This is a genomic window from Paraburkholderia sp. HP33-1, assembly GCF_021390595.1.
Classification (GTDB): domain Bacteria; phylum Pseudomonadota; class Gammaproteobacteria; order Burkholderiales; family Burkholderiaceae; genus Paraburkholderia.
In genome coordinates this window covers 2,684,708-2,741,168 of the sequence record NZ_JAJEJR010000001.1, presented here as the reverse complement: position 1 = coordinate 2,741,168, position 56,461 = coordinate 2,684,708, and the positions used below count along the sequence as shown (strand labels likewise).

At 64.7% G+C, this 56,461-nt stretch carries 51 protein-coding genes (2 of these 51 cut by a window edge); 17 read left to right on the top strand and 34 right to left on the bottom strand.

Annotated features, from left to right (window positions below):
* Positions 1-675, top strand: partial view of a UDP-N-acetylmuramate dehydrogenase gene (gene murB / locus L0U81_RS12500; RefSeq protein ID WP_233803068.1) — the 3' portion only. It extends 408 nt beyond the left edge of the window; the window shows 675 of its 1,083 coding nt (coding positions 409-1,083); the start codon falls outside the window, past its left edge; it ends in the stop codon at positions 673-675.
* A 102-nt stretch (positions 676-777) separates the two neighbouring features.
* On the opposite strand, the gene argF is transcribed toward murB, so the two are convergent.
* Complete coding sequence (gene argF, locus L0U81_RS12495; protein WP_233803066.1) at positions 778-1,707, bottom strand: ornithine carbamoyltransferase; 930 nt, start codon at positions 1,705-1,707, stop codon at positions 778-780.
* 503 nt (positions 1,708-2,210) lie between these two features.
* On the opposite strand from argF, the gene L0U81_RS12490 reads away from it, so the two are divergent.
* Positions 2,211-2,558 (top strand): DUF3579 domain-containing protein, encoded by a 348-nt coding sequence (locus L0U81_RS12490; protein WP_233804319.1) that lies wholly within the window; start codon positions 2,211-2,213, stop codon positions 2,556-2,558.
* Positions 2,559-2,746: 188 nt separating this feature from the next.
* On the opposite strand, the gene rpsT is transcribed toward L0U81_RS12490, so the two are convergent.
* Positions 2,747-3,025, bottom strand: coding sequence for a 30S ribosomal protein S20 (gene rpsT, locus L0U81_RS12485; RefSeq protein ID WP_027198671.1), 279 nt, complete (start codon positions 3,023-3,025; stop codon positions 2,747-2,749).
* A gap of 510 nt (positions 3,026-3,535) precedes the next feature.
* On the opposite strand from rpsT, the gene murJ reads away from it, so the two are divergent.
* Positions 3,536-5,086 (top strand): murein biosynthesis integral membrane protein MurJ, encoded by a 1,551-nt coding sequence (murJ, locus tag L0U81_RS12480; protein WP_233803064.1) that lies wholly within the window; start codon positions 3,536-3,538, stop codon positions 5,084-5,086.
* Between the two features lie 5 nt (positions 5,087-5,091).
* Complete coding sequence (locus L0U81_RS12475) at positions 5,092-5,934, top strand: SirB1 family protein (RefSeq protein ID WP_233803062.1); 843 nt, start codon at positions 5,092-5,094, stop codon at positions 5,932-5,934.
* 125 nt (positions 5,935-6,059) lie between these two features.
* Here L0U81_RS12475 and L0U81_RS12470 read toward each other — a convergent pair whose 3' ends face one another.
* The 5 genes from L0U81_RS12470 to lpxK form a co-directional block, all read right to left on the bottom strand.
* Positions 6,060-6,818: a 3-hydroxyacyl-CoA dehydrogenase gene (locus L0U81_RS12470; RefSeq protein ID WP_233803060.1), complete on the bottom strand. Its 759-nt coding sequence runs from the start codon at positions 6,816-6,818 to the stop codon at positions 6,060-6,062.
* Positions 6,819-7,062: 244 nt separating this feature from the next.
* Positions 7,063-7,728 carry an adenylate kinase gene (gene adk, locus L0U81_RS12465; RefSeq protein ID WP_233803058.1) on the bottom strand — a complete coding sequence of 222 codons (666 nt, stop codon included), beginning with the start codon at positions 7,726-7,728 and terminating at the stop codon, positions 7,063-7,065.
* Between the two features lie 211 nt (positions 7,729-7,939).
* Positions 7,940-8,734: a 3-deoxy-manno-octulosonate cytidylyltransferase gene (gene kdsB, locus L0U81_RS12460; protein WP_233803056.1), complete on the bottom strand. Its 795-nt coding sequence runs from the start codon at positions 8,732-8,734 to the stop codon at positions 7,940-7,942.
* A gap of 199 nt (positions 8,735-8,933) precedes the next feature.
* Complete coding sequence (locus L0U81_RS12455; protein ID WP_007180583.1) at positions 8,934-9,137, bottom strand: Trm112 family protein; 204 nt, start codon at positions 9,135-9,137, stop codon at positions 8,934-8,936.
* Positions 9,118-10,134: a tetraacyldisaccharide 4'-kinase gene (lpxK, locus tag L0U81_RS12450; protein ID WP_233803054.1), complete on the bottom strand. Its 1,017-nt coding sequence runs from the start codon at positions 10,132-10,134 to the stop codon at positions 9,118-9,120. The genes L0U81_RS12455 and lpxK overlap by 20 nt, the downstream gene beginning before the upstream one ends.
* 546 nt (positions 10,135-10,680) lie before the next feature.
* On the opposite strand from lpxK, the gene xseA reads away from it, so the two are divergent.
* The gene (gene xseA, locus L0U81_RS12445) at positions 10,681-12,060 is read left to right on the top strand and encodes an exodeoxyribonuclease VII large subunit (RefSeq protein WP_233803052.1); all 1,380 of its coding nucleotides are present in this window, start codon (positions 10,681-10,683) and stop codon (positions 12,058-12,060) included.
* 216 nt (positions 12,061-12,276) lie between these two features.
* The gene (gene sodB / locus L0U81_RS12440) at positions 12,277-12,855 is read left to right on the top strand and encodes a superoxide dismutase (RefSeq protein WP_233803050.1); all 579 of its coding nucleotides are present in this window, start codon (positions 12,277-12,279) and stop codon (positions 12,853-12,855) included.
* A 234-nt stretch (positions 12,856-13,089) separates the two neighbouring features.
* Here sodB and L0U81_RS12435 read toward each other — a convergent pair whose 3' ends face one another.
* Positions 13,090-13,353, bottom strand: a complete 264-nt coding sequence (locus L0U81_RS12435) for a hypothetical protein (RefSeq protein ID WP_233803048.1) — start codon at positions 13,351-13,353, stop codon at positions 13,090-13,092.
* A 252-nt stretch (positions 13,354-13,605) separates the two neighbouring features.
* Between L0U81_RS12435 and L0U81_RS12430 the strand changes: the two genes are divergently transcribed.
* Positions 13,606-14,157: a glycine zipper family protein gene (locus tag L0U81_RS12430; protein ID WP_233803046.1), complete on the top strand. Its 552-nt coding sequence runs from the start codon at positions 13,606-13,608 to the stop codon at positions 14,155-14,157.
* A gap of 21 nt (positions 14,158-14,178) precedes the next feature.
* Here the strand turns inward: L0U81_RS12430 and L0U81_RS12425 are convergent, their stop codons facing one another.
* Together L0U81_RS12425 and clpP are read right to left on the bottom strand one after the other, a co-directional pair.
* The gene (locus L0U81_RS12425) at positions 14,179-15,654 is read right to left on the bottom strand and encodes an NYN domain-containing protein (protein ID WP_233803044.1); all 1,476 of its coding nucleotides are present in this window, start codon (positions 15,652-15,654) and stop codon (positions 14,179-14,181) included.
* A gap of 131 nt (positions 15,655-15,785) precedes the next feature.
* Positions 15,786-16,442, bottom strand: a complete 657-nt coding sequence (clpP, locus tag L0U81_RS12420) for an ATP-dependent Clp endopeptidase proteolytic subunit ClpP (protein ID WP_233804317.1) — start codon at positions 16,440-16,442, stop codon at positions 15,786-15,788.
* A gap of 260 nt (positions 16,443-16,702) precedes the next feature.
* Here clpP and L0U81_RS12415 point away from each other — a divergent pair, with 260 nt between their 5' ends.
* Positions 16,703-17,758 (top strand): sigma-70 family RNA polymerase sigma factor, encoded by a 1,056-nt coding sequence (locus tag L0U81_RS12415; RefSeq protein ID WP_233803042.1) that lies wholly within the window; start codon positions 16,703-16,705, stop codon positions 17,756-17,758.
* Here L0U81_RS12415 and L0U81_RS12410 read toward each other — a convergent pair.
* From L0U81_RS12410 to L0U81_RS12400, 3 genes are all read right to left on the bottom strand, one after another.
* On the bottom strand, positions 17,714-18,988 hold the full coding sequence (locus tag L0U81_RS12410; RefSeq protein ID WP_233804315.1) for an EAL domain-containing protein: 1,275 nt from the start codon (positions 18,986-18,988) through the stop codon (positions 17,714-17,716). The genes L0U81_RS12415 and L0U81_RS12410 overlap by 45 nt on opposite strands.
* Before the next feature lie 252 nt (positions 18,989-19,240).
* Positions 19,241-20,701 (bottom strand): multidrug transporter subunit MdtD, encoded by a 1,461-nt coding sequence (gene mdtD, locus L0U81_RS12405; protein ID WP_267956676.1) that lies wholly within the window; start codon positions 20,699-20,701, stop codon positions 19,241-19,243.
* A gap of 129 nt (positions 20,702-20,830) precedes the next feature.
* Complete coding sequence (locus L0U81_RS12400; RefSeq protein ID WP_233803040.1) at positions 20,831-22,249, bottom strand: aminotransferase-like domain-containing protein; 1,419 nt, start codon at positions 22,247-22,249, stop codon at positions 20,831-20,833.
* A 144-nt stretch (positions 22,250-22,393) separates the two neighbouring features.
* On the opposite strand from L0U81_RS12400, the gene L0U81_RS12395 reads away from it, so the two are divergent.
* Positions 22,394-22,699: a DUF2917 domain-containing protein gene (locus L0U81_RS12395; RefSeq protein WP_233803038.1), complete on the top strand. Its 306-nt coding sequence runs from the start codon at positions 22,394-22,396 to the stop codon at positions 22,697-22,699.
* Positions 22,700-22,734: 35 nt separating this feature from the next.
* Here the strand turns inward: L0U81_RS12395 and L0U81_RS12390 are convergent, their stop codons facing one another.
* Positions 22,735-23,976, bottom strand: a complete 1,242-nt coding sequence (locus L0U81_RS12390) for a citrate/2-methylcitrate synthase (protein ID WP_233803036.1) — start codon at positions 23,974-23,976, stop codon at positions 22,735-22,737.
* 126 nt (positions 23,977-24,102) lie between these two features.
* On the opposite strand from L0U81_RS12390, the gene L0U81_RS12385 reads away from it, so the two are divergent.
* The gene (locus tag L0U81_RS12385) at positions 24,103-25,506 is read left to right on the top strand and encodes a CoA transferase (protein ID WP_233803034.1); all 1,404 of its coding nucleotides are present in this window, start codon (positions 24,103-24,105) and stop codon (positions 25,504-25,506) included.
* A gap of 11 nt (positions 25,507-25,517) precedes the next feature.
* Here the strand turns inward: L0U81_RS12385 and L0U81_RS12380 are convergent, their stop codons facing one another.
* A complete protein-coding gene (locus L0U81_RS12380; RefSeq protein ID WP_233803032.1) occupies positions 25,518-26,264 on the bottom strand; it encodes a GntR family transcriptional regulator in 747 nt (248 codons plus the stop codon).
* A gap of 195 nt (positions 26,265-26,459) precedes the next feature.
* Between L0U81_RS12380 and L0U81_RS12375 the strand changes: the two genes are divergently transcribed.
* Entirely contained in the window at positions 26,460-27,305 is an 846-nt protein-coding gene (locus L0U81_RS12375; RefSeq protein WP_233803030.1) for an aldo/keto reductase, read from the top strand.
* Between the two features lie 93 nt (positions 27,306-27,398).
* On the opposite strand, the gene L0U81_RS12370 is transcribed toward L0U81_RS12375, so the two are convergent.
* From L0U81_RS12370 to L0U81_RS12315, 12 genes are all read right to left on the bottom strand, one after another.
* Complete coding sequence (locus L0U81_RS12370) at positions 27,399-27,860, bottom strand: Rap1a/Tai family immunity protein (RefSeq protein ID WP_233803028.1); 462 nt, start codon at positions 27,858-27,860, stop codon at positions 27,399-27,401.
* A 327-nt stretch (positions 27,861-28,187) separates the two neighbouring features.
* Complete coding sequence (locus L0U81_RS12365; RefSeq protein WP_233803026.1) at positions 28,188-28,967, bottom strand: hypothetical protein; 780 nt, start codon at positions 28,965-28,967, stop codon at positions 28,188-28,190.
* 344 nt (positions 28,968-29,311) lie between these two features.
* Positions 29,312-31,495 (bottom strand): ABC transporter ATP-binding protein, encoded by a 2,184-nt coding sequence (locus L0U81_RS12360; RefSeq protein WP_233803024.1) that lies wholly within the window; start codon positions 31,493-31,495, stop codon positions 29,312-29,314.
* Positions 31,492-32,394 carry an ABC transporter permease gene (locus L0U81_RS12355; protein WP_233803022.1) on the bottom strand — a complete coding sequence of 301 codons (903 nt, stop codon included), beginning with the start codon at positions 32,392-32,394 and terminating at the stop codon, positions 31,492-31,494. Before L0U81_RS12355 ends, L0U81_RS12360 begins: the two co-directional genes overlap by 4 nt.
* Positions 32,391-33,419, bottom strand: coding sequence for an ABC transporter permease (locus tag L0U81_RS12350; RefSeq protein ID WP_233803020.1), 1,029 nt, complete (start codon positions 33,417-33,419; stop codon positions 32,391-32,393). The genes L0U81_RS12355 and L0U81_RS12350 overlap by 4 nt, the downstream gene beginning before the upstream one ends.
* Before the next feature lie 40 nt (positions 33,420-33,459).
* Entirely contained in the window at positions 33,460-35,136 is a 1,677-nt protein-coding gene (locus L0U81_RS12345; protein ID WP_233803018.1) for an ABC transporter substrate-binding protein, read from the bottom strand.
* A gap of 289 nt (positions 35,137-35,425) precedes the next feature.
* The gene (locus L0U81_RS12340) at positions 35,426-36,469 is read right to left on the bottom strand and encodes a HoxN/HupN/NixA family nickel/cobalt transporter (protein WP_233803017.1); all 1,044 of its coding nucleotides are present in this window, start codon (positions 36,467-36,469) and stop codon (positions 35,426-35,428) included.
* 26 nt (positions 36,470-36,495) lie between these two features.
* The gene (locus L0U81_RS12335) at positions 36,496-37,023 is read right to left on the bottom strand and encodes a cupin domain-containing protein (RefSeq protein ID WP_233803015.1); all 528 of its coding nucleotides are present in this window, start codon (positions 37,021-37,023) and stop codon (positions 36,496-36,498) included.
* 203 nt (positions 37,024-37,226) lie between these two features.
* Positions 37,227-39,335, bottom strand: a complete 2,109-nt coding sequence (gene fusA, locus L0U81_RS12330; RefSeq protein WP_233803013.1) for an elongation factor G — start codon at positions 39,333-39,335, stop codon at positions 37,227-37,229.
* A 273-nt stretch (positions 39,336-39,608) separates the two neighbouring features.
* Positions 39,609-40,124, bottom strand: a complete 516-nt coding sequence (locus tag L0U81_RS12325; protein ID WP_233803010.1) for a DUF192 domain-containing protein — start codon at positions 40,122-40,124, stop codon at positions 39,609-39,611.
* 144 nt (positions 40,125-40,268) lie between these two features.
* The gene (locus L0U81_RS12320; RefSeq protein ID WP_233803008.1) at positions 40,269-40,457 is read right to left on the bottom strand and encodes a hypothetical protein; all 189 of its coding nucleotides are present in this window, start codon (positions 40,455-40,457) and stop codon (positions 40,269-40,271) included.
* A gap of 495 nt (positions 40,458-40,952) precedes the next feature.
* Positions 40,953-41,522, bottom strand: coding sequence for a pseudouridine synthase (locus L0U81_RS12315; protein ID WP_233803006.1), 570 nt, complete (start codon positions 41,520-41,522; stop codon positions 40,953-40,955).
* 263 nt (positions 41,523-41,785) lie between these two features.
* Between L0U81_RS12315 and icd the strand changes: the two genes are divergently transcribed.
* Complete coding sequence (gene icd / locus L0U81_RS12310; RefSeq protein WP_233803004.1) at positions 41,786-43,042, top strand: NADP-dependent isocitrate dehydrogenase; 1,257 nt, start codon at positions 41,786-41,788, stop codon at positions 43,040-43,042.
* Positions 43,043-43,207: 165 nt separating this feature from the next.
* Here icd and L0U81_RS12305 read toward each other — a convergent pair whose 3' ends face one another.
* Complete coding sequence (locus L0U81_RS12305) at positions 43,208-43,414, bottom strand: cold-shock protein (RefSeq protein ID WP_007180614.1); 207 nt, start codon at positions 43,412-43,414, stop codon at positions 43,208-43,210.
* Positions 43,415-43,972: 558 nt separating this feature from the next.
* Between L0U81_RS12305 and clpS the strand changes: the two genes are divergently transcribed.
* Positions 43,973-44,287 (top strand): ATP-dependent Clp protease adapter ClpS, encoded by a 315-nt coding sequence (gene clpS, locus L0U81_RS12300; RefSeq protein WP_008919570.1) that lies wholly within the window; start codon positions 43,973-43,975, stop codon positions 44,285-44,287.
* The gene (gene clpA, locus L0U81_RS12295) at positions 44,284-46,581 is read left to right on the top strand and encodes an ATP-dependent Clp protease ATP-binding subunit ClpA (protein WP_233803002.1); all 2,298 of its coding nucleotides are present in this window, start codon (positions 44,284-44,286) and stop codon (positions 46,579-46,581) included. The genes clpS and clpA overlap by 4 nt, the downstream gene beginning before the upstream one ends.
* Positions 46,582-46,725: 144 nt before the next feature.
* Here the strand turns inward: clpA and dut are convergent, their stop codons facing one another.
* The 6 genes from dut to L0U81_RS12265 all read right to left on the bottom strand — a co-directional run bounded on the left by dut (position 46,726) and on the right by L0U81_RS12265 (position 54,189).
* Positions 46,726-47,172, bottom strand: a complete 447-nt coding sequence (gene dut / locus L0U81_RS12290; protein ID WP_233803000.1) for a dUTP diphosphatase — start codon at positions 47,170-47,172, stop codon at positions 46,726-46,728.
* A 65-nt stretch (positions 47,173-47,237) separates the two neighbouring features.
* On the bottom strand, positions 47,238-48,254 hold the full coding sequence (locus L0U81_RS12285; RefSeq protein WP_233802998.1) for an LLM class flavin-dependent oxidoreductase: 1,017 nt from the start codon (positions 48,252-48,254) through the stop codon (positions 47,238-47,240).
* Positions 48,255-48,334: 80 nt separating this feature from the next.
* Complete coding sequence (gene coaBC, locus L0U81_RS12280; RefSeq protein ID WP_233802996.1) at positions 48,335-49,552, bottom strand: bifunctional phosphopantothenoylcysteine decarboxylase/phosphopantothenate--cysteine ligase CoaBC; 1,218 nt, start codon at positions 49,550-49,552, stop codon at positions 48,335-48,337.
* A gap of 127 nt (positions 49,553-49,679) precedes the next feature.
* A complete protein-coding gene (gene lspA / locus L0U81_RS12275) occupies positions 49,680-50,186 on the bottom strand; it encodes a signal peptidase II (protein WP_233802994.1) in 507 nt (168 codons plus the stop codon).
* Entirely contained in the window at positions 50,186-53,023 is a 2,838-nt protein-coding gene (ileS, locus tag L0U81_RS12270; protein WP_233802991.1) for an isoleucine--tRNA ligase, read from the bottom strand. Before ileS ends, lspA begins: the two co-directional genes overlap by 1 nt.
* A 170-nt stretch (positions 53,024-53,193) precedes the next feature.
* Positions 53,194-54,189, bottom strand: a complete 996-nt coding sequence (locus L0U81_RS12265; protein ID WP_233802989.1) for a bifunctional riboflavin kinase/FAD synthetase — start codon at positions 54,187-54,189, stop codon at positions 53,194-53,196.
* Positions 54,190-54,327: 138 nt separating this feature from the next.
* Here L0U81_RS12265 and purN point away from each other — a divergent pair, with 138 nt between their 5' ends.
* The 3 genes from purN to L0U81_RS12250 form a co-directional block, all read left to right on the top strand.
* Positions 54,328-54,981, top strand: coding sequence for a phosphoribosylglycinamide formyltransferase (gene purN, locus L0U81_RS12260; protein ID WP_233802987.1), 654 nt, complete (start codon positions 54,328-54,330; stop codon positions 54,979-54,981).
* Positions 54,978-56,237: an RsmB/NOP family class I SAM-dependent RNA methyltransferase gene (locus tag L0U81_RS12255; RefSeq protein ID WP_233802985.1), complete on the top strand. Its 1,260-nt coding sequence runs from the start codon at positions 54,978-54,980 to the stop codon at positions 56,235-56,237. The genes purN and L0U81_RS12255 overlap by 4 nt, the downstream gene beginning before the upstream one ends.
* Before the next feature lie 72 nt (positions 56,238-56,309).
* A protein-coding gene (locus L0U81_RS12250) for a mechanosensitive ion channel family protein (protein ID WP_233802983.1) crosses the window boundary here: on the top strand, positions 56,310-56,461 show its start. 1,213 nt of this gene lie beyond the right edge of the window; only the first 152 of its 1,365 coding nucleotides appear in the window; it begins with the start codon at positions 56,310-56,312; the stop codon falls past the right edge of the window.

Sequence of the window (56,461 nt, the reverse complement as noted above, 5' to 3'; positions counted from 1 at the left end):
AATATCGGCGCGTACGGGCTCGAGATGTGCGAGCGCTTCGCGTCGCTGCGGGCGATCGAGCTCGCGACCGGCGAGGCGGTGGAGCTCGACGCCGATGCCTGTGGATTCGGCTATCGCGACAGCTTTTTCAAGCGGGAAGGGCGCGAGCGCTTCGTGATCACGTCGGTAACGTTTCGTTTGCCGAAGGTGTGGCAACCGCGCGCAGGCTATGCGGATCTCGCGCGCGAGCTGGCGGCGCGCGGTGATACGGCGAGCGCCGGGCAAGCCGACGGCGCAGCCGTGCAGCCGACCGCGCAGGCCATTTTCGATGCGGTCGTCGCTGTGCGGCGCGCGAAGCTGCCCGATCCGCTTGAGCTTGGCAACGCGGGGAGCTTCTTCAAGAATCCGGTGATCGACGCCGCGCAGTTCGAGGCGCTGGAGCGCAGCGAGCCGGATATCGTGTCGTACGTGCAGGCGGATGGCCGGGTGAAGCTGGCGGCCGGCTGGCTGATCGACCGATGCGGCTGGAAGGGCCGAGCGATGGGCGCGGCGGCCGTGCATGAGCGGCAGGCGCTGGTGCTGGTCAATCGCGGTGGCGCGAGCGGCACGGAAGTGCTGGCGCTGGCGCGAGCAATCCAGCGCGACGTATTCGAGCGATTTGGTGTGGCATTGGAGGCGGAGCCGGTTTGCCTGTGAGCGGCGACTTCGCCGCCTAAGGATGCAAAAAGGCGCCGGGAGGAAAACTCCCGGCGCCTTTTTTGTACTCCGGTTCAGGGCTGTGTCTGGACCAGTCCTCGCTCAGTGATTGAGCTTGCCGAGCAGCAGGTATTCCATCAACGCCTTCTGCACGTGCAGACGATTCTCCGCCTCATCCCACACGACGCTCTGCGGCCCGTCGATTACTTCGGCGCTGACTTCCTCGCCGCGATGCGCGGGTAGGCAGTGCATGAAAAGCGCGTTGGAATTCGCGCGCGCCATCATGTTGGCGTCGACGCACCAGTCTGCGAAAGCCTTCTTGCGCGCTTCGTTCTCGGCCTCGAAGCCCATACTGGTCCACACGTCGGTGGTGACGAGATCGGCGCCCGCGCAGGCTTCGTGCGGGTCGTCGAATTCCTCGTAGAACGGCGCGCTCTCCGCCGAGACGAGCGCGCGGTCGAGCTTGTAGCCGGGCGGCGTGGACAGGCGCAGCTTGAAGCCGAGAATCTGCGCGGCTTCGATCCAGGTGTACAGCATGTTGTTCGCGTCACCGACCCACGCGACCGTCTTGTCGCGGATCGGACCGCGATGCTCGAAGTACGTGAAGATGTCCGCGAGCACCTGGCACGGGTGGTATTCGTTCGTGAGGCCGTTGATCACCGGCACGCGCGAATTCTCGGCGAAGCGCTGGATGATGTCCTGGCCAAACGTGCGGATCATGATGATGTCGACCATGCGCGAGATGACCTGCGCGGCGTCTTCGATCGGCTCGCCGCGGCCGAGCTGCGTGTCGCGCGTGCTCATGAACACAGCGTGACCGCCGAGCTGGAAGATGCCGGCTTCAAACGACAGACGCGTGCGCGTCGAATTCTTTTCGAAGATCATCGCCAGCGTGCGGTCGTGCAGCGGGTGATAGGTCTCGTAGTTCTTGAATTTGCGTTTCAGGATGCGCGCGCGTTCGAGCACGTACTCGTAGTCTTCCAGCGAGAAATCCTTGAACTGCAGGTAGTGGCGAATTTTCTTGGCGGTCATGAAACAAATACGGCGGTTTCACCCGGCAGGGTTGCCGGACTGCGCCGCCGTCGTTTGGTGGTAACTCAATGCAGCATAGAGGATTTCGCCTCGTTTGACGAGTCGGCTGGAAGGCCGCGAAAGCGCTTCGAAAGCAACGCATCGGGCTTTGCGGGGCCATCAGAGGGGGCTTGTGTGCGGTGCGGAAAAGGGCCCGCTGCGCTATAATCTACGGGTTATCCCAAAGCCCAGCAGGCCTGCGTTTCGCATGAAGAAACGCGGCTCGCGTGGCGCGGAAAGCCTGTCACGGCGTGGCCGTTATGGCGGCGCCAGAGCGGTTCAGCCGGTTCGCCGCAGCGGTTCTCGAGGTGCGGTTCGTCATTGTTGCGTCAGCGCCAGGTCCCACGTGCGTTGCAGGTGGCTGCAAGCGGTTGCCGTGCATGTCGCTTGTGGCGAATTCGGGCGCACAACTGGCGTCGACAGTTGGCCGTCATTGCGCTGGGCAGTCACACAGGTATTCCTACATGGCCGAAGCAGCTCCAATCGAATATTTCATTCAGGGCATTACGTCGACCGGAAAAAAGTTTCGGCCGAGCGACTGGTCGGAGCGGCTTGCGGGCGTCATGTCGTCGTTCGGGCCCGGCGTGAGGAAGGGGCCGAACGCTTATATGCAATACTCGCTGTACGTGCGGCCGACCATGATCGGCGACCTCAAGTGCGTGATTCTCGATTCGCGGTTACGCGACATCGAGCCGATGGCCTTTGATTTCGTTCTGAACTTTGCGAAAGACAACGACCTGGTCGTCACCGAGGCGTGCGAACTGGATCTCGAGCATGCGCCTCCGCCGCAAGCCAAGCGGCATGTGATCTGAAGCAAGTTGGCCGGATCGGCAAAGGCAAGGCAAAAACCCGCAAGCAGCGGGTTTTTTTGTGGCTCGAATCCAGCATTCGCCAAGGCATGAGCGACCACGCCCGACAGGCAAAAACAAAAAAGCCCGCCAAAGCGGGCTTCTTGTGCAGCGGAAACAGGAGGTAGCCCGCCGAAGCGGGCCGACCGGAATTACTGCGCTGCGGGCGCTTGCAGACCCTTGACGGCTGCAGCGAGGCGGCTCTTGTTGCGAGCTGCCTTGTTCTTGTGAACGATGTTCTTGTCGGCGATGATGTCGATGGTTTTCGACGATGCCTTGAAGATTTCAGCGGCCTTAGCGTGGTCGCCTGCGTCGATTGCCTTGCGGACAGCCTTGATAGCCGTGCGGAACTTCGAGCGCAGTGCCGAGTTGTGCGAGTTTGCCTTCGCGGCCTGGCGGGCGCGCTTGCGTGCTTGTGCGGAGTTAGCCATGACGGTTCCTTATCCTGTTCCTGTTTCCAGTACCCGGCCTTGATTGAAGAGGCGCGAGGTGCTGCTTCTCGATCCGAACCCCTGGAAGCGATTGCCCAAGGGCGCAAAAGTGTCGAAAAAATCGATCGAACTACGCGAAGGCGGGCCCGTGTTTTCAGGTATCCGGATGCATTGACAGGCGGCGCTGCGCCAACCTGAGAATCCAGTCCGAAGACCGTTCGAAAACTGAGCGAGCTTCGAAACCGACGATTATAGCAACAAAATCAGGCACGTGGCAACGGAAACACGCGACGCCGCCGCGGTGACCGGCTCGGCGTCATGTGGGCGCTGGTGTGCAGGCCCTGGTGCGAGGGCGCCGGCGGAGGGTGCCGACGGAACGGGGAAGACCGCAAAAAAGCACAAAAATTTGCGCTTTCCACCCGATCGCGGCGAACGTCCGCGCGGCAAATCGGTCCGAAACGCGTTCCGGCTCGTCGCCCGCACTGGCGGGACCCGTATAATAAGCGCCCCATGAATCTATTCCGAGCCCTGCTGACGGTCAGCGGCTTCACGCTGCTGTCGCGCGTGACCGGACTGGCCCGTGAAACGTTGATCGCCCGTGCGTTCGGCGCCAGTCAATACACCGACGCGTTCTACGTCGCCTTTCGCATTCCGAACCTGCTGCGCCGCATTTCCGCCGAAGGCGCGTTCTCCCAGGCCTTCGTGCCGATTCTCGCCGAGTTCAAGAACCAGCAAGGCCACGACGCCACCAAGGCGCTCGTCGACGCGACCTCGACCGTGCTCGCGTGGGCGCTCGCCGTGCTGTCGCTGATCGGCGTGGTTGGCGCTTCGGGCGTCGTGTTCGTGGTCGCGTCCGGCCTCGCGCACGAGGGTCACGCGTACCAGCTAGCGGTCGCGATGACGCGCATCATGTTCCCCTACATCATTTTCATCTCGCTGACGTCGCTGGCGTCGGGCGTGCTGAATACGTACAAGAACTTCTCGCTGCCCGCGTTCGCGCCGGTGCTGCTGAACGTCGCGTTCATCCTCGCGGCGGTGTTCCTCGCGCCGCACCTGCAAACGCCGGTTTTTGCGCTCGCGTGGGCGGTGATCGTCGGCGGGGTGCTGCAGTTCGTGGTGCAGCTGCCGGGCCTCAAGAAGATCGACATGGTGCCGCGCATCGGCCTGAATCCGCTGGGTGCGCTTGCGCATCGCGGCGTGAAGCGGGTGCTCGGGAAGATGGTGCCGGCGATGTTCGCGGTGTCGGTCGCGCAGATCAGCCTGATCATCAACACGAACATCGCGTCGCACATCGGGCCGGGCGCGGTGTCGTGGATCAACTACGCCGACCGGCTGATGGAGTTTCCGACCGCGTTGCTCGGCGTCGCGCTCGGTACGATCCTGCTGCCGAGTCTGTCGAAGGCGCACGTCGATGCCGATTCGCACGAGTATTCGTCGCTGCTCGACTGGGGGCTGCGCGTGACGTTTCTGCTCGCCGCGCCGAGCGCGATCGCGCTGTTCTTCTTCGCGCAGCCTCTGACGGCCGTGCTGTTCAACTACGGCAAATTCGACGGCAACTCGGTCGTGATGGTGAGCCGCGCGCTCGCTGCCTATGGCGTCGGCCTGATCGGTCTGATCCTGATCAAAATCCTCGCGCCGGGCTTCTACGCGAAGCAGGACATCAAGACGCCGGTGAAAATCGGGATCGGCGTGCTGGTTGTGACGCAGTTGAGCAACTACGTGTTCGTGCCGGTGTTCGCGCATGCGGGTCTCACGCTGAGCGTCGGGCTCGGCGCTTGCGTCAATGCGTTGCTGCTTTTCATTGGTCTGCGCAAACGCGGCATCTATATGCCGTCGAGCGGCTGGCTCAAGTTCTTCGGGCAGTTGTTCGGTGCGTGCCTCGTGCTGGCCGGCGTGATGCGCTGGCTCGCGATCAGCTTCGACTGGATTGGCATGCATAGCCAGCCGGTCAGCCGCATCGTGTTGCTTGGCGCGTGCCTCGTTCTCTTCGCCGCGCTATATTTCGGTATGCTTTGGCTGATGGGCTTCAAGTACGCGTATTTCAAAAGGCGAGTGAAGTGATCACCATGTCGCGGGTTCTCGATTATTTCAGCACGCTCGTCGCCGAAGACGAGAGTCTGCCGCTGACCGAGACGGCGCTCTCGATCGCGCAGGACGCCTATCCCGACCTCGACCTGCAGTCGGTGCTCGCCGAGATCGACGAGCTGGTGGTGCGGCTGCGGCGCCGCATGCCCGACGATGCCGACATCCGTCAGAAGGTCGGCATCCTCAATCGCTTCTTTTTCCGCGAGCTCGGTTTCGCGAGCAATCTGAACGATTACTACGACCCCGACAACAGTCACCTGAATGTCGTTCTCAAACGTCGCCGCGGCATTCCGATTTCGCTCGCCGTGCTCTACCTGGAGATGGCCGAGCAATTCGGCGTTCCGGTGCGCGGAGTGTCTTTTCCGGGCCACTTCCTGCTGCGCGTGACGATGCCCGACGGCGACGTGATGCTCGATCCAACCACCGGTCATTCCCTGTCCGAAGCGCAAATGGTCGAGATGCTCGAACCGTACGTCGCGTCGGCTGGGGATTCGATCGGGCGCGCGCTGCGCATGCTGCTGCAACCGGCCACGCGGCGCGAGATCGTCGCGCGGATGTTGCGCAACCTGAAGGCAATCTATCTGCAAACCGAGCGCTGGCAGCGTCTGCTCGGGGTGCAGCAGCGGCTCGTCATTTTGCTGCCGGACAATATCGAGGAAGTGCGCGATCGCGGCTTCGCGTATGCGCGGCTCGATTATCTTCGGCCCGCGCTCGAGGACCTCGAAAGCTATCTCGGCGATCGCCCCGATGCGGAGGATGCGACGGTGGTCGAGTCGCAGTTGCACGAGTTGCGCCAGCGCACGCGGCATGAGGGCGGCGGGTAACGGCGCGTATCGTCAAGCGTCATGAAACGCAAAACGCCTGCACATCTCACGCATGTGCAGGCGTTTTTTTGTCGCCGTCCGTGGGCCGAGACCACACTTGGACGACTGATCTCGCTAAGCGATCCTTACTTCGGCTGCATACGGATCGCGCCGTCCAGCCGGATCACCTCGCCGTTCAGCATCGGATTGTCGAAGATCTGCTTGGCGAGCATCGCGTATTCGGCCGGTTTGCCGAGGCGCGGCGGGAACGGCACCATCGCGCCGAGCGCGTCCTGCACTTCCTGCGGCATGCCGAGCAGCATCGGCGTTTCGAAGATGCCGGGGGCGATCGTCATCACGCGGATCGCGTTGCGCGACAGGTCGCGCGCGATCGGCAGCGTCATGCCGACGATGCCACCCTTCGACGCGGAGTAGGCCGCCTGGCCGATCTGGCCGTCGTACGCGGCGACCGATGCCGTGTTGATGATCACGCCGCGCTCGCCGTTCGCGTTCGGCTCGTTCTTCGACATCTGCACCGCGGCGAGCCGGATCATGTTGAACGTGCCGATCAGGTTGATCGAGATCGTGCGCGTGAACAGATCGAGCGGATGCGCGCCGTCCTTGCCGACGGTTTTCGCAGCCGGCGCGACACCCGCGCAATTGACGAGACCGCGCAGCGTGCCGAGCTTCGTGGCGGCTTCGACAGCCTTCTGCGCATCCTCTTCGCGGCTCACGTCGCATTTGACGAACACGGCGCCGAGCTCCTTCGCGAGCGCTTCGCCCGCGTCCGGATTCAGGTCGGCGAGCACGACCTTGCCGCCGTTCTCGACGAGCAGGCGCGCGGTGGCGGCGCCGAGTCCCGATGCACCGCCGGTGATCAGGAACACGTTGTCACGAATATCCATGTCTTCTCCTTTGCTACGGTTGTCCAGTGGCGACTCGATCGAAGCATTTTTCGACGATCGATTGTAGCGGCTGTGCTGCGATGCGGAAAGCGAGGAGGGCGGCGGTAGGCGGAGCGCTATGGAAAACTAACGAATTTTCCTGCGCGATCCGCATCGCTCACTGCAGTTTGATTTGCGCACTCGCCAAATGAAAAACCCGCCGACGCGGGCGGGTTTTTCATCAGAGGCAAACAGCAGGCATCGCTTACTTCAGTGCGTCGAACGCGCGGGTGCGAATTTCATCGACGCTGCCGAGGCCCGAAATGCGGCGATATTGGGGCGCCTTTACCGAGCTCGATGCATCGCCGTTCGTCGCCCAGCCGTTGTAGTACTCGATCAGCGGCTTGGTCTGCGATTCGTAGACTTCCAGACGCTTCTTGACCGTTTCTTCCTTGTCGTCGTCGCGCTGGATCAGCGGCTCGCCGGTCACGTCGTCAACGCCTTCGACCTTCGGCGGATTGAACTTCACGTGATACGTGCGGCCCGAAGCCGGATGCGAGCGACGGCCGCTCATGCGCACGATGATCTCGTCGAACGGCACGTCGATTTCGAGCACGTAGTCGATTGCGACGCCGGCCTGCTTCATCGCCTCCGCTTGCGGAATCGTGCGCGGGAAGCCGTCGAACAGATAGCCGTTCGCGCAGTCCGGCTGCTGCAGACGCTCTTTCACGAGGTTGATGATCAGCTCATCGGTGACGAGCTCGCCCGCGTCCATGAAGCGCTTCGCTTCGAGGCCGAGCGGTGTGCCGGCCTTGACGGCCGCGCGCAGCATGTCGCCGGTCGAAATTTGCGGAATGCCGAACTTTTCCTTGATGAAGTTGGCCTGAGTGCCTTTGCCAGCACCCGGTGCACCCAACAGGATCAAACGCATGGATATCTCCAGATCTATGTGAATTCTTTGTTGACGCGGCATGTTCCCCGGCGATTCTCGCAGGACCCGCGTCGGCTTCCGTTGGCTAGTTCGCGCTGCACGTCGAATACGACGGCGCTGCAAGATCCGAACGGCGCGACCGGGATAACCCCAGCGTCGCCCGCGCTGGGAGGCGCGCATAACCGTTCGATTATGCCACGGCTTCCCGCGCTCAAGACCCGAATAAAGCCCGTACGCGCGCGAGATCGGCGGGGGTATCGACGCCGGGCAATGGTACGTCGTGCGTAACGAGTACCGCGATGCGCTCGCCATGCCACATCGCGCGCAGCTGTTCGAGCGCTTCGACCTGCTCGATCGGCGAGATCGCGAGACTCGGGTACGTGCGCAGGAATTTCGCGCGATACGCATACAGGCCGATATGCCGATACACGACGGCGGGCGCGGGCGGCGTGGGCATCGACGCGACGTTGGGCCACTGCGGTTGCCACGCGTCGCGCGCCCACGGGATCGGCGCGCGCGAGAAATACAGCGCCACGCCGCGCGCATCGGGCACGACCTTGACGACGTTCGGATTGAAAATTTCAGCGGGATCGGTGATCGGATGTGCGGCCGTCGCGATCGCGCAGTCGCTCGTCGTCGCCAGATGCGCGGCGACGCCGCGCACGAGCGCCGGATCGATCAGCGGCTCGTCGCCCTGCACGTTGACGACGATCGTGTCGTCGCTCCAGCCGAAGCGGGTCGCCACTTCCGCCAGACGGTCGGTGCCCGACGGATGATCGGCGCGCGTGAGCACCGCGTCGAAACCGTGGTCGTGCGCCGCGTCGAGCACTTCCTGCGCGTCCGACGCGACCAGTACCTGCTGAGCGCCCGATTCGCGCGCGCGCTCCGCGACGCGCACGACCATCGGCTTGCCGCCGATGTCCGCGAGTGGCTTGTTGGGCAGACGCGTCGACGCGAGGCGGGCCGGCACGACGGCGATAAACGGATGAGGAACGGAGTGGGTCATCGAATCAAGGGCGGGCGGCGATTAGACCGGAGCAAGAGGCTGCGCGCGCGACGCGCACGCGGAGTCAGACTTTAGCCGGAGCGATGAAAAAGGCTGCGGATCAATTATGGAGCGAATGCGGGGGGACACTGGTATTGGCGCCCGCCCTGGACCGCGCGCGAGGCAGCGCGGCGACTCGCGGTGGAGCCGTCGCTGTGCGTCAGGCGACCGAGCCGGGATTCAGATCGACCGGCGTGCCTTCGACCGTCTGCCGCGCCTCGTCGACCAGCATCACGGGAATGCCGTCGCGGATCGGATAGGCGAGCTTGTCTGCGTTGCAGATCAGTTCCTGCGCGGCGCGGTCGTAGCTGAGCGGGCCCTTGCAGATCGGGCAGACGAGGATTTCAAGCAGGCGAGCGTCCACGGACTTTCTCCACAACTAATGCAGTGAGGCGATGATCGAGCGCGGCTTCGACCGGGACTACCCAGATGCGCGCGTCGTGCCAGGACCCCAATTTTACCGCATCCTTTTCCGTAATCAGGATCGCGTCAGCGTCGACGTCAGTGAACGGATTGCGTTCGAATGCGTAGTGATCGGGTAGCGCGCGCGTCGCGGGCGCGAGGCCGGCCGCGCGCAGCGTCGCGAAAAAGCGCTCCGGCGCGCCGATGCCGGCCGCGGCCAGTACGCGCTGACCGGTGAATTGCGCGAGCGGGCGACGCAGCGCGGGGTTGTCGAGATGCCACGCGTCGGCGGGCGCGAGCTGCAGTGCGAACGTGTTCGGCCACGCAGGCAGCGTGCGCGCGTACGGATCGTTGATCAGCGTTGCGTCGCGGCGGCGCGACAGCGGTTCGCGCAGCGGCCCGGCCGGCAGCAGGAAACCGTTGCCGCCGAGGCGGTGATCGAACACGACGAGTTCGACGTCGCGCGCGAGGCGATAGTGCTGCAGGCCGTCGTCGCTGACGATCACGTCGACGTCGCGTTGCGAGGCGCACAGCGCCTGGGCGGCGGCGACGCGATCCGGACAGACCCACACGGGTGCACCGGTGCGGCGCGCGATCAGCAAGGGTTCATCTCCACCTACGCGCGCCGACGAACCCGGCGTGACCTGGGTCGGCGTGCTCACGCGCGCGCCATAGCCGCGCGACACGATGCCGGGCGTGAAGCCCGCGGCGCGCAATGCTTCGACGAGCGCGATGACAGTCGGCGTCTTACCGGTGCCACCGACCGTCACGTTGCCGACGACGACGACCGGCACGCCGACTCGCACCGACTTCAGCCAGCCGAGCGAGAACGCCGCGCGGCGCGCGGCCGCGATTGCGCCGAACACGCAGGCGAGCGGCGTCAGCGCCCATGCGAGCGGTCCACGTTGCTGCCATTCGCGCGCGAGGCGCGCTTCGAGACGGTCGCTGAGTTCGCTCATGGGCGGATTGCGGGCACACACTGCGCGCCGTACGCACTACGCGGGATCAACATCAACGCGGTTCTCCGGACAATCGAATTCGAATACGGTCGAAAAATGAGGCGAAGGCGGCGCGGCGAAAGGGCCCGCGCATGTTCGCCCGGGCCGGCAAACGCTCGGCCGCGCTGCGCGATCGACATGTCGTCGAACCCGCCACTCTAGCGCGCTGGCGTGCCGCCCGGCAAGTCACTTGGGGCCTGACGCGCGCGTGGGTACGCAATGTGCGGTTGCCCACAGTCTGTGGATAACTTTGTGGAGAACCTCCCATCCGACGGGCCGGAAGGCCCATTGCGCGCCGTTTGGATCGGAGTGCCAGCTCGTTATGAAGATGTAAAAGCCATATAAATCAATGGTCTGCTTCAAATTCAATGGCGTTGGCGAGCGTCCTGGCGGAATTCGTCAGGCGGTTCCCGCCATGTGGACACTTTTAACAATCCTGCGATTCCGGCTGGACGCCACTGGCCGCGCGGTCTATCGTCTGTCCGGCCAGTCCTACTTATTCCTCGCATGAATCCCGAAAATCCTTTTGCTTCGGCGGCCACACCAGGCGGTGAGGTCGTCGTTCCTGTCTCCGCGCTCAATCGCGCAATCGGCGCGATGCTCGAGCGCTCGTTTCCGCTCGTCTGGGTCGCTGGTGAAGTGTCGAATTTCACGCGCGCCGCGAGTGGCCACTGGTATTTCTCGATCAAGGACGCGCAGGCGCAGATGCGCTGCGTGATGTTCCGCGGTCGCGCGCAGTACGCCGAATTCATGCCGCGCGAAGGCGATCGGATCGAGGTGCGCGCGCTCGTCACGATGTACGAGCCGCGCGGTGAACTGCAGCTGAATGTCGAAGCGGTGCGCCGCACCGGTCAGGGGCGGCTGTACGAAGCGTTTCTGCGCCTGAAGGCGCAGCTCGAGGCCGAGGGCCTGTTCGCCGCCGAGCGCAAGCGCGCGCTACCGACGCATCCGCGCGCGATCGGTATCGTCACGTCATTGCAGGCGGCCGCGTTGCGCGACGTGCTGACGACGCTTTCGCGCCGCGCGCCGCATATTCCGGTGATCGTTTATCCGGCGCCGGTGCAGGGTGTGGGCGTGAGCGCGAAGCTCGCCGCGATGGTCGAGACGGCCGGCGCGCGCCGCGAGGTCGACGTGCTGATCGTGTGTCGCGGCGGCGGGTCGATCGAAGACCTGTGGGCTTTCAACGAAGAAGTGCTCGCGCGTGCGATTGCGGAAAGTGTCATTCCCGTGGTGAGTGGCGTCGGTCACGAAACCGATTTCACGATTGCCGATTTCGCCGCCGACGTTCGCGCGCCCACTCCGACTGGTGCTGCTGAACTCGTGAGCCCGCAGCGCGTCATGCTGTTGCGCGAACTCGATCAGCGGCACGCGACGTTCGCACGCGCGTTCGGCCGCATGATGGAGCGGCGCGCGCAGCAGCTCGACTGGCTGGCGCGCCGGCTCGTGTCGCCGGCCGAGCGGCTCGCGCGGCAGGGCACGCATCTGCAGCAGTTGCGCGTGCGGCTCGCGTCGGCAGGCGCGCGGCCGGTGCGCGATGCTCGCGCGCGATTTTCGCTGCTGCAGATGCGCTGGCAACGCTGGCGGCCGGATCTCGCGGCCGAGCGCGCGCGCGTCAACATGCTGGCGCAGCGTCTGGATGCGGCGCTATCGCGCCAGCATGAACGTCAGGTCGCGCGCATCGACATGCTTGGCGCGCGACTCGAAGTGCTGAGTCCACAGCGCACGCTCGAGCGCGGTTATGCGGCCGTGCTCGATGCGCAAAGCGGTCAGGCGATTCGCACGCCGTCGTCGCTGAAACCCGGTCGTCGTTTGACGATGCATCTCGCAGAAGGCTCGGCTGACGTCGCGCTCGCCGACGTGCAGGCGCGTCTGACGGACGGTTTCTGATGTTTCGCCGGAGGCCGGATGGTGCTCATTTCCGGTCTTCCGACGGTGCAGGCACGCGCCATGCGCACCCCTTCCGAAGGCCTTGCGCACGGCATGTTTGTCATGCCGGACATAAAGGCCGTTGGTTTGCGGGGTTATTCCAACTCGCCTACAATCGAGTGCTCGATAGCGTCATCCGCAGACTCCCCCACAACAGATACAGAGAAGGAAAGCACCATGGAACATACGCTCCCGCCGCTGCCGTTCGCGAAAAACGCGCTCGCACCGCACATGTCGGAAGAGACGCTCGAGTTTCACTACGGCAAGCATCATCAGACCTATGTGACCAACCTGAACAATCTGATCAAGGGCACTGAGTTCGAGAACCTGTCGCTGGAAGAAATCGTCAAGAAGTCGTCGGGCGGCATCTTCAACAATTCGGCCCAGGTGTGGAATCACACGTTCTTCTGGAACAGCCTGTCGCCGCAAGGTGGCGGTGCACCGAGCGGCGCGCTGGCTGACGCGATCAATGCGAAGTGGGGTTCGTTCGACAAGTTCAAGGAAGAGTTTGCGAAGACCGCGGTCGGCACGTTCGGCTCGGGCTGGGCATGGCTCGTGAAGAAGGCGGATGGTTCGCTCGACCTCGTGTCGACGAGCAACGCCGCCACGCCGCTCACCACCGACGCAAAGGCACTGCTGACGATCGACGTTTGGGAGCACGCTTACTACATCGACTATCGCAATGCACGTCCGAAGTTCGTCGAAGCGTACTGGAACATCGTCAACTGGGACTTCGCAGCGAAGAACTTCGCCTGAGATTACCGGTTGCCGTCTGAGGTCGTGACCTGACGCGTGGTTCGGATAGCCCGAACCGGTTCTTGTGGTTGCGCTCGGTGATGGTAGCGAGAGACGAAAGCCCTCCTGTGCGAGGGCTTTCTGTTTTTTGAGGCGATCTGGAGGCGAAGGATCGGTGTTAGGCTCGCTTATGAAAGAGGTTTGTCACAGTTGGTAACTGCCGTTGCGCGGACGCGAAGTGGCGTTGACCGGTGGCTAGCCGTCCGAGTCAGAACTCGTCGACATCTGTCGATGCCGATGGCCCCGGCCGCCGCCCGTCGTCTTCGTCGAACTGGCGGGGGCGGGCGCCACCGGCGGATGATTGATGTACTGAAAGTTCTGCGCGATTGCGGCGTTCGGAAAGGTCGCCGCGCCCGGTTGCTGGAGTACGACGCTCGGCGCGGCCGGGGTCGATTGCGCGAATACGGGCACGCTACAGGCGACGCAAGCCGCTGCGGCGGCAGGAGTGAGCCAGTTCATCTGGGCGTCCTTCGTCTGGTCGATCGGGTTGGGCGGGGAATCGTTTGACGCGAGTGTAGGCCGCGCTTCGTTTCGATTGATTGCCAGCTCATTTACAAGCATTACCCGATATAACGTACCCGATAGCCGCCTCGGCGCACGACCGGCACGAAGCAGGCCGGCCGCGCAAAAAACTTTCTGTAACGAAGCCGTAACCACGGAATATTGCGGTTAGCCTAACGTTTGAATTCCAATCCTCCGAAGTGCACTACCATGATTTCCAACAATAAATCGATCAGCCTGGCGATTCCCGCCGCCGTCATCGCCTTCGCGCTGGGCGGTTGCGCGGTGGTGCCGCCGAGCGGCCCGAGCGTGGTCGCGATGCCGCATAGCGGCGAGCCGCTCAGCCAGTTCCAGCAGAACGACTACGCGTGCCGCGATTACGCGAATCAAACGACGAATCCGTCCGGTGCGGCGCAGGCGGCCAACACGAATAGCGTGAACAGCGCGGCGCTCGGCACGCTCGGCGGCGCGGCGATCGGTGCGTTGTTCGGTGCGGCGGGGGGCAACGCCGGCGCGGGCGCGGCGATCGGCGCGGGCACCGGCCTGCTGATCGGCGGCGCGAACGGCGCGAATGGCGCACAGTATTCGGCCGCCGGCATGCAGGCGCGCTACGACACCGCCTACGCCCAGTGCATGGTCTCGAAGGGCGAGACGATCGCTCAGCCACAACCTTACTATTCGACGCAGCCGGTGTATGTCGCGCCGCGTCCTTACTACGCACCGCCGCCGCCGGTCATGTATGCGCCTTATCCGGCTTACTGAGCGGTGAGCCGGCCGGCTCGCTTACTCCGCGATGTCCGTTGACGCCGCCTTGCGCGGACGACGGCTGCGAGACGCCGTTTTGCGGGCGGCCTTTCTGGCGGGCGCAGGCGCTTCTTCCGAGTTGACTGCCGGCGCAAGGGCTTCGACCGGCGCCGCGATCTCTGGTACTTCATCGATCGTGCGCGGCGTGCTTTTCTTCACTTTCTTCGTGGCCGTTTTGCGCGATGCGCGTTTTTTGGCGCTTTGACGCTGCCCGGGTTGGTCGTCGTCGGTCGTATCCGCTTCCACTGTTACAGCGCGAGTGTCGGGCTCTTGAGCTTCCGGTTCAGTGACGGGCTCGTGTGGGAGCAGCGCGTGTTCATGCGGCTCGTGCCGCTGGATCTGTTCGGCGTGCTCGGTGGGAGCCGGTGCGGTAGCCGCAGGTTCTTCATCAACAACTTCGTGGCGAATGCGCTTGTCATGCGCGGTTTCTTGCTGACCACGGCCCGCCTTGCGATTGCTCCGGTCTTTGCGCCGCGACTTGTGCTTGCCGCCCGACTCGGAAACGGCCGCTTGCGCTTCATGCGAAGGTTCGGCTTCCCGTTCAGCCGCCCCCGTTTCGGCAGACTCCGTTCCGGTTTCGCTGATGGTTTCACTCGCAGCTTCACCCGAGACATTCACAGCCGTGCTTCGATAAACGTACGCACCTGACTTCTCATCGCGGCCGAATTCGAGCAGCCCACGCGCCTGCGCTTCTTCCAGCAGATTGCCGAAAGCGCGAAAACCGTAATAGGTCTCGTTGAAATCCGGTTTGCGTCGTTTAATCGCGTTCTTCAGCACGGACGCCCAGATCTTGCCGCTATCACCTCGTTCGGAAGCGAGCGCGTCGAATGTTTGCACCGCAATTTCAACGGCCTTGCTGCGGCGCTTCTCCAGATCTTCCTTGGGCGGGGCCTTCTCTTCATCAGTCGTACGCTTGGCCGCCTGCTGGGCGCTCTGCGGCTGGCGAGACGTCTCGCGCCTCGCAACTGCGCGCTGACTTTCGCGTACCAGATCGTCGTAAAAGAAGAACTCGTCACAATTCGCAATCAGCAGATCCGAGGTGGACTGCTGCACACCAACACCGATCACCTGTTTGGCGTTCTCGCGCAGCTTCGACACGAGCGGCGAGAAGTCCGAATCGCCGCTGATGATGACGAACGTGTTGACGTGCGATTTCGTGTAACAGAGATCGAGCGCATCGACGACGAGCCTGATGTCGGCCGAATTCTTGCCCGACTGGCGCACATGCGGAATTTCGATCAACTCGAAATTGGCCTCGTGCATTGCCCCTTTGAAACTCTTGTAGCGATCCCAGTCGCAATACGCTTTCTTGACGACGATGCTGCCCTTCAGCAGCAGACGTTCGAGCACCAGCTTGATGTCGAACTTGTCGTATTTCGCGTCGCGCACGCCGAGCGCGACATTTTCGAAGTCGCAGAATAGCGCCATGCTGACGTTTTCGTTGGATGACGCCATGTGTATCTCCATTGAAGCGTTCGTCGAACTCGACGATTCGCGACATGATAGCGATTCCAGCGAAGGTGAGCAGCTTTTGTGGTGCGCTCGCACCGATAGGCAGGTGGAAATGTTCGGCAACCGGCGTCGTGTCAGTCCCGTAACATGGTCTCGCGACGAACCGTGTTGTTCCACGTGGCGCGAGCTTCCAGCACGTCATCGATCAATCCGTATTCCCTCGCTTCGAGCGCCGACATGAAGTTGTCGCGGTCGGTGTCGCGCGCGATTTCTTCGACGCCGCGTCCGGTGCGCTCGGCCATCATCGCATTGAGACGCGCACGCACATACAGCACCTCTTTCGCCTGGATTTCGATATCAGCCGCGGTGCCCTGACCGCCGCCGGACGGCTGGTGAATCATGATGCGCGCATTGGGTAGCGCATACCGTTTGCCGCGCTGACCCGCGGTGAGCAGGAAGGTCCCCATGCTCGCGGCAAACCCGGTGCACAAGGTCGAGACCTCGGGCTTGATGAACTGCATGGTGTCGTAAATTGCAAGGCCGTCATACACGGAGCCGCCGGGCGAATTGATGTAAAAAGAAATATCCTTGTCGGGGTTCTCCGATTCGAGAAACAGCAGTTGCGCGACGATCAGACTGGCAGACTGCTCGTTCACGGGCCCGACAAGAAAAACGATGCGCTCGCGCAGCAGGCGGGAGTAGATGTCGTAGGCGCGTTCGCCTCGGCCGGATTGTTCGATCACCGTGGGAACAAGGCCCAGGCTGGAGATAGACGGGTAACTGGAAGGCATAGGGTCCTCGATCAGGATGTGCGGCATGGGCATTCCGGGATGCGCATGCGGCCACGGGTCAGAAGCCGCGGGACATGCGCTGGTTGTTGCCCATTTGACGAAGCAGCGGCCGTCCGTGTGACAGAAATTTTTTTGCGCCTCGCTGTCACATCACCTTCTGCTCGTGCGTCAAGATCAGGATTGCCGAGCATGGCGAGCGCCTGAGCCATGCCATCGGTACGCAGCCGCTTTTTCACCACGCACCATCGGGAGGTCTACGCATGACGGATCAGGGAATCGACAAGGCATCCAGTTTCGAGGCCGCGCGCGCCCGTCTGCTGGCACTCGCATACCGGATGCTCGGCAGTCGCGCGGAAGCCGAAGACGTGGTGCAGGACGTCTGGCTCAAATGGCATCTGGCCGATACGCAAGCGGTGCAAACACCGGTCGCGTGGCTCACCACGCTCACCACGCGCACGGCGATCGACCGTCTGCGGCACGCGCAGCGCGAGCGCGCGTCGCAGGCTAGTGGCTGGTTGCCGGAGCCGTGGCTCGACGAAGTCGCGCCGTCGGCGGAGGAGTTGGCGTTGCGCGCGGCGGATATGTCATACGGCGTGATGCTGCTGCTCGAACATTTGAAGCCGGACGAACGTGCGGCGTTCGTCCTGCATGAAGCGTTCGAGTGCGACTATGCGGAAATCGCCTCGATTCTCGAGCGCACACCGGCCGCCTGCCGGCAAATGGTTCATCGTGCCAAGGAGCGTCTGCGGCGTGCGGGCGCGCCGTTGGAACGGCCCGATCCTGCGGTGCATGGGCGAATCGTCGAGCGCTTGCGCGTGGCGCTTGAAGCGCAAGACCGGACTGGCCTGTTGCAGCTTTTCAGCGACACGCCTCAACTGATCAGCGACATACCTCTGTGCGCTGCACCCACTTCGCTTCCCACAGTCAACCCGTCCCTTCGTGCACACGGTCCAACGCCCGAAACTCAGCCACTGCGCGCCCGCGAACCGGTGTCGGATCCGGGGTGGATGGGTGCCATTACATCGCTCGCGCAACAGGCGAGCCATGCCGAGGTGGTGTCGATGGACGGGGCAGTGTGTATCGCGTTGTTCTGCGACGGCGACGTCGTCGGGCTAATCGACGTGCAGACGGATGGCGCAACGGACGTCTCGGCGAGGATCATCTCGCTGCGCATCCTCACCAGCGCCGCGCATTTGCAGGCGGCCAACCAGATGCTGGGCCGTGTGGCGGTCACGGAGTTGCTTGCCCGGATCAAGGGCCATCCGGGGGCGTCAGTTACGGTGCGCCGCGACTTCCCAGTTGATGTCGACGCATAGCACCTGTGTTCCATGCGGCGTGTGCGCAGCTATCGACGCAGTAACGCACAGGTGCGCTTCGTTGATCGACAGATATGGCGGCGTCAGATGAACCCGGCCCGGTTGACGCATCGCCTGAATGAAATACGGGCGGCGTTCCCAACTCGCGCCCTGGGAATGCAGCAGCGGGCTGAAGCGCTTCGCGCGTTGCGATGTGCGGCCTGGCGGTAGCACGTTGTCGCCGATCTGCCGGCCCGAACCGTCCAGAACAAAGCAGCGCGCCGTTTCGCCCAGCTCGAGCAAACCTGTGGTGGCCTGTGTGATCGATTCCCCTGCAATCAACTGCGTGGCGGCGGCCTCGAGTGCGGTGACATACGGTGCGAGCCGCGCAGACTGGGCTTTCTCGCGAGCGGCAACGCGCTCGCGCAGCGCGGCGGAGAGCGAATCCATCAGGCCGGCTGCGACTTGCGGCTTGACGGGCTCGACGCTCGGACCTGCGAAAAAGGCGCCCTGGACGAAGTCCACATTGCATTCGAGCGCGATCAGCGCGTCACGCTCGCTGCTCAGACCGCCCATCAGCACCAGTTGCCCGGACTCGTGCAGCAGAGAGACGAGGCCCGGCAACACGCGTTCGATATGCGAGTGTTCACTCGCTTGCGCGAGTATGCAGCGGTCGAGCGTGACGATGTCGGGCCGCAGATGCCACACGCGGTCGATGTTCGAATGCTTGGCGCCAAAGCCGTCGAGCGCGATCAGGAAACCGGACTTGCGCAGCGAATCGACGATCTCGGCAAAGCGTGTGGTCTCGCCGCCAGCCTGTTCGGATACTTCGAGCACCACGCGCTGCGGCGGCAGACCGAGCGCTTTCAGGCTGGCTAACAGCGCGTCACCGTAACTGGTGTCCATCAGTGCGGCCGGATGCAGGCTGAGGAAAAGCCATTCGTCGTGGCTGTCGAACGCGTTGAAGTTGCCGAGGTGCAGCGATTCGGCCAACCGTCCGAGTTCCAGCAGGTCGCCGCGTCGCGCGGCCTGGGTAAAGACTTCGTGCGAGGGCACTTGCCTTTCATGCTCGTCATGGGCGCGCAGCGACGCGTGATACCCGATCGCGCGCCGGTGCGACACCGAGAAAACCGGCTGAAACACGCTGAAAACGGTGTAGCCGCCATACAGAACGGTACGCCGGGAGCCTTCGTCGCCGGCCATCGGGCGTGGTGGCTGGAAGCCGGGAGGATCGAGTTCGATCATGCTCATCATGTCAGTCGGGGGGAAATGGCAGCGCTTGCAAGGCTCGGCACGAACTCGCACGCGCTGCCCCGAAGTCTACAGGATAGGCCAGCAAGAAATATGCGCGCGCACGAACCCAGCTCGAGCGTCCAGCAGCGATGCTCCGAGGCAACAATTGTGTGCCGGCCGCAGTACTGAGGCGACGACGCGCACTTCGCTGGTGCGGGACGCGCCCCGTTGAGGGTCGACGGTGCTGTTCAAGGGTGCTGCGTGCGACTTTCAGGTTCGTTCCGAAGGATCGGTTTTCTTAGCGGGCGTGCGGATATCCGGCGACAACTGCGCAAAGATCCATGACGAGCATGCGGTAATGATGCCGACACACAGGAACGTCGCATGAAAGGCGGGTAGCGAATTCGCGGCCGTCACGCGTTGCATGATGCCGGTAAAGGTCGCAAGCAAGGCGCCGGCCACGGTCACGCCGAGACTCATCGAAAGCATCTGCACGAGCGAAAACAGACTATTGCCGCTGCTTGCGCCGCCGGTGCCGAGATCCTTCAGCGTCAACGTATTCATCGCGGTGAACTGCATCGAGTTCACGCCGCCGAAGATCGCCAGTTGCACGAGGCGCAGCCACAGCGGATGAGTCGCGCTCGTGAGCGCAAAGCTCGCCATCATCAGGCCGACCAGAATCGTGTTCGCCATCAGCACGCTTCGGTAGCTGTATTTCAGAATCAGCTTGGTCACGAGACGCTTCGTCGCCATGCCCGCGGCCGCCACTGGCAGCATCATCAGGCCGGATTCGAATGCGCTATAGCCGAGGCTCACCTGCAGCAGCAGAGGAAGCAGGTAGGGCATCGAGCCGCTGCCAATCCGCGCAAACAGATTGCCCAGCAGCCCGACGCTAAAAGTGTGGATCTTGAACAGATCGAGCGGGAAGATCGGCGCGGGTTCGCGCACCGCGTGCAGGCCATAGGCAACGAAGCACGCAAGGCTCAGAATCAGCAGCACCAGCACCGTCGCATGTTGAATGCCGAACTCGGTGCGGCCGTCGAGCGCGAACGAGATCGCCACCATGCCCACCACCAGCAGCAGATAGCCGCCCAGGTCGAATTTGCCCGCGTGTTCGTTGCGGCTGTCCGGCATAAAAATAAACGTCGCAATGCAGCCGACGATGCCGACCGGCACGTTGATCAGAAAGATCCAGTGCCACGACGCGATCTTGACGAGCCAGCCGCCGAGCGTCGGTCCGATCAGTGGTCCGATCAGGCCTGGGATCGCCACGAACGACAGTGCGGGCAAATAGCGCTCCGCCGGAAAGGTACGCAGCACCGCGAGCCGCCCAACCGGCAGCAGCATCGCGCCGCCCACGCCTTGCAGAATGCGGAACAGCACCAGCTGGTTCAGCGTATGCGCGTTCGCACACAGCAACGAGCCCACCGCGAACACGAGGATCGCACTGAAGAACACGCGCCGCGTGCCGAGCTTGTCGGCGAGCCAGCCGGACACGGGGATCATCACGGCCATCGTCAGCGAGTAGGCGATCACCACCGATTGCATGCGCAGCGGCAGCTCGCCGAGGCTTGTCGCCATCGCGGGGAGCGCGGTGTTGACGATCGTCGAATCCAGCGTCTGCATGAAGAAGCCGGTGGCGACGAGCCACAGCATCACGGTAAGCGAGCGGGGCGAAGGGCCCGGGGGGATCTCGGGAGCGAGGGCGGGCGGAGTCGGCGTCGTGGACATGGAAAGCGGCTGGGCGCGCCAGGTCGGGCTGGGAGTCGCTATTCTAGGGAAGAGCGCGGCCCGGCGCAGCCGGTGGCGGAGAATTGCGCATGGAATGGCGATCCGCCACGGCCACGCACGGGGCCGTGTTCACGCATCGGGCGGCAACTGCGCCGCCGCATGAAAAAACGCCTGCGCCCGCGGCTCGTTGCCGAAGGCCACATGAATCCTGATCCACGGGCTCGCCTCCCGGTTCGGCCTGAAGTGTTGTCCGGGCAGCACGGTCACACCGAGCGGCACACCGCATTCAACCAGCGGCTCGGCGTCAGCGACATGGGGCACGCGCGCCCACACGAATTTGCCGCCCGCTGGCTCTGCGAAGATCTCCCAGCCGGCATGTTCGAGCGTCTGGACGGTCGAGCCGAGCGCGCCGCGCATCTGGCGGCGCAGCCGTTCCAGATATTTGCGATATGCGCCGCGCTCCAGCATCGACACTGCCACCGCTTCGGCAAAGCGTGAGCAGCCGATGCTCGTCAGCATCTTGATGTCGACCAGATCCTTGATGATCGCGTGATTCGCTACCACGTAGCCGATCCGTAGCGAGGACGACAGTGTCTTCGACAATCCGCCGATGTAGATCACCTGTTCGAGCTGGTCGAGGGTGGCGAGGCGGTCGGTGATCTCGGTCTGAAAATCCGCGTAGATATCGTCTTCGATAATCTGGAAGCCGTGCTCACGCGCCAGTTGCAGCAGACGGAACGCGACCTGCGGCGCGACCGTGGTGCCGGTCGGATTGTGAAACACGGTGTTGATGAGCAGCAGTCTGGGCCGGTGCAGCTTCAGTTGCGCCTGCATCACCTCGAGATCGGGACCATTGCCGGTACGTGGAATGCCGATCAGCTTCATGCCGTGCAGTCGCAGCAGGCCGTACAGGTTGTAGTAACCGGGATCCTCGACAAAGATCGTGTCGCCGGGCTTGAGCATGTAGCGCACCAGCAGATCGAACGCCTGGCTCGCGCCGTTGGTGATGAGAATTTGCGACGCCTCTGCGTCTATGCCCAACTGGCCGATACGGGTTCGCAGCTGCTCGCGCAAGACAGGATTGCCGCTCGGCGTCGCGTACTCGACCATGCTCGCCGGATCGGTTCGCGTCACCTGACGGATCGCCTGCGCGATGCCATCGATGTCGCGCCAGCTTTCCGGAATAAAGCCGGTGCTGAGCTTCAGCGTCTCGCCGGGATAGTTGAATTGCTCGAGCAAATGGTCCGACTCGACATCGGCGCGGCGCGGGTCCGAGGTGCCCTGGCAGGATACTTCCGGCGGCTGACGATCGGCGACGTAGAAGCCGGAGCCGTGGCGCGAGTCGACATAGCCGAGCGATACCAGCCGGTCGTACGCCTCGATCACCGGAAAGCGGCTTACTCCGAAGTCGGCCGCGAACTGGCGGATCGACGGCAGCTTCGAGCCGGGATGCGCACTGCGCGACCGGATCCACGCGGAGACGCCCGCGACGATCTGCTCGGTCAGCGGCACACCGTTGTCCCGATCGAGCTGGATTTCGAGTTTCATACGCTTGCCTTCTTTCGCAGTCACGCCAAGTGTTCGGTTTTTCAACTGAACAGTTCCGATGAAAGTGTTTGGAACTGTGCATGGGTCTTCGATGATCGCACGTCAATAATCGGTACAACAGAAAGCCCTTCAAGGAGAACGGCGATGCGAGAAGTGCGAGTTTTCGAGCTGGAACATGGCGAGCCCGTCACGGCCTGGCGGGTCGCACGTCCGTCGATTTTCAAGGTGATCAGCGGCAACGTCTGGCTGACCGTCGAAGGCGAGCATCAGGATCACTGGCTGGCGGCAGGGGAGTCGATCGAGTTGGCGCGTGGATCGGTGGCATGGATCAGCGCTGGGGAGGCGGGGGCGCGTTTTGCGCTCGCGGGCGCATCGGAGCGCAAGTTGCCGAAGCTGCTATTGGGCTGGCCGATGCCGGGTTGGCTGGCGCGCTGGCCAGGCGCGGTCTGAAGCAGGGCGAGCGGCGAACAACCCCCAAGCAGCCCCTAAGCCGCACCTCCCGCCTCATACTCCCCGATATACCGCGCTCGCGGCCGGATCAACCGGCCGTCGCGCGTCTGCTCCATCGCGTGTGCGATCCAGCCGACCACCCGCCCGAGCGCGAACAGCGTGAATCCGGCCCCGGCCGGCAAGCCGAGCACGCGCTCGATCGCCGCGAGCGCGAAATCCAACGTGGGCTCCGCGCCCGTCGTGTCGCGCACCGCTCGCGCGAGCCTCAGCACCTCGTTGAGCGGTGAGCGGGTCGGCGCGCAGTCGGCGAGCATCGTCAGCAACAGCCGCGCGCGCGGATCACCGTCCGGATAAAGCGGATGACCGAAGCCCGATAGCACCGGTCCCTGCGTGCCGTGCTCGTGGCGCGCGAGACGGTTGGCCAGATAGCGGTCCAGCTCGGGCGCGCGCGACGCCTCGTCGAGCAGCGCCGCGATGCGCACGATTTCGCCGCCGTGACGCGGCCCGGATAGCGCCGCGAGCCCGCCCGCGACCGCGCCGAACAGGTGCGTGCCCGTCGACGTGATGCAGCGGACCGTGAAGGTCGACGCGTTCAGCTCGTGATCCGCGCATGCGACCAGTGCCGCGCGCAACAGCCCGCTTTGCGGCCGGCTGCGTACCCGCCAGGCTGTCGCGATCTGCCGATGCAGAGGTTCGTTCGACGCCGCCGCCGGCAGCATCGCGGCGGCTAGCAGCCGCATCACGGCGCAGGCGGTGTCGAGCTGAGCATCGCGGCCGAGCGCCCACACGCGCGGCATCTGCGCGGCGGCGGCCGGCAGCAGGACGAGCGCGCGATCGAGCGGCGTGCTGTCGCTCCACAGCTTGAGCCACGCGGCCCACTGCGCGGGAGCGAGCGGCACGGCGGGCGCATCGGCGATGCGCCGCGCGCTGCATTCCCACAGCAGCGCCGCGACGTCTTCGAGCGACGCACTGCGTGCGAGCTCGATGGCATCGTGCCCGCGATACAGCAGGCGACCATCGGCGACCAGCGTGATCGACGATTCGAGCACCGGCACACCCCAGTCGAGCACCTTCTGCGCGACCTTGCCCGCGCGCTTGCCGTCCGCTTTGCGACGCGCGAGGCGGCGCACTTCGGCGGCATCGTAGAGCCGATGCCTGCCTTGCGCATCCGGCGACGAGCCGAGCATGCCGCGGCTCACGTACGCATACAACGTCGGCAAGCTGACGCCGAGCGTCGCGGCCGCTTCGGCGGCGGTCAGGTAAATTGCGGCTGGCATGAAAACTCGTGGAAACCGAAGAAATCAATATATATTGATTATCATAATCAAGATTGATTGCGGCAAGTCGGAAATTTAGACTCGAAGCACCTGCTTCCTGCGCGCGCGACCCACGCGCCCGATGCCATGACGCCCGAACTCGCCCTCAAGCATATCTGGACCCTCGCCGGCTGCGATCCGGTCGCGCTGCACACCGTGTCGCTCGCCGGCGCGGACCCCGGCTTGCCGTCGGTCTATCGCGTCGGCAGCCTCGCATCGGCGACGATCGCCGCGACGGGTCTCGCCGCCGCCGAATACTGGCGCTTGCGCAGCGGCCGCAGGCAGCAGGTGTCGGTGCAGATGCGTCACGCGCTGGCGGCGTTTCGCAGCGAACGCTATCTGCGGATCGACGACGGGCCTCCGCCCCTGCTGCGTGATCCGGTCACCGGCTTCTATGAAACGGGCGACGGCCGCTGGATCCAACTGCATACGAATTTCGCGCATCACCTGCGGGGCGTGCTCGAGGTGCTTGGCTGCGATAACGGGCGCGAGCCGGTGGCGGCCGCGATTCGCGGCTGGGAGGGCGCGACGCTCGATCGCACGCTCGCGGATGCGGGCCTGTGCGCCGCGTTGATTCGCACGCCGGACGAGTGGGCCGCGCTCGAGCAGGCCAAAGCAATCGCGAGCTTGCCGCTGTTCGAGATCGAACGCATCGGCGATGCGCCGGCCGAGCCGCCGCAACACGCCGACGTCGACGCCGGCATCGACCGCCCGCTCTCGGGCGTGCGGGTGCTGGATCTGTCGCGGATCATCGCGGGACCGGTGGCCGGGCGTGCGCTCGCGCATCATGGCGCCGACGTGCTGGTCATCAACGGGCCGCATCTGCCGAACATCGCGCCGCTCGTGATCGACAACGGCCGCGGCAAGCGTTCGGCGCTCGTCGATCTGCGCGACGCGGCCGGCTGCGACACGTTGCGCGGACTCGTGCGTGATGCCGACGTGTTCCTGCAGGCCTATCGTCCGGGCGCGCTTGCGGCGCGCGGCTTCGGGCCGGACGAACTCGCGCGGCTGCGGCCCGGCATCGTCTATGTGTCGGTGTGCGCGTACGGATATACCGGGCCATGGGCGCAGCGACGCGGCTTCGATAGTCTGGTGCAGTCGGCGAGCGGCATCGCGTGGACCGAGCGCGCGGCGGCGGGTTCGGCTGAGCCGCGGCATCTGCCGTGTCAGGCGCTCGATCACGCAACCGGTTATCTGGCCGCATTCGGTGCGATGGTCGCGCTCGCGCGGCAGGCTCGCGAGGGCGGCAGCTGGCATGTAAAGGTGTCGCTCGCCCAGACCGGGCGGTGGCTGCAGTCGTTCGGACTGCTGGCCGATGGGCAGCAGGCGCCCGAGCTGTCGCTCGACGATGTGCGCGATTGCGTCGCGAGCGTGCAATCCGAATTCGGGCGCGTGCTCGGCGTTCAGCCGGCGGAGGAACTGGCGGAGACGCCCGCGTTTTATGCGCTGCCGCCGGCGCGCGTCGGTGCGCACGAAGCCCGGTGGGCGTGATGTGCCGGGGCCTACTTCCTTAGTTCCGCGACGAAATCGTAGTAATCGTTACGGCAATACGTGTCGGTCAGCTCGATCGCCCGCTGATCCGCCGTATAACCCACGCGTGTGATCAACAGCAACGCCTCGTTTGGCGCGATGCTCATCTGCTGCGCGATCTCGTCACTCGCGTTCACCGCGCGAAAGTGCTGCAACGCGCGCACGATCGTCAGTCCGCGATTCTCCAGATACGTGTAGAGCGAATCACCGATCGCCTGCGGATCGGGGATCACCGCGGCCGGAAACGTCGAGTTCTCGACCGCCATCACGATGCCATCGGCAAGCCGCAGCCGCCGCAGCCGCGTGACCGCGGCAGCCGGCGACAGACCCAGCTGGATCACCTCGTCGCGATTGGCCGGCGAGATTTCGCGCGACAGCCATATCGAACTCGGCGTGAAGCCGCGGCGCCGCAGCATTTCGCTGAAGCTCGACAGACGTGACAACGGATCTTCGTAGCGCGGCGTGATGAAGCTACCCGCGCCCTGAGTGCGGCGGATCAAACCCTGCTCGACGAGCAGCGCAATCGCCTTGCGCGACGTGATGCGCGACACGCCGAGCGCCTCGGACAGCACACGCTCCGAAGGCAGCGCCTCGCCGGCGTTCCAGCGGTTTTCGTGGATCGCGCTGCCGAGCTTGCGGGCGAGTTGCAGATAGAGCGGTGTGTCGTTTTCCGGGTCCGGGCGCAGGTCGCGCCAGCGGTCTTCCGAGGCAGAGGTCATAGGGCTCACGCAAGATGGGCAAGCGGCAATTTTAAAACATCGGCGCGTCCCGTTATAGCGGGCTTTTGCCAGGCGCGCCGCCGCGAGGCCGGGGAGCCGCTAAACTCGTCGCTAAGTTTCAGGTCGCATGCGTTGCACGATGAGGCGGCGTGCAATCGCATCGCCTTGGGGCCGAGCCACTTTTGAGGAGTCAGCATGACGAGCGAAATCGCAAGCGTGAGCCTGCCTGGCGGCGAGCGCATTCCGGCCCTAGGGCAGGGCACGTGGGAGATGGGCGAGCAGCGGGCACGGCGCGCGGCGGAAATCGATGCGCTGCGCTGCGGCGTCGAACTTGGCATGACGCTGATCGACACCGCCGAAATGTACGGCGACGGCGCGACCGAGTCGCTGCTCGGCGAGGCGCTCGCCGGCTTGCGCGACAAGGTGTTTCTGGTCAGCAAGGTCTATCCGCACAACGCGAGCCGGCGTGGCGTGATCGCCGCGTGCGAAGAGAGCCTGAAGCGACTGAAAACGGACCGGCTCGATCTGTATCTGCTGCACTGGCGGGGCTCGGTGCCGCTCGCGGACACCGTCGACGGCTTCGAGGCGCTGCGGCGGGCGGGCAAGATCCGTCACTGGGGCGTGAGCAACTTCGATACCGACGACATGGAAGAACTCGTCGCGACACCGGGCGGCGACGCGTGCGCGACCAATCAGATCCTGTACAACGTCGCGCGGCGCGGGCCGGAGTTCGATCTGCTGCCGTGGCTCGCCGGGCGCGGCATGCCGGCGATGGCGTATAGCCCAGTCGATCACGCACGCCTGCCGAAACGCTCGCCGCTCGACGACATTGCCGACGCGCGCGGCATCTCGGTGTTTCAGGTGGCGCTCGCGTGGGTGCTGGGCAAGCCCAATGTGTGCGCGATTCCGAAGGCGGCGCGCGTCGAGCATGTGCAGGGCAACCATCGCGCGTCGCAACTGGTGCTCGAAGCCGGCGAACTCGCCGCGCTCGACGCGTATTTCAAGCCGCCGCGCGGCAAGCGTGCATTGGAGATGTTGTAAGCCCCGGCGCGGCCACCGCCCGTTGCAAAGCGGCGGCGCGCGAGGCTGGGAGCACTGCGGGCGTAAGTGACGCCGCTCGCGCTGACGATGCGCTCAGGTGCAGGCGTGATGCTGATGCACGGAGCCGAGCACGGCGACTTCGGCGGGCGTGTGCTGCAGCGCGTCGTCGGGGACCTGGGCGGCGTCGGCGAGGAAGTCGTCGACGATCGACGACACCGGCACATCGCGCAGGCACAGCGACACGCGTTGCATTTCGTTGGGAGGGAGTGTGGCGCGTTGGTCGAGGAACAGCACGCCGTACTGATAGCCGTGGATGATGCCGCGGATCGCGCCGACGCATTGCCCTTGCGCGACGTTGTCCTGGCGCTGTTTGCAGCTCTGTACGAGAGAGTAAGCGGAGAACGTCGGGTCGACTGGCGGCGCCGCTTGCGACAAGGTTTGCGCCATCGGCTGCGCGGGCGTTTGCGCATTGGCGAGCGATGCGAGGCCCAGGGCGGCAGCCGTCAGCACGGCGGCTGCCATGCGGGTCGCGGCGGGGGGAACGTTTCGATGCATGTTGTGGGCCCTCATATCGAACGATGAATCTGATATGAGGCGGTCGTCTCGGATTGGTTCCATAACACTCGCCTGCAATGGGGGTTGTGTTCCCGCCGCTCGCGACGCGGTTCGCGCGACGGCGCGCAGCGCGTTGCGCGCGCTCTGAGCGCCATTGCGTCAGCGCTCGGCGAAGGCAGGCGGGCCGCTCCGACCGGCCTCGGGCGGTGACGCCCGACCGGGGGATCGGGACGTCACCGCCGTTGCCAGCGGATAGCGGACAGTATGCCGGGACATGTCGCCGGCGGGTAGGGCGCGGGGGCTCCCTACCTGGGGATCGGGCGACGCCTAGTGCCCGTTCCCGCCACCGTTGCCGCTGCCGCCACCCTTGCCTCCGTGGCCGCCGCCGAAGCCTCCGCCAAAGCCTCCGCCGAACCCGCCACCGAAGCCACCACCGAAGCCACCACCGAAGCCACCGCCATTCGCACCACCGAAACCACCGCCGGGGCCGCCGCTGGAGCCTCCGCAACCGCAGCCGCCGCTCCCGCTGCCGCCGCTGCCTCCGCCTCCGCTGCTGCTTCCACCGCTGCTACCGCCACCCCCATTGCTTCCGCTGCCGCCGCTACCGCCGCCACCACCGCCGCTACTTCCTCCCCCGCTATTTCCCCTACCTCCCGTGCCCGCATTACCACTACCATTCCCGCTCCCTGAACCCGCCGCCCCGGCGCCACTGTTGCCGCTTGCGCCCGCACCGCTATTGCCCGAACCCGCCGTGCCTCCGTTGCCATTGCCATTGCCATTGCCATTGCCACTGCCGCCGCCGAGCCGGGCGCAGTCCGGACTACCTGGCCCGCCGCAGGCGGCCGGCGCGAACACCGCGGCGGCATCGTCGGCGGCCGTCGGATTGCCGGCCTCGGTGCCGGTCGCCGCGCCGTCGTTCTGCGCGAGCAGCGTCGGCGCGGATTCGCGGGGTTGCGCTCGCGACGCGCCCGCGAGCACCATCCAGCTCGGGATCACGTCCGTCGATGCTGCGCACGCGACCTCGCCCGCCAGCGCCGCTACCCCCGCGAGTACCACCGTGCAGCACATCGATGCACAGTAGTACTGATTGAAGTTTCTGGTCTTCATCGCGCTTCTCCCGAGCGAAGGACGGTACCTTGCTGCCGCGCTGATCGCGCGATCTTGCGCCATCGCGTGAGGGCGCTCGTCGTGCGGATGTGCGCGGCGTTGCGCGCCCGGTTTGGCTTCGAATCTCTGGTCGCTATTTAGCGATATCCATGCCACGCGTCGCGAATCCTTGAAGCGACGCGGGCGGTATCGGGAGATGCGATGCGCGCACCGGAAAAATGCCGGAAAACGTTTCGGCGATGAAACGCGCGGCCGGAAAAGCGTGTTTCCGCGCAGGATTCGCTAAGGGATGCGGCGTGAGGCGCGATGCATGTCGTGCGAAGCCGATCGGCTTCGGTTCAACGCTAACCGGCGCTGCTCGACGTATCGTCCGAGCCGCCGCCGTTCGTCGGGTTGGTCGCGTTGTCGTCGCGCGGATCGCTTTGCAGCGCGCGCAATGTGGCGACCGGAATGTGGCAGCGAATCCGATGTGCGGAAGTCTGGTCCGCAGCGCCGCCCGCTTCGAGAAACGGCGGGTCCTGCTGCTCGCAGATCGCGCCGAGCTTGCGCGGACAACGCGTATGAAATACGCAGCCTGATGGCATCGCGCCCGGTCCCGGCAGCTCGCCCGCGAGACGGATGCGCGTGCGCCGATGCGGCTCGCCGGACACGCCGTCGCCCGGCAGCGTCGGCACGGCGGACAGCAGCGCTTCGGTATAGGGATGTTGCGGCCCATCGAACACGGCCGCCGCCGGACCGATTTCGAGCAGCCGGCCGAGGTAAAGCACCGCGATGCGGTCCGACACATAGCGCACCACATGCAGGTCATGCGAGATGAACACGTAGCTGACGCCGCGCTCGCGCTGCAGATCGGCGAGCAGGTTCAGGATCGCGGCCTGCACCGACACGTCGAGCGATGAAGTCGGCTCGTCGCACACGACGACGCGCGGCTCGCCGGCGAACGCCCGGGCAATCGCGACGCGCTGTTTGAGCCCGCCCGATAGCTGGCGCGAGCGCGCGTCGAGATAACGCTCGGGCAGCCGCACGGCGTCCGTCAGCGTGACGAGCCGTTCGTCGATTGCGGGCCCGCGAAGGGCGGTGAAGCGGGCGAGCGCACGGCCGATCAGCCGCTTGACCGAGTGCGCGCGATTGAGCGCCGAGTCGGGATTCTGGAACACGATCTGCAGCGACTTCAGCTGCTCGTCGCTGCGTCGCGTGACGCGCGCGGCGAGCGGCGCGCCGTCGAGCTCGAGCGTGCTGCCGGCATCGGGCGCGAGCAGGCCGAGCATCAGCCGCGCGAGCGTCGTCTTGCCGCTGCCCGATTCGCCGACGAGGCCGAGCGTCTCGCCGCGCGCGAGTTCGAGCGATACGTCGTCGACCGCGCGCAGCGGCGCGCCGGATACGTGAAATGTTTTCGACAGGTTGCGCGCGCGCAGAATCGGCGACGAGGACGCGCGCGGCGGCGCGCCGGGTGACGGCGAAAGCGCCGCGCTCGATGCCGCACGCGGCAGCTCGATCGCGCGCTCGTGATAATGGCAGCGCGCCATCTGATCGCCATGCGCGGCGCCGAGCCGGTAGGGCGGCGGCGCGTCGCGGCGGCAGCGCTCGTCGGCGAGACGGCAGCGCTCTGCGTAGGTGCAGCCCTGCGTGACCGAGCCCGGTAGCGGCAGGCCGCCCGCGATCGTATCGAGCCGCTCGCTGTCCCTGCTTCGTCCGGCCGTCGGCAGGCAGCGCAGCAGCCCGACCGTGTACGGATGACGCGGCCGGGCGAACACGTCCTGCGTCGCGCCTTCCTCGACCAGCTTGCCCGCGTACAGCACGCCGACGCGTTCGCACATGCGTCCGATCACCGCGAGGTTGTGGCTGATGAACAGCACCGCGGTGCCGAGCTCCTCGCGCAACTGCGCGACGAGATCGAGCACTTCCGCTTCGACGGTCGCATCGAGGCCGGTGGTCGGCTCGTCCAGAATCAGCAGCACGGGGTTCGACGCGAGCGCCATCGCGATGACGACGCGTTGCTGCATGCCGCCCGATAATTGATGCGGATAGCTGTCCATCACGCGCTCAGGCGCCGCGATGCGCACGCGTTCGAGCATTTCGAGCGTGCGCTGCAGTGCCTCGTCACGCGCGACGCCGGCCGCCTCGAATGCTTCGGAGACCTGACGGGCTATCGTCAGCGATGGATTGAGCGCGCGCCCCGGGTCCTGATAGACCATCGACACGGTGGTCGCACGCATGCTGCGCAGCGCATCGGCGCCGAGCTTGTGCACGTCTTCGCCGGCGATCACGATCTTGCCCGCCTTCACCTTGCCATTGCGCGGCAGATAGCGCAGCGTCGCCATCGCGACGGTCGACTTGCCGCAGCCCGATTCGCCGACGAGCCCGTACGCCTCGCCACGCCGTATCCGAAACGACACGTCCTGAAGTACTTCGCGATCGCGTCCGCGGATCCGGTAGGTGACCGTCAGGCCGACCACCGTCAGCGCATCGGTGCGATCGCTCTTGGACACGTCGAACGCGGCGAACGAGGAGGGCGGCGGGCCGTTCATCGGTCGAGCACTCCCTGTGCGCCGTCGGCGACCAGATTGACGCCGACCACCAGCGACGCGATCGCGCCGGCCGCGAACACGACGGTCCACCACGCGCCGCCCGCCATCAACGTGTACGACTCGGACAGCGCGAGCCCCCAGTCAGCCGACGGCGGCTGGATGCCGAAGCCGAGAAACGACAGCGTCGCGACCGCGAAGATCGCATAGCCGAGCCGCACGGTCGCCTCGACGACGATCGGCGGCAGCACGTTCGGCAGGATCTCCGCGAACATGATGTACGGCGCGCGTTCGCCGCGCAGCTGCGCGGCGGCTACGTAGTCGAGATGCCGCTCGGCGAACACGGCGGCACGCACGGTGCGCGCGGTGATCGGTGTGAACGTGATGCCGATCACGAGAATCACCGTGAAGTTCGACGCGCCGACCGCGGCGAGCGCGAGCAGCGCGACGATCACAAGCGGCAGCGCGAGCACCGCGTCGATCACGCGACCGATCACGTCGTCGACCCACCCGTCGAAGTAGCCCACCAGCAGGCCAAGCGCGGTGCCCGCCGCAGTGCCGAGCAGCGTCGCGAGCGGCGCGATCGTCAGGATGTCGCGCGCGCCGACGATCACGCGCGAGAACACGTCGCGGCCGAGTTGATCGGTGCCGAACCAGTGTGTGCGATCGGGCGGCGTCAGCGAATTGAGCGGATCGGATGCGTACGGGTCGAGATGCACGAACCACGGCCCTGCGATCGCGCAGACGATCCACCACGCGACGATCAGCACGCCCGCGATGAAGGTCGGTGAGCGCAGCAGCAGGAGTAGGTGCGGGAAGCGCGGCTCGGCCACGCGCGGCGCGGAGCCTCGCGCAGGTTCGCCTGGTGGCGTGGGTGAGGCGGGCGGCACGGTCGTATTCATTCGTCAGTCCTCACCCGCAGCCGTGGATTGAGCAGCACGTGCAGCGCATCGGCGACCAGATTCGCAAGCGTATAGACGACGCCGATCGTCAGCACGCCCGCTTCGAGCATCGGAAAGTCTTTCGCCTTGGCGGCGTTGTAGATCAGTGAGCCGATGCCCTGGTAGTGGAACAGCGTCTCGACCACGACGAGTCCGCCGATCATGTAGCCGAGTTGGGTGGCGGCGACGGTGATCGTCGGCAGCAGCGCGTTGCGCAGCACGTGCCGCCAGATCACGACGTGAGGCGGCAGGCCCTTGAGGATCGCGGTGCGCGTGTAGTCGGCGTCGAGCGCCTCGACCGTGCCCGCGCGCGCCATCCGTGCGATGTAGCCGAAAAACACCAGGACGAGCGGCAGCACTGGTAGCACCAGATGCCGCAGCTGTTCGGGCACGCTCGCGTCGGGCGGATACGAGGCCTCGATCGGCAGCCAGCGCAGCCACACGCCGAACACCAGAATCAGCACGATCGACGACACGAACTCGGGCACCACGGTCGCCGATAAACCGGCAATGCTGATCGTGCGATCGAGCCAGCGCCCCGCATGCATCGCCGACCACACACCGCCCGCGATGCCGAGCGGCACGACGACGATGAACGCGAGCAAGCCGAGTTTGGCCGAATGCACGAGCGCATCGGTGATGAACGGCCCGACCGGTTCGCGGTACGCGTACGACATCCCCATGTTGCCGCGCACGAAATGCGTGATCCAGTCGAGGTACTGCGTGAGCAGCGGCCGGTCGGCGCCGAGCTGATGATCGAGCGCGGCGACCGCGCGCGCATCGGCGAGCGGCCCGAGCACCGCGCGGCCGATATCGCCGGGCAGTAGCTGGCCGCCCGCGAACACGATCAGCGACAGCAGCCACAGCGTGATCAGCGAAAGACCCACGCGCGTCGCCAGAAAACGCGCGACGCGGCCCGCGTTGCCGTTGGCCGCGCGTGGTAGACGCGATCCATTCGATGCGGGAGAGGGCACCGGAACCGACATCGTGAGTTCTCCTGCGGAAGTGAGGCGGAAAGCGCGATGCTTACGCGCTCAACGTCGCGCGATCGAAATACAGTTGCGCGAGCGCGGTGAAGCGCACGCCGTTCACCCCCTTGCGCATCGCGATCAGCTGATCGTAGAAGAACGGGATGATGAGCGGCGTTTCGTCGAGCAGGAGTGTCTGGATCTGCCCGGAGATTTTCTTCTGCGTGGCGAGATCGATCGCCGCGACGAACTGAGCGACCAGCTGATCGTATTGCGGATTCTTGAAGTGCGCGGCGTTCCACGTGCCGTTGCTCGTCAGCGGCGCGTTGAGGAACACGTTCGGCACACCGCGATGGCCGTAGTCGGTGATGCCGAGCGGCGAATCGAGCCAGTCGGATTTGCCCGGTGTGCCCGCGCCGTAGTAGAGCGATTGGCTCTCGACCTTCAGGTTGATGCGCACGCCGATCGCCTTCACGGCGTTCTGCACGACGACCGCGAGGTCGGGAATCTCCATGTACTTTTCGGTGGTCAGCGTGACGTCGAAACCGTTCGGCATGCCGGCCTGCGCGAGGAGCTGCTTCGCCTTCGCGATGTCGATCCTGCGTTGCGGCACGCCCGCGTCCGACGACTGAAACACCGGCGCGAACGGGCTGTCGTTACCGAGTTGCGCGCGGCCCTTGAAGAGGCCGCGCACGAGCACGTCGCGATCGAGCGACAACGCGAGCGCCCGGCGCACGCGCTTGTCCTTGAAGATCGGACTGTCGTTGTGCATGTGAATCTGCCGATGCGCGCTCGACTTCACGCCGACCGCCTTGAAGTCCGGATTGTTCAGGATGGCCGCGCCGCCCTGCACGGTGAAGGTGCCCATCACGTCGGCCTGATGGCCTTGCAACGCGAGCAGTTGGGCCTGCTCGTCGGCGTAGAACGAAAACTGTACGCGTTGCGGTAACGCTTTGTCGCCCCAGTAGTCGGGATTGCGCACGAACGACGCGCCGACCTTCGGTTGATACTTTTCGAATTTGAACGGACCGGTGCCGATGAAACTCTTTTCGTAATTGCCCGTGTAGTTCGCAGGCAGTATCACCGCGTTGAAATTATCCGAGGAAACGTAGTACGGAAAATTGCCGATAGGCGCGTCGAGATGAAACTCCACCGTGCGTTCGTCGACGACCTTCGCGCCGCCTTTCGACAGCACGCCCTTTAACACCGATAGCGCGGCCGAGCCGCTCGCGGGATCGGCAAGACGGTCGAAGGTGGCGACCACGTCTTTCGCGCCGAAGCTCTGGCCGTCGTGGAATTTCACGTTCTGGCGCAGCTTGAAGGTCCACAGGTCGCCCTTGTCATTCGGCGTCCATGACAGCGCAAGCGCCGGCCTCAGCATCAGCTTCTCGCTGTCGTCGTCGATCAGGAATTCGCCGGTCTGGTTCAGCAGCGCGAGACTCGCGGCGTCGGTCACCGTCAGTGGATCGACGGCGCCCGCCGGCGTCAGATGCGCGACGCGGATCGTCTGGTTCGACGCGGCCGGAGCACCCTGCGCCCGCGCTCGCGGCGCGCCGAGCAGGCCGCCACCCGCGAGCGACAGACCGATCACGCTCGCATGTCGCAGCAGTTCGCGGCGCGTGATGCGGCCGGCGAGAAACTCGTCGAGGGCGTGATTGCCGTAGGAGTCGGCGGTGACGCGAGCTGCGTTCAGTGCTTCATGAGTGGCGAGCAATCGGTCCGCTGGCGTTTTCATCGATGGCGTATCCAGTCCGTTCTGTGGTCGGTTCGGAAGCGTCGCGCGGGCCGCGCGACAGCGCGAGGAAAAGCGGTCTCAGTGTAAGCGATTGCTCGCGGCTCTGGCGCGCCGGCGGCGCGGCGCGCTAGCCGATCGGCCGATAAACGACGCGCGGTGTGTCGTCGTCACAACGGTTGCCCAATACGTGCTCGCGAGAGGTGGCCGTCATTGCGGACGGTTCGGGGGTATCGCGCCGGAATCCTTACCGATCGTGTCGCCGGGCTTGAGTGAGTTTTACCGCGGCGACTTATCTTGTCGGCCCGCGTGTCACCGCGCTTGCCGCCGCGTCCGGCCGTCTCCAGCGATGAAACAGCACCGAGCCGATCCAGCATGCCATGAACGCCGCGACGATCCCGTAGCCGAGCGCGCCGAAATGATCGTTGATGCCGGTGAGCGCATCCCAGACCCCGCCGCTCCAGCCGAGGCGATCCGACAGCAGCCCCAGTGCCTCGACGCCGCCAATCACGATCGCGACGAGCGCGGACACGAACGTGATGCTTGCGTTGTAGTACAGCTTTCGCTTCGGGTCGTCCATCGCCCAGCCGTACGCGTGGACCATCAACACGTTGTCGGTCGAATCGACGAGCGTCATGCCTGCCGTGAAGAGCGCCGGGAACACGAGGATCGAATAGAGCGGCAGGCCGGTGCTCGCCTGCGACGCGGCGATCGCGAGCAGGCCGATCTCGGTCGCGGTGTCGAAGCCGAGCCCGAACAGCACGCCGACCGGGTACATGTGCCAGCTTTTCGTGACCAGCCGGAACAACGGCCGCAACGCGCGCGACAGCAGCCCGACGGGGGCGAGCGAAGCGGCTGACGCTGTGCTCGCCGCGCCGTCATGTTGCGCATGCCGGTAGCGTCGCCACACGTCGCGCAGGATCACGAGATTGACCGCCGCGAGCACCAGCAGGAACGTCGCCGAGACCAGCGTGCCGAGCATGCCGCCGACTTCCTTGATGCTCTCGAAGCGCCCATGCAACGAATGCGTGGTCCATGCGATGCCGAGCGTCGCCGCGATCACGATCGTCGAATGGCCGAGCGAAAACGCGAGCCCGATGCCGACCGGTCGCTTGCCGGTTTGCATCAGCTTGCGCGTGACGGCGTCGATCGCCGCGATGTGGTCGGCGTCGACCGCATGACGCAGACCGAAGCCATACGCGAGCAGCGCGGTGCCGAGCAGCAGCGGATAGTGGCGAAACGCGATCAGCGCCCACAGCCATGCGCCGAGGTTGGCGGCGATCAGCATCGCGTAGAGCGCGACGAGGCGAGGGCGCAGCGAGGCGGTAGGCGTCATGTGGCGCGAGCGGATCAATGGGCAGGTTAATGATCGTGCGGATGCTTGTGGATCGGATCGACCCAGTAGACCGTTTCCGGCTGCTCGACCGCGTCGATGTTCAGATTGACGACGACCGTTTCGTTGTCGCTGCGCACGAGCACGCATTCGAGCGGCTCGTCGGTGCTCGCGTTGATCTCCTGATGCGGCACATAGGGCGGCACGAAGATGAAGTCGCCGGGACCGGCCTCGGCGGTAAATTCCAGATGCTCGCCCCAGCGCATGCGCGCCTGGCCGCGTACTACATAGATCACGCTTTCGAGCGCGCCATGATGATGCGCGCCGGTCTTCGCATTCGGATGGATCGTCACGGTGCCGGCCCAGATCTTCTGCGCGCCGACGCGCGCCGCGTTGATCGCGGTCGCGCGGTTCATGCCCGGCGTCTGCGCGGTGTTGGTGTCGAGCTGATCGCCGCGGATGACCTTCACGCCGTGCTCACGCCAGTCGACCTGTGCGCCGGGCCCCGCGGCCTCGTGCTCGGCCCGGTAATGCGGATGTTCGTGATCCTGGCTCATCGTGTCTCCTCCTCGGCTTGCGTGCCGCGTTCGAGTCGTACGCTTCGGTCTTACGATTGAGGGTCGTGCCATATGGATGATCGACATTCTGGCACGTTCAAAAAACGGCTGCGTGCCATGAGGACGCAAACGGCGCCGCGAAAAAAAGCCCGCTCACGGGGAGCGGGCTTCGGCTTGTCGCACTCAATGCCGCCGCGTCAGCGTCATTGCTTCTTGGCGTTGATCACAGCCTCGGCGACGTTGCTCGGCGTTTCAGCGTAGTGCTTGAACTCCATCGTGTAGGTCGCGCGGCCCTGGGTGGCCGAGCGCAGCGACGTCGAGTACCCGAACATCTCGGCGAGCGGGACTTCCGCGCGCACCAGCTTGCCGCCGCCGCCCGCGATGTCTTCCATGCCCTGCACCATGCCGCGCCGGCTCGACAGGTCGCCCATCACGTTGCCCATGAAGTCCTCGGGCGTTTCCACCTCGACGGCCATCATCGGTTCGAGCAGCACCGGTTTCGCCTTGCGCATCGCATCCTTGAATGCCATCGAGCCGGCCATGCGGAACGCGTTTTCGTTCGAGTCGACGTCGTGGTACGAACCGAAGGTCAGCGTGACCTTCACGTCGACGACCGGGTAGCCCGCCAGCACACCGGCCTTCAGCGTTTCCTGGATGCCCTTGTCGACGGCCGGGATGAATTCGCGTGGAATCACGCCGCCCTTGATCGCGTCGACGAACTCGTAGCCCTTGCCCTGTGCACTCGGCTCGAGTGAGATCACCGCGTGACCGTACTGGCCGCGGCCGCCCGACTGCTTGACGAACTTGCCTTCGACGTCCTCGACCTTGTTGCGCACGGTTTCGCGATAGGCGACCTGCGGCTTGCCGACGGTCGCTTCCACGCCGAACTCGCGCTTCATCCGGTCGACCAGAATTTCGAGGTGCAGCTCGCCCATGCCGGAGATGATCGTCTGTCCGGATTCCTCATCGGTCTGCACGCGGAACGATGGGTCTTCCTGCGCGAGACGGTTCAGCGCGATGCCCATCTTTTCCTGGTCAGCCTTGGTCTTCGGCTCGACGGCCTGCGAAATCACCGGGTCCGGGAAGATCATCTTTTCGAGGATGATCACATGGTTAGGATCGCAGAGCGTGTCGCCGGTGGTCGCTTCCTTCAGGCCGACGGCCGCAGCGATGTCGCCCGCGTAGACCTCCTTGATTTCCTTGCGCTCGTTCGCGTGCATCTGCAGGATGCGGCCGAGGCGCTCCTTCTTTTCCTTGACCGCGTTGTAGACCGTGTCGCCCGAATTGACGACGCCCGAATACACGCGGAAGAAGATCAGCTGGCCGACGAACGGGTCGGTCATGATCTTGAAGGCGAGCGCCGAGAACGGATCGTCGTCGTTAGGATGTCGCTCGATCTCCTTGTCGTGCTCGTCGTGACCGGTGATCGCGGGCACGTCTACGGGCGACGGCAGATAGTCGATCACCGCGTCGAGCATCGCCTGCACGCCCTTGTTCTTGAACGCGCTGCCGCACAGCATCGGCACGATCTCGTTGGCGATCGTGCGCGCGCGGATGCCGAGTTTGATTTCTTCTTCGGTGAGGTAGTGCTCGCCGCCCAGATACTTTTCGAGCAGTTCCTCGTTCGCCTCGGCCGCGGCCTCGACCATCTTGTCGTGCCATTCCTGCGCGGTGGCCGCGAGTTCAGCCGGAATGTCGCGGTACTCGAACTTGATGCCCTGGCTGTCGTCGTCCCAGTAGATCGCCTTCATTTTCACGAGGTCGACGACGCCCTGAAAGTGATCTTCCGCGCCGATCGGAATCTGGATCGGCACGGCGACGCCCTTCAGGCGATCGCCGATCTGCCGCTGCACGCGGAAAAAGTCCGCGCCGACGCGGTCCATCTTGTTGACGAACGCGATGCGCGGCACCTTGTACTTGTTCGCCTGGCGCCACACGGTCTCCGATTGCGGCTGCACGCCGCCGACCGAGTCGTACACCATGCACGCGCCGTCGAGCACGCGCATCGAGCGCTCGACTTCGATCGTGAAGTCGACGTGCCCGGGGGTGTCGATGATGTTGATCCGATGCTCGGGATAGTTGCCGGCCATGCCTTTCCAGAACGCCGTGGTGGCCGCCGACGTGATCGTGATGCCGCGCTCCTGCTCCTGTTCCATCCAGTCCATCGTCGCCGCACCGTCGTGAACCTCGCCGATCTTGTGGGTCACGCCGGTGTAGAACAGGATACGTTCGGTGGTGGTGGTTTTGCCGGCATCGATGTGAGCGCTGATGCCGATATTCCGGTAGCGCTCGATGGGAGTCTTGCGGGGCACGTTAATCTCCTTGTAATGGCGCGCCTGAAACGCATGCCGGGCGACCGCGTGAGCCGCCCGGGGAGTCTGGGTGCTGCTTTGTCGAGAATACAAGAATAGCGCGTCGATGGGTCTTTTGCATGAATCCTGCCAGCCGGCGCGAAGGCTGGCCGCGCGGGGCTGCGCGGGCGAAAAAAAGCCGGCGCCTCGGGCTGAGGCGCCGGCTTTTTGCGATACAGCGCGGCGGGGCGGGCGGACCGCTCAGGTGGCCGCGCAGCCCGGCGGCGGGGGACTTTACTGCGTGATACCCGGCACCGGCGGCAAGCCCTGAATCTGCATCCCCGGCTTGATGCCCTTCGACGAGAACCAGCCCTTGGGCATTTCCAGCGCGAACACGCCGTTGTGCGTCGGGCAGTGGTTGTTGGTGGTCTCGGCCTGCATCTCGTCGATGTCGGTGATCGTGCCGTCGGCGCGCATGAACGCGATCGACAGCGGGATCAGCGTGTTCTTCATCCAGAAGCAGTGGCCGGCGTTCTCGTTGAACACGAACAGCATGCCTTCGTTCGGCGCGAGCTTCGTGCGATACATCAAGCCCTGCTCGCGGTCCGCGTCGTTGGCGGCGACGGCCGCGTCGATCACGAACATGCCCGCGGTCAGTCTGACGCGCGGAAAATCGCCCGGCTGCTTGGCGCCCGGCGGCATCTGCTGCGCCTGGGCGGGGGCGGTCGTGGCGGCGAACGAGAGCGCCGCGAGCGGCAGTGCAACGGCAACGGCGAGGCGCGCCATCAACGAGCGCATGGAAAATCGCACGGCAAGACTCCTTGCTGAAATGAACTCGCGCATGTTACGCGAGCGCGTCAAAAACAAAAAGGCAGATCGCCTTGCGGTGATCTGCCTTACAACGCCGTAAGAACGGCAATGAAGCTAGTTCTTGACTGCGTTCTTACAAGCAACTTACTCCGAAGCTGCCGAAGCTGCAGCAGCAGCTGCTGCCTTCTTGTGCGACTTCTTGTGAGCAGCGTGCTTGGTGGTCTTCTTTGCTGCTGCTGCCGGAGCTGCCGAAGCTGCTTCCGGTGCCGAAGCTTGTGCGAATGCTGCCGTTGCGAAGAGGCCAGCGACCAGAGCGGCGATCAGTTTGTTCATTTTGTGAATCCTCAGCTTGAGTTAATTAACCAAATGACCCGGCTTGTGTAGAGTCATGTCGGTAAACGCGCCATCCACCTTTCGGTTGACAGCCGCATCGAACAAAATTTTCGACGCGTCTGCTAGCGTTCGGACTTTCGTACTCGCCGCGCAAAACGGCGTATGCAAAGGTCTTTAAGGCTGAATGCCGGATAGCTTCGGCGGCATCTGCGTCGAATAACGCGTGGAGTTGTACGGCGGTTGACGCGAATTGCGCGGAAATTTTTCGCGCCATGAACTGCGACGAAACCGCATCGCAGAGGCTCGCGCGAGCCAATATGTTTCACGCCTTTCGGGTCCATGTTTCACGCATTATTTTGCTTGACGCTACAACGAGTTAGCGTTGATTGTCACAACCGTGAAACGTGCGTGGAGTGATCACGTGAAGCCTTAGTCGCGCGTACATGAGGTGGGCAAGCGATGCTGTGACCAAGACAAACGATCGTCAAATAGTGTTCACTCGATGCCATCCCATGGCGCGTTCGCTCGCAACTCGATGCACTCTCCGGGTTGCAGTCCGAGTGAAAAAATGTCAAGCGCCCCGATGCCGACGCGCACGAGGCGCAGCGTCGGAAAACCGACCGCGGCCGTCATGCGACGCACCTGACGGTTCTTGCCTTCGGTGATCGACAGCTCGATCCACGTCGTCGGGATCGCTGCGCGATAGCGGATCGGCGGTGTGCGCGCCCACAGCGAGCTGTCCGGTTCGACGTAGCTCGCCTGGCATGGGCGCGTCACGTAGTCGCCGAGATCGACGCCGCGCGCGAGCTTTTTCAACGCGGCGTCGTCGACCGCGCCCTCGACTTGCGCCCAGTAGCGTTTGACGAGCTTGTGACGCGGCTCGGCGATGCGCGCCTGCAAGGCGCCGTCATCAGTGAGCAGCAGCAGTCCTTCGCTATCGGAGTCGAGCCGGCCGGCCGGATAGACGCCGGGCACCTTGACCCAGTCGGCAAGTGACGCTCGCGTCTCGTGCGGCGAAAATTGACAGATGGTGCCGAACGGCTTGTTGAGGGCGAGAAGGCGCATAGGGGAGCGATACGGCAGGGCGAGAGACGGCGCGATCATAATGCATAAATCGGGATGCCAATTCCCGTATCTTATAGAGGACTGCGGCACGCCGGAGCCGCCGGCCGTGTTGGAAAACCCGGAGCCGGGGGCGGCCGAGTCGCGCGCGAGGGGTGGGCTAGAATAGCGGCCAGGCCGCTCGCGGACGTTCGGCATTGCGCGGCGAGGGCGTCGTTTGCGCAGTCTCTCATCAGCTTTTGCACAGCTTTCACTGGAGTCCGATCATGCCGTATCAGCACATCAAGGTTCCGACCGGTGGCGAGAAGATCACCGTCAACGCTGACTTCTCGCTCAACGTTTCCGACGAGCCGATCATCCCGTATATCGAAGGCGACGGCACCGGTCTGGACATCACGCCGGTCATGCTCAAGGTCGTGGATGCGGCGGTTGCAAAGGCGTACGGCGGCAAGAAGAAAATCCACTGGATGGAAATCTACGCGGGCGAGAAGGCGACCAGGGTGTACGGCCCCGACGTGTGGCTGCCGGACGAAACGCTGCAGGCGGTCAAGGAATACATCGTGTCGATCAAGGGGCCGCTCACCACGCCGGTCGGCGGCGGCATCCGCTCGTTGAACGTCGCGTTGCGCCAGGAGCTGGACCTCTATGTGTGTCTGCGCCCGGTGCGGTATTTCAAGGGCGTGCCCTCGCCGGTGCGCGAGCCCGAGAAGATCGACATGGTGATCTTCCGTGAGAACTCGGAAGACATCTACGCGGGCATCGAATGGCCGGCCGAATCCGAGCAGGCGAAGAAGGTCATCAGGTTCCTGCGCGAAGAAATGGGCGTAAAGAAGATCCGCTTTCCGGATTCGTCGGGCATCGGCATCAAGCCGGTGTCGCGCGAAGGTACCGAGCGTCTCGTGCGCAAGGCGATCCAGTATGCGATCGATAACGAACGCCGCTCGGTTACGCTGGTGCACAAGGGCAACATCATGAAGTACACCGAAGGCGCGTTCCGCGACTACGGTTACGCGCTCGCGCAGAAGGAGTTCGACGCGCAGTTGATCGACGGCGGTCCGTGGATGAAAGTCAGGAATCCGAAGACTGGCGGCGACGTCGTCGTGAAGGACGTGATCGCCGACGCGTTCCTGCAACAGATCCTGCTGCGCCCGGCCGAATACGATGTGATCGCCACGCTGAACCTGAACGGCGACTACATTTCGGACGCGCTCGCCGCGCAGGTGGGCGGCATCGGCATCGCGCCGGGCGCGAATCTGTCGGATTCGGTCGCGATGTTCGAGGCGACACACGGCACGGCGCCGAAATATGCGGGCAAGGACTACGTGAATCCGGGCTCGGAAATCCTCTCGGCGGAAATGATGTTGCGCCATCTGGGCTGGTTCGAAGCGGCGGATCTGATTATCAGTTCGATGGAAAAGTCGATCCTGCAAAAGCGCGTCACTTATGATTTTGCCCGCCTAATGGAAGGCGCAACCCAGGTGTCATGCTCAGCGTTTGGGCAAGTGATGATCGAAAATATGTAATCGATTGCGCCGGGATTATTCGTTTTGCATAAATACCCCGGCGCCAGCAGGCGGCCGGGGTATTTATTTACCCTGAGTTTTCGCGCGGCTTTCCGGCCGGAAAGCCTCCGCAAAAAAGAAACCCGGCGCGAAGCCGGGTTTCAAAAAGGGCAGGTAACGAACGCCTCAGGCTGGTGCCTGAATGTTCGATGCCTGTTTGCCTTTGGGGCCTTGCACAACCTCGAAGGTGACCTTCTGGCCTTCCTTCAGCGTCTTGAAGCCATTCATCTGGATGGCCGAGAAGTGTGCAAACAGATCCTCGCCACCCTCGTCAGGCGTGATGAATCCGAAACCCTTCGCGTCGTTAAACCATTTGACCGTACCAGTTGCCATTCCAACTTCCCCTGTAACTCATGTCACTACCACGAGCCCTCGAAAAGCCACGACCACACGAGGCAGTCGCTCCCTCCTCACAAGCTCACCTTCGGCATTTTTTCGAAATTATGGCTTAGTGAAAAAAGTGCCAGCTTGATTGTTGGGGCTCTTTATTCGAGTGTCAAGAACATTTTTGAGACGTCGTTGTCGCGTTGCAAACCAGCCGCTTTCCAGGGTTTTTCCCGCTTCCGTTATGTGCGGTGGCGCAAGCGGCATGGCTTGAAAAGTCGCATAATCGACGCACATGCTGACTGTGCCCGTGGCGCCGACGCCCAGCGCGGCGAGCGTTCCCAGCCAGTACCGGCAGGTTGTGCGATACTCGATCCGACCGCGGTGCAGCATGCACCGCGCATGACAGGATGGGGGCCGGCACCGCAATCGGCCCGTCGAAAACGCGCATGCCAGGCCAATCATGACAACCTCGTGATCGGCCGGGCGGCAGCGAACGGGCTCATCGGCCGGGCGGCCGGGTTTTGACAGGATTGCGGGCCTGTCCTAGTTGTTTAGAATGGGTGTATGGCGATTATCCCGGACAAGCAGGACGGCACCGTACTGGAGCGGCAGGAGCAGAAACTCAAGCCGCCGTCCATGTACAAGGTGGTGCTGCTGAATGACGACTTCACGCCGATGGAATTTGTCGTGATGATCGTGCAGGAATATTTCAATAAGGATCGTGAAACCGCAACGCAGGTCATGTTGAAGGTGCATCGCGAGGGCAGGGGAGTTTGTGGGGTCTATACGCGGGACATCGCGTCGACCAAAGTCGAGCAAGTCGTTACCCACGCACGGCAGGCCGGGCATCCGCTGCAGTGTGTGATGGAGGAAGCATGATTGCCCAGGAACTGGAAGTCAGCCTGCATATGGCGTTCATGGAAGCGCGCCAGGCACGGCACGAGTTCATAACGGTCGAACATCTTTTGCTCGCGCTGTTGGATAACCCGACGGCGGCAGAGGTACTGCGCGCGTGCGCGGCCAATATCGAGGATCTGCGCCAGAACCTGCGCAACTTCATTCATGACAACACGCCGACCGTGCCGGGCACGGACGACGTCGACACGCAGCCCACGCTCGGTTTCCAGCGTGTGATCCAGCGCGCGATCATGCATGTGCAGTCCACCTCGAACGGCAAGAAGGAAGTGACCGGCGCGAACGTGCTGGTCGCGATCTTCGGCGAGAAGGACTCGCACGCGGTGTACTACCTGCAGCAGCAGGGCGTCACGCGTCTGGACGTGGTCAATTTCATCTCGCACGGCATCGCCAAGACGAACAGTTCCGACGCCGCGAAAGCGAGCGACGCGAATGCCGAGTCCGACGAAGCCGCCGCGCAGAAGGAAACACCGCTCGCCCAGTTCACGCAAAACCTGAACCAGATGGCGAAGGACGGCCGCATCGATCCGCTGATCGGGCGCGAGTCGGAAGTCGAGCGCGTGGTGCAGGTGCTGTGCCGCCGGCGCAAGAACAATCCGCTGCTGGTCGGCGAAGCCGGTGTCGGCAAGACTGCGATCGCCGAAGGGCTCGCATGGCGCATTACGCGTGGCGAAGTGCCGGATATCCTCGCGGATGCCCAGGTGTATTCGCTCGACATGGGCGCACTGCTCGCGGGCACCAAGTATCGCGGCGACTTCGAGCAGCGCCTGAAGACGGTGCTGAAGGAACTGAAGGAGCGTCCGCACGCCATTCTCTTCATCGACGAAATCCATACGCTGATCGGCGCGGGCGCCGCGTCGGGCGGCACGCTGGACGCGTCGAACCTGCTGAAACCGGCGCTCTCGTCGGGCACGCTGAAGTGCATCGGCGCGACCACGTTCACCGAATATCGCGGCATCTTCGAAAAGGACGCGGCGCTGTCGCGTCGTTTCCAGAAGGTCGACGTGACCGAACCGACCGTCGAGCAGACGGTCGCGATCCTGCGCGGGCTCAAGTCGCGTTTCGAAGAGCATCACGGCGTGAAGTATTCGTCGGGTGCGCTGTCAGCGGCGGCTGAGCTATCGGCGCGCTTCATCACCGATCGTCACTTGCCGGACAAGGCGATCGACGTGATCGACGAAGCGGGCGCGGCGCAGCGCATTCTGCCGAAGTCGAAGCAGAAGAAGACGATCGGCAAGAACGAGATCGAGGAAATCATCTCGAAGATTGCGCGCGTGCCGCCGCAAAGCGTGTCGCAGGACGATCGCAGCAAGCTGCAGACGCTCGACCGCGACCTGAAGAGCGTCGTATTCGGGCAAGACCCGGCTATCGACGCGCTGTCGGCCGCGATCAAGATGGCGCGCGCGGGCCTCGGCAAGCTCGACAAGCCGATCGGCGCATTCCTGTTCTCGGGTCCGACCGGTGTCGGCAAGACCGAGGTCGCGAAGCAGCTCGCGTTCACGCTCGGCATCGAGCTGATCCGTTTCGACATGTCCGAGTACATGGAGCGTCACGCGGTGAGCCGGCTGATCGGCGCGCCGCCGGGCTACGTCGGTTTCGACCAGGGCGGTCTGCTGACCGAGGCGATCACCAAGAAGCCGCACTGCGTGCTGCTGCTCGACGAAATCGAAAAGGCGCATCCGGACATCTTCAACGTGCTGCTGCAGGTGATGGACCACGGCACGCTGACGGACAACAACGGCCGCAAGGCGGACTTCCGCAACGTCATCATCATCATGACGACGAACGCGGGCGCCGAAGCGATGGGCAAGGCGGTGATCGGCTTCACGAACCGCCGCGAGGCGGGCGACGAGATGGTCGACATCAAGCGGATGTTCACGCCTGAGTTCCGCAACCGTCTGGACGCGACGATCAGCTTCCGTGCACTCGATGAGGAAATCATCATGCGCGTGGTCGACAAGTTCCTGATGCAGCTCGAAGATCAGCTGCACGAGAAGAAGGTCGACGCGCTCTTCACCGACGCGCTGCGCAAGCATCTGGCGAAGCACGGTTTCGATCCGCTGATGGGCGCGCGTCCAATGCAGCGCCTGATCCAGGACACGATCCGTCGCGCGCTCGCCGACGAGCTGCTGTTCGGCAAGCTGATGAACGGCGGTCGGGTGACGGTCGATGTCGATGCGGACGACAAGGTGCAACTGACCTTCGACGAGCAGCCGGCGCCGCGTAATCCGAATCCGGAGGCGGTGGAAGTCGAGTGATATCAGTCAGGCCGGCGTTGCGTTGAGCCGGCCAAACTCGAAAAGCAGAACGGCGCGGGTTTTATCCCGCGCCGTTTTTTTTCGCTTCGGATTTCCGCTGGCGGCGTGCACTGAAAAGCGCGGCCGCCGCGTCACAGCAATCGATCAATGCTTGCCGGTGCTACCAAACCCGCCCGCGCCGCGTACGCTTTCCTCGAAGTCATCGACGATTTTGAACTCCGCCTGCACGACCGGCAGGATCACCAGCTGCGCGAGGCGTTCCATCGGATTCAGCACGAACGTCGTTTCACCGCGATTCCACGTCGAAATCATCAGTTGACCCTGGTAATCGGAATCGATCAGGCCGACCAGATTGCCGAGCACGATCCCATGCTTGTGGCCCAGACCCGAGCGCGGCAGAATCAGCGCCGCATAACCCGGGTCGCCGACGTGGATCGCGAGTCCGGTCGGCACCAGCACGGTTTCGCCGGGTTTCAGCGTCAGCGGTTCGTCGAGGCAGGCGCGCAGATCGAGCCCGGCGCTGCCGGTCGTTGCGTAGGCGGGGAGCTGTTCGCGCATGCGCTCATCGAGAATCTTCAGTTCGAGTTTCATTCAGGTTCAATAGTGAGTGTGGGTTTGGTGGAAGGGCAGGCGGCAGACCGGCAAAAGCCGGGTGATCAATCCGTCTTGTTCGAGCCAAGCTGGAACGCATCGGCGAGCAGTTCGTAGGAGCGCAGGCGCGCGCGATAGCTGCCGGCCACGGTCAGCACGATCAGCTCGTCGGCCTGGAACTGCTGCTGCAATTCAGTGAGCCGCTCGGTCACGCGCTCAGGCGTGCCGATGATGCTGCGCGGTTTTTCCCGGTCGATCACGAGCTGTTCGCGCTCGCCATACTCCTGCGCGATGCCTTGCTCGATCGTCGGAATCGGTTCGTTCAGCCCATATGCCATCTGCAGGCGACGCAGATCGACGGCTTTTTCGAGGTCCGCGGCTTCCTGCTCGGTATCCGCGCAGATCACAAAGACCGCGGCGGCGAGATACGGCTGCGATGCCTCTTTGCCGGGCTGGAAACGCTCGCGATACGCCAGCGCGACCTGTTTGCCGAAATGCGGATTGATGAAATGCGCAAACGAGAAGCGGATGCCCAGTTGCGCGGCGAGCAGACCGCCGAATTCGCTGGAGCCGAGCATCCATAGCTGCGGGCGCGTATCGATCTGCGGCTGCAGCAGTACGCCCTGCGCGAGGTGATCGTCGGGCAGCGCGCCATGCATGAGGCCGAGCAGTTCGGCGACCTGCTGCGGAAAAATCTCGCCGCGATTGTAGGCGCCGGCGGCCACCGCCTGCGCGGTACGCATGTCGCCGCCCGGCGCGCGTCCGACGCCGAGATCGACGCGGTTTGGAAACAGCGCCTCGAGCATCATGAACTGCTCGGCGACCTTGAACGGGCTGTAGTACGGCAGCATGATGCCGCCCGAGCCGATGCGAATGCGGCGCGTCACGCTGCCGAGCCGGGCCAGCATCACTTCAGGGCAGGGGTTCGACACGCCGCGCAGGCCGTGGTGCTCGGCGCACCAGTAGCGCGTGTAGCCGAGGTCGTCGGCGAGCTGCGCGAGTTCGACGGTCGCGGCGATCGCGTCCGCCACCGAATGGCCGGCGATCACCGGTGTTTGATCGAGCACGGAGAGTAGCGTCATGGCGGTAGTGCTCCAGATGATTCCGGTTGGCTATGCAAGCAGGACAGCAGGGGCACACTGGCCCGTCGCCGTTCGCTTGTTCAGCGGACCGGACCGTGGTCGGGCGGCAGACGCTTCGCGATTTCCGTGATCAACGCGCGCGCGAGCGTCTGCTTGTCGGCGCGTGGCAGCCTGGTCGCGCCGCCGGCTTCGAACAGGATCACTTCGTTGTCGTCGAGCCCGAACGTTTGCGGGCCCAGATTGCCGATCAGCAGCGGCACGTTCTTGCGCGCGCGCTTTTCCTCGCCGTGGACTTCGAGGTTGTCGCTCTCCGCGGCGAAGCCGACCGTGAACGGCGGCTTTGGCAGCCTCGCGACCGCGGCGAGGATGTCCGGATTCTCGACGAACGAAAAGCTCGGCAGCGTGCGCTCGGCAGTCTTCTTGATCTTCTGATCGCTGACGTGGTCGACGCGCCAGTCGGCCACCGCCGCGACGCCGATGAAAATGTCCGCATCCGCGACCGCGCGCATCACCGCGTCGTGCATCTGCTGCGCGGTCTGCACGTCCTCGCGCAATACGCCCCACGGCGTCTCCAGCGCAACCGGTCCGGCCACCAGATGCACGTCGGCGCCGGCCTGCTGCGCGGCGCGCGCGAGCGCGAAGCCCATCTTGCCGCTCGAGCGATTCGTGATGCCGCGCACCGGATCAAGCGGCTCGAAGGTCGGGCCCGCGGTCAGCAGCACGCGCCGGCCGGACAGGATCTTCGGCGCGAAGAACGACGCGATCGCCTCGTAGGTCGCGGCCGCTTCGAGCATGCGGCCATCGCCGATTTCACCGCAGGCCTGCGGGCCCGAATCGGGGCCGAGCACTTCGAGGCCGTCGGCGCGCAGTTGCGCGACGTTACGTTGCGTGGCGGGGTTCTGCCACATCTGCCGGTTCATCGCCGGCACGACGAGCAGCGGGCAGTCGCGCGCGATGCACAGCGTCGACAGCAGATCGTCGGCCATGCCGTGCGCAAGCTTGGCGAGGAAGTCGGTTGATGCGGGCGCGATCACGATCGCATCGGCTTCGCGCGACAGGTCGATATGCGCCATGTTGTTCGGCATGCGCGCGTCCCACTGACTCGTGTAGACCGGCCGGCCCGACAGCGCCTGCATCGTGATGGGGGTGATGAACTGGGTGGCCGCTTCGGTCATGACGACCTGCACGGTCGCGCCTGCCTTGGTCAACAGACGCGTGAGTTCGGCGATCTTGTAGCAGGCGATGCCGCCCGTCATGCCGAGGACGAGGTGTTTGCCTGCGAGTTCTGCGGTTGCCAACGAAAGCCTCCGACAAAGCGTGATCGCGCGGCGGCGTGACGGCGTTGCCCGTCGCCGCCGCCGCGCGTTTCAAACCGGACGCGACGCACGGCTCGCGTAACCGCAGCCGTGCCTCACCTCGGCGACGTTAGCGTGTGCTGCGTACCCGCCGCAGCTCGTCGATCACGAGCAGGATCGCGCCGATCGTGATTGCGCTGTCGGCAAGATTGAACGCCGGCCAGTGCCAGCCGGCCACGTGGAAATCGAGGAAGTCGATCACGTGGCCATACGCGAGCCGGTCGATCACATTGCCGAGCGCGCCGCCGAGAATCAGCGCGAGCGCCGTGCAGAACATTTTCTGCCCGCTATGGCGCTTGAGCAGATAGCAGATCACGAGCGCCGCGACCACGCCGAGCGCGGTGAACGCCCAGCGCTGCCAGCCGCCCGCCATCGCGAGGAAGCTGAACGCGGCGCCGCGGTTGAACACGACGATCAGGTTGAAGAACGGCGTGACCTCGTGCGGCACACCGTAGGCGAACACCTTGCGCACGGCGATTTTCGTCAGCTGGTCGAACAGGATGACGATCAGCGCAATGCCGAGCCAGGGTGCGAGCGAGCCGCTTGCGGTGGACGTTTTCGACATGGTTCTCGCCATTATGCCGCGCTCCTCGCTTCGCCAGTGCCGAACAGATTGCTGAAGCAGCGGCCGCACAGCGACGGATGCTCGGCGTTCGCGCCGACGTCCGCGCGATAGTGCCAGCAGCGCTCGCACTTCAGGTATTTCGACGCGATCACCTCGACGCCTTCATCTGCTTCGCTGTCGACCTTGACGACATTCGCCGCCGACGTGATCAGCACGAATTTCAGGTCGTCGCCGAGGCTCGCGAGCGCGTCGTGACGCGCGCTGCTCGCGCGGATTTCGACTTCCGCCTGCAGCGACGAGCCGATCAGGTTCGCGACCCGAGCCTCTTCGAGCGCCTTGGTCACGTCGCCGCGCACTGCGCGCAGCAGCGTCCACTTGTCGAGCAGCGCGTCCGCATCGGGCACAGCCGGGTACGCGTGGTACGTCTCGGTGAAGATCGTTTCGCTGTCCGGCTGGAACACTTTCCACGCTTCTTCCGCGGTGAACGACAGGAACGGCGCCATCACGCGCAGCAGGCCGTGCGCGATGTGGTAGAGCGCGGTCTGCGCCGAGCGGCGCGCGACCGAATCCGCCGCCGTGGTGTACAGGCGGTCCTTCAGCACGTCGAGGTAGAAGCCGCCCAGGTCTTCCGAGCAGAACGTCTGTAGCTTCGCGACGACCGGGTGAAACTCGTACTTCTCGTAGTGCGCGAGGATGTCGTTCTGCAGGTTTGCCGACAGCGCCACCGCGTAACGGTCGATTTCGAGCCAGTCTTCGACCGGACGCGCGTGCTGCGCGAAGTCGAAGTCCGACAGGTTGGCAAGCAGGAAGCGCAGCGTATTACGGATACGGCGGTAGCCTTCCGTGACGCGCTTCAGGATTTCCTCGGAGATCGCGAGCTCGCCCGAGTAATCGGTCGACGCGATCCACAGGCGGATGATTTCCGCGCCGAGTCGATTCGCGACTTCATGCGGGTCGATGCCGTTGCCGAGCGACTTGCTCATCTTGCGGCCTTCGCCGTCGACGGTGAAGCCGTGCGTGAGCAGCGCGTTGTAGGGCGGGCGGCCGTCGAGCATCGAGGCGGTCAGCAGCGACGAATGGAACCAGCCGCGGTGCTGGTCCGAGCCTTCGAGGTACAGGTCGGCCGGGAACTGCAGCTCGTCCTTGTGCGAGCCGCGCAGCACGTGCCAGTGCGTGGTGCCCGAGTCGAACCACACGTCGAGCGTGTCGCGGTTCTTTTCGTAGAGGTTCGCGTCGTCGCCGATCAGCTCGCGCGGATCGAGCGTCTGCCACGCCTCGATGCCTTCCTTCTCGACACGCTGCGCGACCTGTTCCAGCAACTCGAGCGTGCGCGGATGCAGCTCGCCGGTTTCCTTGTGCACGAAAAACGCCATCGGCACACCCCACTGGCGCTGACGCGACAGCGTCCAGTCCGGGCGGTTCGCGATCATGCTGAAGAGGCGCTGCTTGCCCCACGACGGATAGAACGCCGTGTTCTCGATGCCTTCGAGCGCGGTTTCGCGCAGCGTCCTGTCGCTGTCATTCGGCTTCACGTCCATCCCGGCGAACCACTGCGAGGTCGCGCGGTAGATGATCGGCGTCTTGTGGCGCCAGCAGTGCATGTAGCTGTGCGAGTACTTCTCGGTGCGCAGCAGCGAGCCGGCGCCTTGCAGCGCCTCGACGATCTGCGGATTGGCCGCCCAGATCGACAGGCCGCCGAACAGCGCGAGCGATTCGATGTAGCGGCCGTCGCCCATCACCGGGTTGATGATGTCCGAGTCGGCCATGCCGTGCGTCTTGCACGACACGAAGTCTTCCACGCCGTACGCGGGCGACGAATGCACGATGCCGGTGCCGGTTTCGGTCGTCACGTAGTCGCCGAGATAGACCGGCGCGCTGCGCTTGTAGGCCGGATGCGCGGACGCGAGCGGGTGGTTGAAGCGCAGGTTCACGAGCTTCTCGCCCGGCGTCGTCGCGATGATCGTGCCTTCGAAGCCGTACAGCTTCAGGCATGCCTCGACGCGTTCCTCGGCGAGGATCAGGAGGCCGCGCGGCGTGTCGACGAGAGCGTAGACGATCTCCGGATGCAGGTTCAGCGCCTGGTTGGCGGGAATGGTCCACGGCGTGGTGGTCCAGATCACGATGCCGCCTTCGTCGCGCGGCAGTGCGGCGAGGCCGAACGCCTGCGCGGTCTTTTCCGGCTCGGCAAAGCCGAACAGCACGTCGATGGTCGGGTCGGTCTTGTCCTTGTACTCGACTTCCGCCTCAGCGAGGGCCGAGCCGCAGTCGAAGCACCAGTTGACCGGCTTCAGGCCGCGGAACACGTAGCCCTTTTCCATGATCTTCGCGAGCGCGCGAATTTCGCCGGCTTCGTTCGCGAAGTTCATCGTCCTGTACGGATTGTCCCAGTCGCCGAGCACGCCCAGACGCCGGAAGCCGGCCTTCTGCTTTTCGATCTGCTCGGTCGCATAGGCGCGCGCCTTCTGCATCACTTCGGCCGCCGGCAGCGACTTGCCGAACTGCTTTTCGATCTGGATTTCGATCGGCATGCCGTGGCAGTCCCAGCCCGGCACGTAAACCGCGTCGAAGCCCGCCAGATTGCGCGCCTTGACGATCATGTCCTTCAGGATCTTGTTCACCGCGTGGCCGAGGTGGATGTCACCGTTCGCATACGGCGGGCCGTCGTGCAGGATGAACTTCTTGCGGCCCCTGGAAACGGCGCGGATCTTGTCGTAGACCTTGCGTTCCTGCCAGTCCTTGACCCATTGTGGCTCGCGCTTGGGCAGGTCGCCGCGCATCGGGAACGGCGTGTCGAGCAGGTTGACCGGGTAGCGGGACTGCGGTTTCGAATCGGCTTTCTTGTTGCTCATGATGTGGGTGGCGGTGAATTCGTTTCTATGCGTAGCGGCGCGCGGATTGCGCGCGATGCACGAGGAGCGTGGGACGCGCCCGGCAGGCGGCTCCGGTTGAAGCCCGGACGCCCGTCGATGCGCGCGGCGGCGGTCCGTGCGGCGCGGCGCGCCGGCCCGAACCGCGGCGGTTATCTAATTCGGTCGGTGGCCGAGGTGGCGAAACCGGTGGAACGGCTGCCCGGCGTGCCGGCGCCGACCGCGGCGAACCACGCGCGCGCATTGGCGACGTCGCGCGCAATCGCGGCGGTGAGCGTCTCGAGGTCGACGAACTTCTCCTCGTCGCGCAGCTTCTTCAGAAATTCGACGCGCACGAGTTTGCCATACGCGTCGCCGTGCCAGTCGAGCAGGTGAACTTCGAGCAGCACGCGGCCGGAATCGTCGACGGTGGGGCGCAGGCCGAGGCTCGCGACGCCCGGCAGCGGTTGCTCGGCGATGCCGTGAACCTGGACGACAAAAATGCCGGCGAGCGCCGGGCGCTTGTGCGCGATCGGCAGATTGAGCGTCGGAAAGCCGAGATCGCGGCCGAGCTTCATGCCGTGCGTGACATGGCCGCTGATCAGATAGTCGCGGCCGAGCGCGGCGCGGGCCGAATCCAGCTCGCCCGCGACCAGCGCCGCGCGCACGCCCGAGCTCGAAATGCGCGCGCCCGACGGATCGGCGACCGTCGCCATCTGTTCGACTTCGAAGCCGTACTGCTTGCCGGCCGCCTGCAGCGACGCGAAATCGCCGGCGCGCTTCGCACCGTAGCGGAAATCGTCGCCGATCATGATCCAGCGCGCGTGCAATCCGTTGACGATGATCCGCTCGACGAACGCGTCCGGGGACTGGCTCGCGAACGTGTGATTGAAGTGCTCGACCACGACCCTGTCGACCCCGTTGGTGCGCAGCGCCTCCAGCTTGTCGCGCAGCATCGCGATGCGCGGCGGCGCACCGGCCGGGTTGAAGAACTCGCGAGGGTGCGGCTCGAAGGTCATCACGCAGACGGGCAGGCCACGCGCATTGGCGGCCGCGCGCACGTGCGCGAGCAGAGCCTGGTGGCCACGGTGGACACCGTCGAAGTTGCCGATGGTCAGCGCGCACGGCGCACGGCTCTCGGCATTGGGAAGACCGCGGAAGACTCTCACGATAGCGGGTTGCAGCGGTTGCTGCGGTTGCAATAGGGGCGCGGCCAGAGGGCCGCAAAACAATCGATTATAAACGCTTGGCGCAACAGACGGCTGCGCGGTCGCGGGCCGGCGATCGCCGAATGATAAAATCCGCGGATGAAAAAACTCGTCATCCTGATTTCCGGACGGGGCAGCAACATGGAAGCCATCGTGCGTGCGTGCGCGAGCGAGGGCTGGCCGGCGCGGGTCGCCGCCGTGATTGCCAACCGTCCCGATGCCGCTGGGCTCGCCTTCGCGGCGTCGCATGGCATCGCCACGGCGGTGGTTGACCATCGCCAGTTTCCGGATCGCGACAGCTTCGATGCGGCACTCGCCGAGCAGATCGACGCATTCGCGCCGGACCTCGTCGTGCTCGCGGGCTTCATGCGCGTGCTGACCGCGCGCTTCGTCGACCATTACGCCGGGCGCATGCTGAACGTGCACCCGTCGCTGCTGCCGAGCTTTCCTGGTCTGAAGACACACCAGCAGGCGCTCGACGCCGGCGTGCGGCTGCACGGCGCGTCGGTGCATTTTGTCACATCAAAGCTCGATCACGGGCCGATCGTCGTGCAGTCGGCGGTGCCTGTCGAGGCGGGCGATACCGCTGAAACGCTCGCCGCACGCGTGCTCGCTACCGAGCACATCATTTATCCACGCGCGGTGCGCTGGTTCGTCGAAGGGCGTCTCGCTCTGGACGGCTCGCGCGTCACGCTTACGCCGTCGGAGCCGCAATGGCTCTTTGCCGGTCACACCGCCGGAGAGGGCGCATGAGATTACATGGTTTCCTGATTGGACAAACTGAAACGCTGCTGGCCGAAGTGCTGCGGCTGAACGGCCCCGCAGACGCCACCACGAGCCGGTTCTTCCGCGCGCATCCGAAGCTCGGCCACGCCGAGCGCGGCGTGATCGCCGAGGCGGTGTTCGCGGTGCTGCGGCGCCGGATGGAGTTCGCGCATCTCGCTGAAAGCGGCACCGGCAGCCCTGCGCGCCGCATGGCACTGCTGGGCCTGATGCAGACGGTCGGGCGCTCGGCGCTCAAGCCGTTCGTCACCGAGGCCGAGGCGACGTGGCTCGAACACGTGTCGAAGATCGACCCGGAAAGTCTGCCGCTGCGGATTCGCCTGAACCTGCCCGACTGGATCTGCCAGGCGTTGAGCACGCGCTTCGAGGCCGCCGAGCTAGCGCAGCTGGCCGCCGCGCTGAACTACCCGGCGCCGCTCGATCTGCGCGCGAACCCCATCAAGGCGAGCCGCGACGATGTGCTGGGCGCGCTGTCGAAGGCCGGTATCGAGGCGGGCGCGACGCCGTTCGCGCCGTTCGGCGTGCGCGTGGTCGGCAAGCCGGCGCTCACGAGGCTCGACGCGTTCCAGCAGGGCTGGCTCGAAGTGCAGGACGAGGGCAGCCAGCTGCTGTGCTCGCTGGTCGCGCCGCGGCGCGGCGAGATGATCGTCGATTTCTGCGCGGGCGCGGGCGGCAAGACGCTGGCGCTCGGGGCGGCGATGCGCTCGACCGGCCGGCTCTACGCGTTCGACATCTCCGAGCGGCGTCTCGCGAAGCTGAAGCCGCGGCTTGCGCGCAGCGGCTTGTCGAACGTGAATCCGGTGCTGATCGACAGCGAACATGACGCGAAGATCAAGCGTCTGGCCGGCAAGATCGACCGCGTGCTCGTCGATGCGCCATGCAGCGGCCTCGGTACGCTGCGCCGCAATCCGGACCTGAAGTGGCGCCAGTCGCCGGAGTCGATCGCCGAACTGGCGCCGAAGCAGGCTTCGATTCTCGCGAGCGCGGCGCGTCTCGTGAAGAAGGGCGGGCGGCTCATATACGCAACGTGCTCGATTCTCGAAGCGGAAAACGAGGCGATCGTGCAGCAGTTCCTCGCCGATCACCCGGACTTCGCGCTCGTGCCTGTGCGCGATGTGCTCGCCGAGCAGCGCATCGAGCTGGAGATGGGTGACTACCTGTCGCTGTGGCCGCACCGCCATGCGACCGACGGTTTCTTTGCCGCCGTGCTCGAGCGCCAGAGCTAGGCGACCGGCTTCAGGCCGGCGCGCGCGGGTTCGCCGACGAATCCGCACGAGCCGGCAAATTCGGGGACATCCATGGATACGACTTTCCCCCACATGTTCAGCGACATCGCGCGTGACTTCGGTCAGCCCGTGATGTTGTGGCAGGTCGCCATCCTGCTCGCGACACTGCTCATCGCGTGGCTGCTCGCGCGTGCGCTGCGGCGCCGGATCGAGCGGCCGCGGCT

Excerpts from the sequence above, each read along its gene's own strand:
- argF (WP_233803066.1), bottom strand. The coding sequence starts at position 1,707 with ATGACCGCCAAGAAAATTCGCCACTACCTGCAGTTCAAGGATTTCTCG.
- L0U81_RS12490 (WP_233804319.1), top strand. The coding sequence starts at position 2,211 with ATGGCCGAAGCAGCTCCAATCGAATATTTCATTCAGGGCATTACGTCG.
- rpsT (WP_027198671.1), bottom strand. The coding sequence starts at position 3,025 with ATGGCTAACTCCGCACAAGCACGCAAGCGCGCCCGCCAGGCCGCGAAG.
- murJ (WP_233803064.1), top strand. The coding sequence starts at position 3,536 with ATGAATCTATTCCGAGCCCTGCTGACGGTCAGCGGCTTCACGCTGCTG.
- L0U81_RS12475 (WP_233803062.1), top strand. The coding sequence starts at position 5,092 with ATGTCGCGGGTTCTCGATTATTTCAGCACGCTCGTCGCCGAAGACGAG.
- L0U81_RS12470 (WP_233803060.1), bottom strand. The coding sequence starts at position 6,818 with ATGGATATTCGTGACAACGTGTTCCTGATCACCGGCGGTGCATCGGGA.
- adk (WP_233803058.1), bottom strand. The coding sequence starts at position 7,728 with ATGCGTTTGATCCTGTTGGGTGCACCGGGTGCTGGCAAAGGCACTCAG.
- kdsB (WP_233803056.1), bottom strand. The coding sequence starts at position 8,734 with ATGACCCACTCCGTTCCTCATCCGTTTATCGCCGTCGTGCCGGCCCGC.
- lpxK (WP_233803054.1), bottom strand. The coding sequence starts at position 10,134 with ATGAGCGAACTCAGCGACCGTCTCGAAGCGCGCCTCGCGCGCGAATGG.
- xseA (WP_233803052.1), top strand. The coding sequence starts at position 10,681 with ATGAATCCCGAAAATCCTTTTGCTTCGGCGGCCACACCAGGCGGTGAG.
- sodB (WP_233803050.1), top strand. The coding sequence starts at position 12,277 with ATGGAACATACGCTCCCGCCGCTGCCGTTCGCGAAAAACGCGCTCGCA.
- L0U81_RS12435 (WP_233803048.1), bottom strand. The coding sequence starts at position 13,353 with ATGAACTGGCTCACTCCTGCCGCCGCAGCGGCTTGCGTCGCCTGTAGC.
- L0U81_RS12430 (WP_233803046.1), top strand. The coding sequence starts at position 13,606 with ATGATTTCCAACAATAAATCGATCAGCCTGGCGATTCCCGCCGCCGTC.
- L0U81_RS12425 (WP_233803044.1), bottom strand. The coding sequence starts at position 15,654 with ATGGCGTCATCCAACGAAAACGTCAGCATGGCGCTATTCTGCGACTTC.
- clpP (WP_233804317.1), bottom strand. The coding sequence starts at position 16,442 with ATGCCTTCCAGTTACCCGTCTATCTCCAGCCTGGGCCTTGTTCCCACG.
- L0U81_RS12415 (WP_233803042.1), top strand. The coding sequence starts at position 16,703 with ATGACGGATCAGGGAATCGACAAGGCATCCAGTTTCGAGGCCGCGCGC.
- L0U81_RS12410 (WP_233804315.1), bottom strand. The coding sequence starts at position 18,988 with ATGAGCATGATCGAACTCGATCCTCCCGGCTTCCAGCCACCACGCCCG.
- mdtD (WP_267956676.1), bottom strand. The coding sequence starts at position 20,701 with ATGTCCACGACGCCGACTCCGCCCGCCCTCGCTCCCGAGATCCCCCCG.
- L0U81_RS12400 (WP_233803040.1), bottom strand. The coding sequence starts at position 22,249 with ATGAAACTCGAAATCCAGCTCGATCGGGACAACGGTGTGCCGCTGACC.
- L0U81_RS12395 (WP_233803038.1), top strand. The coding sequence starts at position 22,394 with ATGCGAGAAGTGCGAGTTTTCGAGCTGGAACATGGCGAGCCCGTCACG.
- L0U81_RS12390 (WP_233803036.1), bottom strand. The coding sequence starts at position 23,976 with ATGCCAGCCGCAATTTACCTGACCGCCGCCGAAGCGGCCGCGACGCTC.
- L0U81_RS12385 (WP_233803034.1), top strand. The coding sequence starts at position 24,103 with ATGACGCCCGAACTCGCCCTCAAGCATATCTGGACCCTCGCCGGCTGC.
- L0U81_RS12380 (WP_233803032.1), bottom strand. The coding sequence starts at position 26,264 with ATGACCTCTGCCTCGGAAGACCGCTGGCGCGACCTGCGCCCGGACCCG.
- L0U81_RS12375 (WP_233803030.1), top strand. The coding sequence starts at position 26,460 with ATGACGAGCGAAATCGCAAGCGTGAGCCTGCCTGGCGGCGAGCGCATT.
- L0U81_RS12370 (WP_233803028.1), bottom strand. The coding sequence starts at position 27,860 with ATGCATCGAAACGTTCCCCCCGCCGCGACCCGCATGGCAGCCGCCGTG.
- L0U81_RS12365 (WP_233803026.1), bottom strand. The coding sequence starts at position 28,967 with ATGAAGACCAGAAACTTCAATCAGTACTACTGTGCATCGATGTGCTGC.
- L0U81_RS12360 (WP_233803024.1), bottom strand. The coding sequence starts at position 31,495 with ATGAACGGCCCGCCGCCCTCCTCGTTCGCCGCGTTCGACGTGTCCAAG.
- L0U81_RS12355 (WP_233803022.1), bottom strand. The coding sequence starts at position 32,394 with ATGAATACGACCGTGCCGCCCGCCTCACCCACGCCACCAGGCGAACCT.
- L0U81_RS12350 (WP_233803020.1), bottom strand. The coding sequence starts at position 33,419 with ATGTCGGTTCCGGTGCCCTCTCCCGCATCGAATGGATCGCGTCTACCA.
- L0U81_RS12345 (WP_233803018.1), bottom strand. The coding sequence starts at position 35,136 with ATGAAAACGCCAGCGGACCGATTGCTCGCCACTCATGAAGCACTGAAC.
- L0U81_RS12340 (WP_233803017.1), bottom strand. The coding sequence starts at position 36,469 with ATGACGCCTACCGCCTCGCTGCGCCCTCGCCTCGTCGCGCTCTACGCG.
- L0U81_RS12335 (WP_233803015.1), bottom strand. The coding sequence starts at position 37,023 with ATGAGCCAGGATCACGAACATCCGCATTACCGGGCCGAGCACGAGGCC.
- L0U81_RS12320 (WP_233803008.1), bottom strand. The coding sequence starts at position 40,457 with ATGAACAAACTGATCGCCGCTCTGGTCGCTGGCCTCTTCGCAACGGCA.
- L0U81_RS12315 (WP_233803006.1), bottom strand. The coding sequence starts at position 41,522 with ATGCGCCTTCTCGCCCTCAACAAGCCGTTCGGCACCATCTGTCAATTT.
- icd (WP_233803004.1), top strand. The coding sequence starts at position 41,786 with ATGCCGTATCAGCACATCAAGGTTCCGACCGGTGGCGAGAAGATCACC.
- L0U81_RS12305 (WP_007180614.1), bottom strand. The coding sequence starts at position 43,414 with ATGGCAACTGGTACGGTCAAATGGTTTAACGACGCGAAGGGTTTCGGA.
- clpS (WP_008919570.1), top strand. The coding sequence starts at position 43,973 with ATGGCGATTATCCCGGACAAGCAGGACGGCACCGTACTGGAGCGGCAG.
- clpA (WP_233803002.1), top strand. The coding sequence starts at position 44,284 with ATGATTGCCCAGGAACTGGAAGTCAGCCTGCATATGGCGTTCATGGAA.
- dut (WP_233803000.1), bottom strand. The coding sequence starts at position 47,172 with ATGAAACTCGAACTGAAGATTCTCGATGAGCGCATGCGCGAACAGCTC.
- L0U81_RS12285 (WP_233802998.1), bottom strand. The coding sequence starts at position 48,254 with ATGACGCTACTCTCCGTGCTCGATCAAACACCGGTGATCGCCGGCCAT.
- lspA (WP_233802994.1), bottom strand. The coding sequence starts at position 50,186 with ATGGCGAGAACCATGTCGAAAACGTCCACCGCAAGCGGCTCGCTCGCA.
- ileS (WP_233802991.1), bottom strand. The coding sequence starts at position 53,023 with ATGAGCAACAAGAAAGCCGATTCGAAACCGCAGTCCCGCTACCCGGTC.
- purN (WP_233802987.1), top strand. The coding sequence starts at position 54,328 with ATGAAAAAACTCGTCATCCTGATTTCCGGACGGGGCAGCAACATGGAA.
- L0U81_RS12255 (WP_233802985.1), top strand. The coding sequence starts at position 54,978 with ATGAGATTACATGGTTTCCTGATTGGACAAACTGAAACGCTGCTGGCC.